Genomic DNA, 57,387 nt, shown 5'->3' with positions numbered 1-57,387 from the left:
CGGGGTGCTGCGGGGCAGCGGGCGTCCGGCGTGGGTGTTCATGGGCTCCTCCAGGGTGGGCTGATCGCTGCCAGTCCACCCGCGGGGCCCGCCGCCTGTCAACGGCCCCCGTCTGCCGTGCCCCGGTTCACTCCGCCGCGGTGGCCACCGCCAGCGCCGCGTCCCGGACGTCCGGGCAGGGGTGGCGGCGCAGCGCCCGCAGCCGTTCCCGCCACTCCTGCTGCCAGGAGGTGCGCGCGCCCAGTGCCGCCGTGACGGCGAGGGCCAGCAGCCCGGCGGCGTGGGTGCCGGCCAGGGTGAGGCGTTCGGCGGCCGCCAGCAGGACGAGGGGGTCGCCGGGGTGTGGGGCGCCGCCGAGGCGCCCGCGCAGGGTGCTCGCGGTGCGGTCGGCGAGCACGGGGCGGTCCGCGTGCAGGGCGGCCAGGTCGTCCAGCCCGCCGAGCAGGTGCGGCGCGGGTGCGTCCAGGTCGAGGGCGACGGCGGCGAGCCGCGCCGCCGCCGGCCGGAAGCCGGGTGCGGCGGCGAGGAGTCCGGCGGCGCGCCGGGCGGCCGCGCGATGGGCCGCGGCGGGACGCGGGGCGGCCGCGGCCGCGAGCCCGGTCACGAGGTGGGCGAGGCGCCGGCGGGCGGGCCGGTCGCGGTCCGCTCCGGCGTCCCGGTCGTCGGCGGGTACGGCGGCGAGCCGGGCGAGGGCGTCCAGCAGCGGCCCGTCCCCGTCCGGCGTGGCGGCGAGGGCCACGAGGCCGTCGGCCGCGGCGCGCCAGGCCGTGCGGTTGCCGAGGTCGGCGGTACGGGCGGCCAGCACCGCCCCGGCCTGCGGGTACCAGGGTGCCCACACCGGGAGCAGGCCCGCCGCGAGGTCGGCGGTCTCCCGGTCCTCGCTGTGCGCGACCCGGCCCACCAGCGCTGCGCAGCGCGGCCGTTCGGACGCCCGCAGCTCGTAGGGGCGTACCCGCAGCAGCGCGGTCCGGGTGACGGGCGGGCCGTCGGCGGCGGCCTCCAGCAGCTCCCACGCGGCGGGGTCGGGCAGCAGTCCGGCGGCGGCGGACACGCAGGCCGCCCGCACGTCGGGGTGCTGGCCGGGGAGGCGGAAGGTGTCGGCGAGCACTGCGGTCGCGGTGCGGACGGGCAGCCCTTGGGCGGCGAGCCGGACGAGTTCCTTGCGGCTGGTGACCTTGGCCGCCGCGGCGGGGGCGCCGTCCGCGCCGGGCAGCAGCGCGGCCCGCAGTGCCGCCTCCAGCGCGGACGGGGCGATGCGCAGGCTCACCCGGTGCGCGGCGTACACGGCGACGCGCGCCCGGTCGTCGCCGGCGTGCTCCAGCAGCAGCGGCAACGCGTCGGCGGGGCGGTCGGTCCACGCCAGGGCGGCGAGGGCGGCCTCGGCGAGCACGGTGGCCGGGGAGCCGGTCCAGCGGCGCACGGCGGGGAAGCCGTGCTCGGGGATCTCGGCCAGGGCCCGTATGTGCCCGGCCCTGGTCCGCTCCGGGAGCGCGGCGTCCGCGGCGGCCCGGACCAGCAGCCGCGCGGCCGCGGCCTGCTGGCGGGGCAGCCAGGTGCGGACGCCGTCCACGGGGGGCAGCCACGGGGTGCGCGGGGTCAGGAAGCGCCCGTACGGCGGGGTGTCGGCGAGGACGGCGTCGAGCAGGTCCGTCCTGCGGTGCGTCAGGACGTGCAGGACGGACGGGAGCACGGCCGCCGACGGTTCGAGGCCGAGGATCCGCGCCGTGTCCTCGTCCCGCCGCACGCGGTCGTCGAGCAGCAGGCCGACGGCCTGCCGCACGGTGGTGTCGTTGCCGTACCGGACCGCGTCCCACAGCAGTTCGCGCAGCTCCGGCATGTGGTGGGCGCGGCGGCCGAGCGCGCGGGCCAGCGCGAAGGTGAGCGAGTGGTCGGCCTTGTCCGCGCCCGCCGCCAGCCACGGCCGCAGGGCGTCGAGGACCTGGAACTCCTGGCCCTTGCGCAGCCTGCTGCCGAGAGGTCCCAGGGCGTCGCCGCGGGTCGGTCCGGACAGCAGCGCCGTGGTCGCCAGTGCCCAGGCCACCAGGCCCTGTTCACCGCTCACCGCGTGCTCGCGCAGCACCGCGGCGGCCAGCGCGGAGAGGGCGTGCCGGGTGCGCCCGGAGCTGTCGCGGGCCTCGACGGCGTCGGTCGTGATCCGCCCCAGGAGGGCGGTGTCGCTGTCCCGGAAGAGCCGCGGCGGCACCGCGGCGAGGGCGACGAGGGCGGGCCCGCGCACCGGTTCCTGCTCGTTGCGCAGCCGCTGGAGGTCGCTCAGCAGGACGGCGACGGCGGCCGGGTCGCCGGAGCGGGCCGCGTTGCGGACCAGCAGCGGGTAGGCGGTGGCGCGGTCGTCCGCCGCCGGGCGGCGGGTCGCGGCGAGCAGCCGCTCGCGCGCCTCGGCCACCGGCAGGTGGGCGACGGCGGCCAGCACCGTGGACCACGGTTCGCCGCGCTCTGCGGCCTGCGCCGCGGTCCGCCGGGCCTCGGCGTGGGCGCGGCGGCGCGGGAGCGCCTCCAGCACGCATTCGGCGAGGGCGGCACGGCTCATGTCCCGGCCCGCGGTCACGGTGTCGTGGAAGGCCTCGCGGGCCGAGGGCGGCAGGGCGCGCAGCAGCAGCGCGTACTGCTGCGGGGTGCGGGTCCACGCCCGGCCGAGGTGGGCCAGCTCCGGCGGCCCGAGCCGCGCGATCCGGCCCAGCGCGGTGCGGGAGACCAGGCCGGGTGCGGGCCGGGCGGCCCGCTCCGGGGCGGTGAGCAGGCCGATCGTCCGGCCCGGGGCGGCCCGGAGCAGCGGTGCCAGGCACGCGTGCACCGCGGCCGGCGGGTGGGGCGGGCAGTGCTCCTCCAGTGTGTCCAGGACGCGCAGCGGGCGGATCTCGGCGACCGCGGGGAAGAGGTCGCCGTTGCGTACCCACCAGTCGGCGCGGGCCTGTTCCGGCAGTCCGGCGAGCTGCCGGGCGGCCTCGTCGAGCACCGCGTCCGGGTGGCGGCGGGCGAGCCGCCGCCAGTGCGTCACCGCCGGGAAGAGGTCCGGCAGCAGGGCCCGAACGGTCTCGGCGCCGCAGCCGGGCAGCAGCCGGACCGCCTCGGCGTCCCCCCACCGCTCGCGGACGGGTCCGATCAGCCGCTCGGCGAGCGCGGTCCGCCCGCTCGCGACGACCGTGTCCTCCACCGCCGCCCGCACCACGTGCGGGGCGTCCGCCATCGCCCGTTCCAGGGCGTCGTCGCCGATCGGCAGGTGGCACGCGGCCCGCAGCGCGTGCCCGCGCACGAACGGGTCGGGGTCGGCGAGCCGGGCCGCGAGGTGCTCGGCGTCCCGGGCCGCGCTCGCGGCGACGGCGGCGAGCCGCCGCCCGTACGTCCCCCGCGTCTCCAGCTCGGCCGGCAGCGCGCCCGGCCGGCCGCCGTGACGGCGCTCGCGCGCCCATGCGGCGACCGCCCGCATCCGGGCGGGGTGGGCGAGGGGGTCGAGCCGCGCGAGCAGTTCGTCGACGGCGGTACGCGGGTCGTGGGAAGGGGCCGGCATGCGCGCCATTGTGCCGGGGCACGGGCCGCCGCCCGTACGGGTTTTCGACGGTACGACAGGCCTCGGCGGTGCGTCCCGGATTGCCGCGCTCAGGCCGTACGGCGGCCGTCGTACGAGGCGCGGGCGCGCACGATCGCCTCGGCGTTGGCCTCCGCCCAGGTGACCAGGCCGACGACGAGTTCGGCCGCCTCCTCGCCGGAGGGCGTGAGGGTGTATTCCACGTGCGGCGGCACCACGGGGCGGGCCTCGCGGTGCACCAGGCCCTCGCGTTCCAGGCTCTGCAGGGTCTGGGCGAGCATCTTCTCGCTCACGCCCTCGACCGTGCGGCGCAGTTCGCTGAAGCGCATCACCTGACCGCGCCGCAGGGCGGCCAGCACGAGCACGCCCCAGCGGCTGGTCAGCCGGTCCACCACGGAGCGGGACGGGCAGTCGGCGGACAGCGCGTCGAAGGGCAGCGGTGTGCCCGCGCGGGCCGAGGTCGTGGTCATACCACCTAGCTTACCTAAAGGTGCGTACTTCCGTAGAGGCAGGAACCCCACTTAAAGTAAGTGAGGTAGTTGATCAAAAGGGATAAAAGGAGCTTTTCATGAGCATTGTCGTCACCGGTGCCACCGGACAGCTGGGCCGCCTCGTGACCGCCGCGCTGCTGCGGCGTGTCCCGGCCGACCAGGTCGTCGCCGCCGTGCGCGACCCGCAGAAGGCGTCCGGCCTGGGCGTCGAGGTCCGCCTCGCCGACTACGACCGCCCCGGCACGCTGGCGGAGGCCTTCCACGCCGGGGACACCGTGCTCCTGATCTCCGGCGACGCGGTCGGCAGGCGCGTGGCCCAGCACACCGCCGTGATCGAGGCCGCCAAGGCCGCGGGCGTGGCGCGCCTGGTCTACACCGGCATCCTCGGCGGCCCCGCCGCCGACTTCGTCCTCGCCGACGAGCACAAGGCGACCGAGCAGCTCGTCGTGGACTCCGGCCTGGTCCACACCTTCCTGCGCAACGGCTGGTACACCGAGAACTACACCGCGCAGATCCCCGTGCAGCTGGCCCACGGGGTCGCCGGGGCTGCCGGTTCGGGCCGCATAGGCGCCGCCCCGCGCGCCGACTACGCCGAGGCCGCCGCCGTGGTCCTGACCACCGGTGGGCACGACGGCGCCGCGTACGAGCTGAGCGGCGACGACGCCTTCACCCTGGCCGAGTACGCCGCCGAGCTGGCGCGGCAGAGCGGTGCGTCGGTCGACCACCACGACCTGGAGCCCCAGCAGCTCCAGGAGGTGCTGACCGGCGCGGGCCTGCCCGCCCCCTACGCCGAGATCCTCGTCGACGTCGATGTGAACGGCATCCGCACCGGCCTGCTCGAAGGCGGCAGCGGCGACCTGGCCCGGCTGATCGGCCGCCCGACCGGCACCCTCGCCGACGCCGTCGCCGAGGCGCTCAAGAACTGACCGGCCGGGTCGGCGTCGTGGCCGGACCGGTGGTCAGTCCAGCGGGCCGCTCGACGGGCCCTCGGGCGTCAGCCCGTAGCCGCGGTCGGCGCGCAGGCTGATCACGAGCCGCCCGTCGGCGACCATCGCGGCGCGGTAGTCGTCCCAGTCCGGGTGCTCGCCCGCGATGGCCCGGTAGACCTCGACCAGCTCGTCGACCGTCGCGTCGTGCGGGTCCGCGGCGGTCGGCGTGATCACGGCGTCACCCTCGACGACCAGGTACGACCTCAGGTCGGCGGTGGTGACGTAGAAGCTCGCGCGCGGGTCGCGGCGCAGGTTGCGGGTCTTGGCGCGGCCGTCGGTGGCCGAGATGCGGATCAGCCGCGTCGCGTCGTCGTAGGTGAAGGACACGTTCGACAGCTGCGGCCGGCCGTCGCGCTTGAGGGTGACGAGGACGCCGGTGCGCCGGGTGCGCAGCAGGTCGAGCGTCGTGTCGGCGGGCTTGTCGGGATTCGGCTGGCTCATCTCGCTCCTCGGGGACGGTGTCCTGGCCGGGGCCTGGCGGGCGCGGGGCCCGCTCGCTCCGGGAGGGGGAACGCCCCCGCCGCCGCGCCGATTCCGCCCGCGCGGCGGTCAGCAGGGCGCGCGTCGCGGGCCCGCGTCACCCCGGGGCCCGCGCGCCCTGCTGACCGCCGCGCGGCTCCGGTCCCGCGGCGGCGGGTGCCCGGCTGCGGTGCAGGACGAGCAGCGCCAGCACGGCCGTGACCAGTTCGGCCAGCGGAAAGCTGGCCAGCACGCCCCGGGTGCCGAAGCGGCCGAGGGCGAACAGCAGGGGGACGCGCACCGCCACGACCGCGACGACGGAGATCAGGTAGGCCGGGCGCGGCTGCCCGAGCGCCTGGAAGCGGGCGCAGACCAGCGGGGCCAGTCCGGCGCAGGGCGGGACCAGGGCGAACAGCCGCAGCGCGCCGACCGCCTGCGCGTGCAGCGCCGGATCGCCGGTGAAGAGGGAGACGACCGGGTCCGCCGCGCACAGCAGGACCACGCACACCGCGCAGCCGTAGCCCACGGTGGCGCGCAGCGCCAGGCCGGTGGCCCGCTCGGCGCGCGCGGCCAGGCCGCGGCCCGCGTTGTAGCCGACCAGCGGCTGGAGTCCCTGCGCGATCCCGGTCTGGGGCATGGCGGCGAACGTCCCCACCCGGCCGCACAGCGCGAAGGCCGCCACCGCGAGCGGTCCGCCGAGGGCGACCAGCCGCGTGTTGGCCAGAGCGGCGACCACGGTGGCGCCGAAGCCGACGAGGAAGGACGGCGCGCCGACGGCCAGCAGGCGGCGCAGCGTGGGCCCGTGCGGCCGCAGGTCCGCGAGGGTGACGCGGTAGGGGCGGGGGCGCTGGAGGAAGAAGAACCACACGCTCGTCGCCGCGGACACCGTCTGGCCGCCGACCGTGCCCAGGGCGGCGCCGCGCACGCCGAGACCGCAGCCGTAGATCAGCAGCGGGTCCAGGCACATCTGGGTGACGACCGGCAGCACCCACTGGAGGGTGGAGAAGCGCATCCGCCCCTCGGCCCGCATGAGGCTGGAGAAGCCGGTCGACATGACCGCTCCGGCGAACAGGATCTGCCCGTAGTCGTGCGCGTAGCCGCGGGTCCCGGCGGTGGCGCCGAGCACGGTCAGCAGCGGGTCGAGCGCGAGCAGGCCGGTGGCGCCGACGGCGGCGGCGCAGGCCCAGAAGAAGACGAAGGCGTTCCCGGCGGCCCGCGCGGCCCCGGCCGGGTCGGCGGCGCCGAGGCTGCGGGAGACCAGGGAGGCGCCACCCACGCCGACCGCGGTGGACACCGCCCCGACGGCCAGCAGGACCGGGGCCAGCAGGTTGACCGCGGCGAGCGCGTCCGGGCCGACCCCGCGCGCGACGAACCAGGCGTTGGTCAGCGCGTAGATCCCGAACACGCCCACCGACATGGTCGTCTGCGCGCAGGTGCGCAGCAGCAGCCGTCCCACCGGCTCGGTGCCGAGCGCGCCGACCTGCTCCCGCGCGGCGGTTCGGGCCCGCCCGCGCCGCCTGGGTCGCACCGGTCCTCCCGCCGCCCGCCGGTGGCAGCCGGAACCGGCCGCCGGTCCGTCGCGCCACGTCCGCGCCAGATCGTACTGCGCCGGGGCGGTGCACCCGGGGAGGCCGTCCCGGGACGGCCGCACCCGGGCCCGTACGGCGCGGGCGGCCCGGGTGCGGTCATCCGCTCATCCGCTCATCGGCCGGGCGGCGGCGCCTCGGGGTCGTCGTCCGGGTAGGGGTAGAAGGCGGTGCCGAGCTTGGGCAGCCAGCCCACCGTGGCGACGGGCTCGGTGTCGTCCCCGGGGTGCTGCGGCAGCAGCCCGGCGTTGATCACGGGCTCCCAGCCGACCGTCAGAAAGCTCATCGCAGGGCCTCCTCGGCGACCAGCGGGTCGTTGGACAGCTCGGGCGGGGTCACCGGCTCGGCCGGGCGCAGCGTGCGCGGCGCGGCCTTCGGCGCACCGGCGACCGGGTCGGGCGGGGCGGCCTGGTGGTACTGCGGGAAGTTCTCCTGGTAGTCGATCGCGGCCTGCACGATCTGCGGCTCGCTGAAGCGCGGGCCCCAGAACTGCGCGGAGATCGGCAGGCCGACGGTGCTGTCGTAGCCGACGGGGAAGGAGACCATCGGCCAGGCGAGGGCGTTGGGGAGCTGGTAGTACGCCCGGTAGACAGGGAAGCCGCCGCCGCCGCTGCGCAGCCCGATCTGCGCGCCCAGCGACAGCACGAGCATGAAGTCCACGCCCGCCGCGTCCAGCGCCGCCTGGTAGTTGGCCTGGAGGGCGCGCCGCCGCTTCTCGCCCTCGACGCGCACGGACGCCGGGATCATCCCGGCGAAGCGGGTCGCCGACTCGAAGGACGCCGCGCTCTCGCCCGGCGCCTTGCGGCCGTACTGCGCGAGCAGCGCGGCGGCCTGGTCGGCGGGGCGGGTGGCGGCGAAGTCCCTGACCGCGTCCCAGTAGCGGATCTCGTAGCGGTTGGGGCTGAGCACCGCCGAGGAGGGCGAGACCGGGGAGCCGTCGACGGTCGCGAGCACGTCGGTGCTGGAGAAGTACGGGTCGTTGGCGGCGACCGTGACGTCCAGGCCCGGGAAGTCCTTCACCGTGGCGCCCAGCGAGACCAGTTGCTGCTTGAGCCGCCGGAACGCGGCCAGGTGGTCGGCGTCGTAGGTGTCCTGCGGCGCGGTGCCGGTCTGGACGCCGCGGCCGGTGCGCATCCAGTCGGACTGCGGGACGCCGACGGTGACACCGGCCAGCGGGCGGCGGCCCTTGCGGGCGGTGAGCGGCATCGCGGGGAAGGGCTCGGGCGCGGCGAGCGTCAGCGGGTCGTTGGCCGGGTCGGGGCCGAGGATGACGGACAGGACGAGCGAGGCGTCGCGCACCGAGCGGGCGATGGGGCCGAGCACGTCGTAGCCGGGTGACAGCGGCATCAGGCCGGCCACCGAACTCGTCCCGAGCGACGGCTTGATGCCGCTCGCGCCGTTCGCGGCCGAGGGCATCATGATCGAGCCGCCGGTCTCCTCGCCGATGCAGGCCGCGGCGAGCCGGGCGACCGGGGCGACGCCCGAGCCCTGGCTCGAACCGCCGGGCACGTAGTCCTTGTTCCAGGCGTTGCCGGCGAAGGTGCCGGTGATGGAGCCGGAGAAGGCCGAGCAGACGGTGTGGCCGAGGATCACCGCGCCGGCCTCGCGCAGCCGGTGCACGACGGTCGCGTCGCGCAGCGCGGTGTTGCCGTCGAAGGCGTGGCTGCCGTCCTTGGCGTCGAGGCCCTCGACGGCGACGGAGTCCTTGATGCCGAAGGGGATGCCCAGCAGCGGCGGCAGGACCTCGTGGGTGTGCCGCGCGCGGGCGAAGCGCGCGTCCGCCGCGGCCGCCTGGGCGAGCGCGCCCTCCCGGTCGATACGGACGAAGGCGTTGTACAGGCCGTTGTCGCCGTAGGTCTCGAAGGGGCCGTTGAAGCGGTCGATACGGTCCAGGTACGCCTTGGTGACCTGCACGGCCGTGACGACCCGGGCGCGCATCAGCGCCGCCAGCTCGACCACCTCGTAGTCGACCAGCCGGGCGCGCTTCCTGACGGCGGAGACCGGCGGCAGGGCGGCCAGCAGCCGGGCGGTCGCGTCGGCCCCGGCGGGGCCCGCGGCCTGCGGGGCGGCCGAGGCGGGTGTCGCGACGGCCGCGGAGACGGCGGCGGCGCCGCCCACTGCGGCGGCCCCGCCGAGCACGGCCCGGCGGCTCACGCCCGCGGGCGCGTCGGCCGCGCCGTCGGGAACGGGGCCGGAGCGGGAGGGTCGGGTGGACATGGCACGTTCTGGCGTCATGGACGGCTTTCCTGTCCTCTGCGGAAGGGAGATGAAAAGGACCGGTGCTTCGCATTCGCGTCCTGCGGACGACTCTAGGCCGCCCGGCGCGGTATCCGGAAGACACGGGAAGACATTTTCATGCACGATGAATTCACTTCATGGAATTGTTTCCGTCGAGTGTCCTGGACATCACATTCGGCGCCCCGTCAAAAGCGCGTCAATCCGGCCCAACCGACCTTCCCTGCGCAGCTGAACGGCCCTTCACCCGCTGCGGGAGAGGCGCGCGCAACGCACATTAAACACGGCGCAGGACACTCCCGGAGGTGCGTACGCGAGCGCACACCGGGCCACCTCCGACCCATGGTTCACGGCGGGCGTCCGGCGTCCCGGAAAGGGCGAGTATTTCCGGCGGGAATTCATTCCGGAGGCGTGGCCCGCGGCGGACCGGCAGCGGCGGGCGCGGACCGGACCGCACCCCGGCCGGGCGGGGCCGCGCGGATGTCGGCGAATCCCTCGCCCCGCGCCCCCGGCAGCCCTAGGATCCCCTTGGTCTGTACCAATTGCGGGGAGCGGAGGGGCGCCGATGGACGGCAGCGCGGGGCTGGAGGTCCGGTTCGAGGGGCTGATGGAAGGGAGCTGGGCCGCCACCTGGGGGCAGCGGACGATCTGGGAGCCGATCTCCTGGTACGCGCCGGACGACCACTACTTCAACATCGCGCTCACGCTCCCCCTGCGCCATCCGGTCCCTCCGGCCGACTTCGCCGAGGTGATACGCGCCCTGCTCACGCGGCACGAGTCGCTGCGCACCGTCTACCGGCTGGAGAACGGCGGCGGACTGCGCCAGCGGCTGGGCGGTGCCGGGACGCTGACGGTGCGCCTGGTCGAGGCGGACGCCGCCGAGCAGCTCGCGCCGGTGCTGGAGCGGGAGGCCGCGGCCGACAAGGCGGTGCGCTTCGACCTGCTCGGCGACGGGCTGCCGGTACGGGTGACCGCGGTCCTGACGGAAGGCCGGGTGGCCGGGGCGGTCGTGACGGTGGCGCACATCGCCGCCGACGGGACCGGCGCCCAGGTGGTGCTGGACGACCTGCGCCGACTGCTCGCCCAGCGGCGCCGCCGCCCCGGGGTGCTGCCGCCGCCCGTGCCGGGACGGCAGCCGCGCGAGCAGGCCGCGTACGAGGCCGGGCCGCAGGCGACCGCGCGCAGCGCAGCGGCGGTCGCCCTGTGGTCGCGTCAGCTCACCGGCATCCCGGCCTCGCTGTGGCCCGAGGACGCCGGGCCGGGCGAGGAGGTGCGCTGGTGGGAGGGCGAACTCGGCTGCGCGCGGATGGACCTGGCCAGCAGGCTGGCCGCGGTCAGGACCGGCACCTCGCCGAGCGCGGTCGTCCTGGCGGCGCTCGGCCAGGAGCTGGCCGAGCGCACGGGGTTCGCGGCGGTACCGCTCAAGGTCATCCTGGGCAACCGGGTGGCCGAGGAGCAGCGCACGGCGGTCGGCGCCTTCGCGCAGAACGGGCTGGTGGTCCTGGGCGGCTCGGGCGAGTTCGACGAGCTGGCCCGCAAAGCCTGGCGGGCCCAGCTCCAGACGTCCCGGCACGGCCACTACGACCCGGGGGCGCTCGCGGACGCCGTCACGGCCGAGGAGAAGCGGCGGGGCGCGGCACTCGACCTCAACGCCCTGTTCAACGACCACCGGGAGACCGAGCACGGCGCCGCCGCCCCCGATCCGGCAGAGCTGGCCGCGGCCGAGCCGGGCGGCTTCCGCTGGCGGTCGCGCTGGGCCCGGCAGGACTGCCGGTTCTTCTTCGGCCTGGGCCAGGTCGCGGGCCGGACCTGCGCCACCCTGCTGGTCGACACCCGCTCCGTGCCCGCTGCCGGGGTGGAACCGCTGCTGCGCGCGGTGGAGGAGCGCGTGGTCGCCGCGGCCCTCGCCTGACGGCGCCCACCGGGGAGCGGGGCCGGCGGGGCGGCCGACCGGCGGCGGGATGCGGCGTCCGGCGTCCGCGGCCGGGGGACGGACCGGGGACGCAGTCCGCCGTCCGGCATCCGCGGCCGGGGGACGGACCGGGGACGCAGTCCGCCGTCCGGCATCCGCGGCCGGGGGACGGACCGGGGACACGGTCCGCCGTCCGGCATCCGCCGCTGCGGGGGCGGGCCGGCGTCCGGGGCCGAGTCCGGGTCCGAGTCCGAGTCCGGAGGACGAATCCACGGGCGCGGTCCGGCTCCGGCGTCCGCCACCGGGCGGGTCGGACCGGCCGCGCGGGCCGTCGTCCGTGGCGGGGGGCACACCCCCGGGGTGGGGGGGGGGGCGGGGGCCCCCCCCCCCCCCCCGGGGGCCCCCCCCCGGGGGGGCCCCCCCCCCCCCCCGGGGGGGGCGGCGGGCGGGGGCCCCCCCGGGGGGGGGGGGGGCGGCCGGGGGGGGCGGGGGGCGGGGGGGGGGGCCCCCCCCGGGGGGGGGGGGCGCCCCCCCCCCCCCCCCACCCCCGCGGGGGTCAGCCCAGGCGGCGGGCCGCCTCCGGCTCGCTGAGCGCGTCGATCTCGGCGATCAGCAGGTCCTCGACCCGGGCCGCGAGGCCCGCGAGCGTCGGTTCCTCGAAGACGTCCCGCACCTGCACCTCCAGGCCGACGGCGGCGCGGATCCGGGCGGCGACCCGGGTCACCAGGAGGGAGTCGCCGCCGAGTTCGAAGAAGTGGTCGAGGGCGCCCGCCTTCTCCACCCCCAGCACGTCCTGCCAGATGCCGGCGACGAGCACTTCCGCGTCGGTGCGCGGCGCGAGGTACTCGCGGCTGCCGGTGGCGTCCGGCCCCGGGTCGGGCAGCGCTGCCCGGTCGAGCTTGCCGTTGGCAGTGAGCGGCAGCGTGTCCAGCACGGCGAAGGCGGCGGGCACCATGAAGGCGGGCAGCCGGGCCGCCAGGTGCTCGCGCAGCGCGGACGGTTCGAGGACGGCGCCGGTCCTGGGCACCGCGTAGCCCACCAGCCGGGTGCCGTCGCGGACGACCACGGCGGCGCGGGCCACCCCGGGGTGGGCGGCGAGGGCGCCCTCGATCTCGCCGGGTTCGACGCGGCGGCCGTGGATCTTCGCCTGGTCGTCGGTGCGGCCGAGGAATTCCAGCTGTCCGTCGGCCCGCCAGCGCACCCGGTCGCCGGTCAGGTACATCCGGGCGCCGGGCGTGCCGTACGGGTCGGGGACGAAGCTCGCCCCGGTGAGGTCGGGGCGTCCGTGGTAGCCGGTGGCCAGGCCCGCGCCGCCCAGCGCGAGTTCGCCCTCGAAGCCCGCCGGGAGCAGCCGCAGTCCCGCGTCCAGCACGTAGGCGCGCACGCCGGGGAGCGGGCGGCCCAGCGGTGGGCGGGCGGCGGTGTCGGCCGCGGTCAGCTCTGCGCTGGTGACGATCACCGTGGCCTCGGTGGGGCCGTAGGTGTTGACCAGCCGTACGGTGTCGCCGTGCCGGGCCCGCCAGGCTGCGACGGACCGGGCCGTGGCCTCGGAGCCGCCGAGGATCACCAGCCGCAGCGCGGGGGGCCACGCCAGGTCGTCGCCGAGGTCCACCAGCTCGCTCCAGTAGGCGGTGGGCAGATCGAGGACGGTGATCTCCGCGGCGGCCGGGGTGCGCAGGTGGTCGGGCAGCATGCGCCCGCCGCCGGGCAGCAGTACGCAGCGCGCGCCGACGGCGAGCGCGGGCCACAGTTCCTCGGCGTGGGTGTCGAAGCCGATCGAGGCGAACTGCACGACGCGGTCGGACGGCTGGAGCCGGTAGCCGTCGGGTCCGGCCATCCAGTGCAGCCGGGCGGCGAGGGCCGCGTGGTCGACCAGGACGCCCTTGGGGCGGCCGGTGGAGCCGGAGGTGTGCAGCAGGTAGGCGGGCGCCGACGCGGGCACCGCGGGCAGGGTGCCCCGCGGTGTGCCGGTGGGCCGGGCCGCGGGGAGTTCGAGCACGGGGACGCCCAGCCCGGCGGCGTCCTCGTCGTCCTCGGCGGCGATCAGCAGCTCCGCGCGGCCGTCCGCGAGCAGCAGCCGCTGCCGCTCGGCGGGGTGGGCCGGGTCCAGCGGGAGGTAGCCCGCGCCCGCCTTCCAGATCGCCAGCAGCGCGGTGACCAGGTCGAAGGAGGGGTCCAGCCGGACCGCGACGACGGCGCCGGGGCGCGGCCCGAGGCGTTCGGCCAGCAGCGTGGAGAGCCGGTCGAGTTCGCCGTAGCCGAGGGTGTCGCCGGCGCACTCCAGCGCCACCGTTTCCGGGTGCCGGGCGGCGGCGGACCGGAACAGCTCCAGCGCGGTGGGGAGTTCGGCGGGCAGGGCGGGCCCGGCGCCGAGGGCGAGCACCCGGTCCCGCTCGGCGGCGGTGAGCAGCAGGTCGCCGGTGACGGCCCGCAGCGGGTCGGCGACCACGGCGCGCAGGATCTGCTCGTAGCGCGCGGCCGTGCTCTCGACGGTCGCCCGGTCGAACAGCTCGCCGTCGAAGCAGAAGGCGCCGTGCAGCCCGCCGTCGGCGGCCCGCCACAGGTCCAGCAGGACGTCGAACTTGGCCTGGGCGAATCCGGCGTCGGCCGGTTCCAGGGCGACGCCCGGCACGGTGTCGGCGGCCGGTTCGGTGGACAGGTCGTTCTGGCTCTGGAGCACGAAGAGGGTCTGGAAGAGCGGCGGTACGTGCGCCTGGCGCGGCAGTCCGAGGGCGGGGACCAGCCGTTCGACGGGGACGTCCTGGTGCCCGAAGGCGCCCATCGCGGCGGAGCGGACCCGGCGCAGCACGGTGCGGAAGTCGGCGTCGGTGTCCGTCCCGTCGGCGGTCACGGGCGAGAGATCGGCGCGGACGACGGCGGTCTTGCTGAAGTAGCCCAGCAGCGACTCGTGGTCGACCTCGGTGCGCCCGGCGACGGGGACGCCGACGGCGAAGTGCCGCTGTCCGGCCCAGGCGCCGAGCAGGATCTGGTAGGCCGCGAGCAGCACCATGAACGGGGTGCAGCGCTCCTTGCGGGCCAGCTGCTCGACCTCGGCGTGCAGTCCGGGGTCGATCCGTACGTCGCCGAAGACGGCGTGGCGGTCCGGGCGGGCCGGGCGGGGGCGGTCGGTGGGCAGTTCGAGGCGGGCGATCCCGGCCAGCTTCTCCTTCCAGTAGTCGAGTTCCGCGGCGGCCTGCGGCCCGCGCAGCCGCTCGGCCTCGGCGACGGCGTAGTGGCCGAACGTCCCCGTGACGGGCGGCAGTACCAGCTCCCCTCCGGTCAGCTCCGCGCGGTAGCAGGCGAGCAGTTCCGACCACAGCAGCCGGGCGGACCAGCCGTCGCTGACGATGTGGTGGACGGTCAGGCAGAACAGCTGGTCGTCCGGGCCGAGCCGGAGCACCGCGGGCCGCAGCGGCGGGCCCGCGGCCAGGTCGAAGGGGGCGTTGACGCCTGCACCGGCGGCCTCCGCCGCGAGCCGGGCGATCTCCGCCGGGTCCGCGCCGGGCGGCACCGCGACGTCCACCTCCTCGATCGCGAGGGGCTGGAGCGGTCCGACGAGCTGCACCGGCTGGTCGTCGAGCAGGTCGAAGCGGGTGCGCAGCACCTCGTGCCGGTCCCGCAGCCGGTCCAGGGCGGCTGTCAGCGCGGCCAGGTCGAGCGGGCCGCGCCAGCGCCAGGCGATGTACATGTTGTAGCTGGCGTCGGCCGGGTCGAGCTGCTGGAGGAACCACAGGCGGCGCTGCTCGACCGTCAGCGGGTAGTGGCGCACGGGGTCAGGGCTGGTCACGGGGCACCTCGGGGGTGGTGGTTCGGACGGCGGTCCGGGTCTGGAGCGCCTGGAGGCCGACGAGGTCGTCGGACGGCGCGTCCGGCACCTCCCGGTCGAAGCGGGCGAGTACCGGCAGCCGCAGCGAGATCGTCACGAGCAGCGCGATGGCCAGGCCGAACAGCACGTAGAGCAGGCCGATTCCGCGTCCCGGGCCGGCGCCGAGGAGGTGCCCGGCGGTGCCGGCGAGCGCGCCACCGGGGTCCATGAGGGGCTGGAGCAGCTTCGGTCCGAAGGGCGCGACCACGGCGAAGCCCACCGGCAGGGTGGACCAGGCGACCATGGTGTTGACCGCGATGACCCGGCCGTGGAAGCGCTGCGGCACCTTGGTCTGGATGATCGTGGCGTAGACGCCGTTGACGAGCGCGAGCGCGTAGGCCATGCCGAAGGCGCCGAGCGCGACGAGCGGCAGCGCCGGGCGCAGGCCGGTGAGCAGGCAGGCGGCGGACAGGGCGAGGGCGGCGAGCAGCACACCGCGCAGCCGGTCCCGGCGCGGTCCGCCCCACACCAGCAGGGTCAGCCCGCCCGCGATCGCGCCGGCGCCGCCGCCCATGGCGACCCAGCCGGTGGCGGCCAGGTGGCTGAAGGAGAGCACCAGCGGGGTGGTGAGCAGGAAGAGCGGGGAGAGGAAGATGTTGAGCACCGCGAAGAACAGCAGCATGGCGCGGAAGTGCCGGCTGCCGAGCGCGAGCCGGAACCCGGCCCGTATCTCCTCGGCGACCGACTCCCGACGGTGCCAGGCCATCGCCCGCGGGAACCTGACCAGGGCGACGACGGCGACCGCGCACACGTAGCTGGCCACGTCGAAGGCGAGGATGCCGCCGAGGCCGACGGCCGCGAGCAGGCCGACGGCGAACAGCGGCACCAGGAACTGGGCGAAGCCGAAGGCCAGCTGGACCACGCCGTTGGCCCGGCCCAGGAAGCGCTTGGGCACCAGCTGGGCGGCAGCCGAGCCCCAGGCGAAGCGCTGGAAGGCCAGGGCGACCGAGAGCGCGGAGATGAGCGGGTAGACCTCCCAGACCTCCAGCCGGTGGGTGAGCGCCAGTACCAGCATCACCGCCTGGGTGGCACCGGCGGCGAGGTCGCCGATCAGCATGGTCCTGCGCCGGTCGTGCCGGTCGACGACGGTGCCCGCGAGCGGCGCCACCAGGATGCCGGGCACCAGGGCGAAAGCGGCCAGCAGCCCGAAGTGGGCGAGCGACCCGGTCCGCAGGTAGATCCAGATCGGCAGGGCGAACTCGGTGAGCGCCGAGCCGATCATCGACACCTGCTGACCGGCGGCCACCGACAGGAAGCGGCCCATGCCGGGCCGGACCTCGCCGTCGGCCGGGGCGCCGGTGCGGGCCGCCGGGTCGCGGGAGACCCCGTCCAGCCACCACGTGGACTCCTCGGTGCGCCCGTAGCGGTCCTCGGTGCCGTCGGCGAGCGCCTCGTGCACCCCGGTGACGACGGCGGCCAGCTCCTCGGCCCGGTATCTGAGGTAGAAGTGCCCGGCCTCGGCCAGCACCACCGCGGCGGCTGTGCCGGTGATCCGGTGCCACTCCAGGAAGCGCTCCTGGTGGAATTCGGTCGCCGGGTCGCGCTCGCCGCACACCGCGATCACCGGGGCGTCCAGGGTCCGCCCGCCCTCGGTCTCGAACAGCTCGGTGAAGTAGCGCTCCGCCTCCTTGGTGCCGCTCCTGCGGTTGTGGATGATCAGCCGCAGCTGCTCGGGGTCGACGTCCTCGGTGTCCAGTCCGGCCGCGGCCAGGGCGTTGACCATGCCCTGGTCGCTGCGCAGCCGCTCGGCCAGCTCCGACCAGCGCTCGGCGAGGGCGGCGCCGCGGCCGCGCGGCCGGGCGAAGGGGAAGATCCCGCCGAGGTAGACGGCCTCGATCTCGCGTCCGGCCGCCTCGACCCGGCGGGCGATCTCGACGCAGAGCTGCACGCCGAGCCCGCAGTGCCCGTAGAGCACCAGGCGGCCCTCCACACCGGCGAGGATCTCCTCGGCGCACGCCGCCGCCACCTCCTCGACCGGCATCGCCTGCTCGCCCAGCTCGTGGCCGGGGACGGCGAGCGAGTGCAGCGCCCAGTCGTCCGGCAGCGCGTCGGCCAGCGGCTTGTAGATCAGCGCGCTGCCCCCGCCGTACGGTGCGCACACCACGCTCGCGGTGGTACGGCGGCGCTCCGGGGTGAGCCGGTGCAGCAGCCCGCCCGGCCCGCGGTCCGCCGAGGGGTCGCTGATCAGCCCGGCGAGCCCGCGCACTGTCGGGAAGCGGAAGATGTCCATGACGCCGACCGGGACCGGCAGGTCGGGGTAGGCGCGGCGGATCCGCGCGACCACCTGGGTGGCGAGCAGCGAGTGCCCGCCGAGTTCGAAGAAGTCGTCCAGCGCGCCGACCCGGGAGACCTCCAGCAGCTCCGTCCAGATGGCGGCGACCCGGGTCTCCGCCTCGCCGTCGGGCGCGACGTACTCGCCGGTGGCGGCGGCCTCCTCGGGCTCGGGCAGCTTCCTGCGGTCGACCTTGCCGTGCGCCTGGAGCGGCAGCCGCTCCAGCTCCACGTAGCGTGCCGGGACCATGTAGTCGGGCAGCACCTCCAGCAGCCGGGCCCGCACGTCGGCCGGGGCGAGCGGCTCGGGGCCGCCGGGGCGCTCCAGGTAGCCGACCAGGTTCTGCCGTACGCCCTCGCTGCGGCTGACGACCACCGCCTGGGTGACGCCGGGCAGTTCGGCGAGCGCGGCCTCGATCTCGCCGGGCTCCACGCGGTAGCCGCGCACCTTGATCTGGTCGTCGGCGCGGCCCAGGTACTCCAGGGTGCCGTCGGGGCGCCAGCGGGCCAGGTCGCCGGTGCGGTAGAGCCGGCCGCCGCCCTCCGGGTCGGTGACGAAGCGCTCGGCGGTGAGGTCGGGGCGGCCCAGGTAGCCGCGCGCCAACCGGTCGCCGCCCAGGTGGAGTTCGCCGGTCACACCGGGCGGGACCGGGCGCATCGCGCGGTCCAGGACCAGGCAGCGGGCGCCGGGGAGCGGGGTGCCGACGGGGGTGTTGCCGGGGCCGGGCACGGGGCCGACCTCGAAGACCGAGACGCCCACCGTGGCCTCGGTCGGCCCGTAGTGGTTGAAGACCGCGCACCGCCCGGTGGCGGCCAGTTCGGCGGCCCAGGCCCAGTTGGACGCCTCGCCGCCGAGCACCAGCGCGCGGCGCGGCAGCAACCGCTCGGCGGGCGCGTCCGCGGTCAGGGCCGCCAGGTGCGAGGGCGTCATCTTCAGATAGTCAAGCTCCAGCGACCGGACCCGTTCGGCCAGTTCGGCGCCGGAGATCCGGCGTGGCAGCAGATGGAGGGTGCCGCCGCTGCCGAGGGCCAGGTAGAGCATGGTGAGGCTGAAGTCGAAGGACAGCGACTGGAGCAGCCCGTACCGGCCGCCGGGGGCGATCCGCAGCCGCTCCCCCACGCCGGTGAGGTAGTTGAGGATCTGCCGGTGCTGCACGGCGACGCCCTTGGGCAGGCCCGTGGAGCCGGAGGTGTAGATGACGTAGGCCAGGTCGTCCGGGCCGCAGACCTCGGCCGGGGGTTCGTCCCGCTCCTCGAACTCACCGCCGTCCAGCAGCAGTTCGGCGCCCTCGTAGCCGGGGAAGCGCTCGCGCAGCTCCGCGTCGGTGATCAGGACGGCGGCCTGCGCGTCGGCGACCAGGTGGGCCAGCCGGGCGGGCGGCTGCTCCGGGTCGAGCGGCAGGTAGGCGGCGCCGGACTTGAGCACGCCGACCAGGGCGGCGGCCAGGTCGGGCGACTGCTCCAGGCAGATCGCCACCCGGTCGTCGGGGCCGACCCCGAGGGCGCGCAGCCGCCACGCCAGTCCGTTGGCCCTGCGGTCGAGCTGACGGTAGGTCAGTGACCGGTCCTCGAAGGCCAGCGCGGTACGGCCGGGGAACTCCCGCGCGGCTCGCGCCAGCAGCCGGGGAAGCGTTTCGGGCCCGCCCGTGGGCAGTTCGGGACCGGCTGACCAGGCGGCCAGCTGCTCCCGCTCCTGCGCGGTGAGCAGCGGCAGTTCGTCGACCGGGCGGTCGGGGTCGGCAAGCGCGGCGTCCAGCAGCAGTTCGAAGCGCTCGGCGAGGCGCACGACGGTCGCCTCGTCGAAGAGGTCGGTGCGGTAGGTGAACAGGCCGTGCAGCCCGTCCGGTTGCTCACCGAGGTAGAGCGCCAGGTCGAAGTGGGTGGAGGTGGCGGCGTAGCCGAAGCCCTCGGTCCCGGCGGCCGGGGCGGCGGCTCCCCGCTCGCCGTAGTTCTGGAAGGCGAAGGTGGTCTGGAACACCGCCGACCGGCTGACGTCCCGTGTGACGTCCAGGTCGGCGACCATCTGCTCGAACGGCACCTCCTGGTGGGCGTAGGCGTCCAGAGTGGTCTCCCGCACCCGGCTCAGCAGCCGGCCAAAACCCATGCCCTCCTCCAGCCGGGCCCTCATCGGCAGCATGGTGACGAACGCGCCCACCACGCCTTCGAGTTCGCGGTGCAGCCGGCCCGCGACCGGCGAGCCGACCGCGAAGTCCCGCTGTCCGCCCAGCCGGGAGAGCAGGGCCTGGTAACCGGCGAGGACGGTCATGTACGTCGAGGCGCCGTACGCGCGGGACACCTCCGCGATGCGGTCGGTGAGCCGGCGGTCCCAGTGGAAGGCGTGGGCGGCGCCCGCGAAGGTGAGCACGGGCGGCCGGGGCCGGTCGGCGGGCAGGTCGAGCGCGGGTACGTCCTCCAGGGCGGTCCGCCAGTACGCCCGGTCGGCGGCCAGGGCGCCGCTGTCCAGCCGCTCCCGCTGCCAGACCGCGTAGTCGCCGAACTGCACGTCCAGTGGGGCGAGTCCGGACGGCGTGCCGTCCGCGTGCGCGGCGTACAGCGCGTCCAGCTCGCGGTGCAGGATGTCGACCGACCAGCCGTCCGTGACGATGTGGTGCATCACCAGCGCCAGGACGTGCTGCTGCGCGCCGAGCCGGAGCAGTTCGGCGCGCAGCAGTGGCCCGGCGGCGAGGTCGAACGGTTCGGCGGCCCGCTCGCCGACCAGCTCGGCGGCGCGGGCGGCGGGGTCGGGCAGTTCGGAGAGGTCGGTGAACCGCGCGCCGAACGGGCCCGGTTCGGCGATGTGCAGCGCGGCGGCGCCGTCCTCGGTGCCGGGGAAGGTCATCCGCAGCGCCTCGTGCCGGGCCACCAGGTCGGTGAGCGCCGCGTCCAGCGCGGCCCGGTCGAGCGGGCCGCGCAGCAGGCGGGCGGGGGCCAGCGCGTAGGCGGCCCCGCCGGGGGCGAACTGCTCCATGAACCAGAGCCGTTCCTGTCCGCTGGACAGCGGCGGCACGGTGCCCGCCGGGCGCGGGGCGACCACCTGGACGGGCGCGGCCGCGCCGCGCAGGCGCTGGGCGAGCAGGGCGCGCTTGGTGTCGGACCAGCCCGCGGGCTGCGGTCGGGTGTCGCTCATCCGCGCTCCCCCGGTCCGGACGCACCGTGCTCGTTCGCCGTGTCCTCGCCGGTCGCGAGAGCGGCCACCGCGTGTTCGGCGACGGCGTGTCCGGCGACGACGACTCCGGCTGCTTCGTGCTCGTCTGCTCCGTGCTCGGCCACGGGCTGCCGGGCGACCCCGTGCTCGGCGGTCAGGTGGGCGGCGAGCGCGTCCAGGCTGCCGAGGAAGTCGCCCTGGTCCAGGTCGAGGAAGACCCCGTAGCGCGCCTCCACCGCGTCCACCAGCCGCAGTTGCGCGAGCGAGCCGAGGCCCATCGCGACGAACGGGGTGTCGGGGGCGGCCAGCAGTTCGGCGACGGTCACGGCGTCGTCGCTCGCCTCGGCCGTCATGCCCGCGAGCACCGCGAGCAGGGACGGTGCGGGCGCGGTCGCGGCGGTGCTCAACTCGTGGGTCACTGCTGCTCCTTCACGGCTGCGGCGAGCCCGGCCACGGTCGTCACGTCGAAGAAGATCTCCAGGTCGAGATCGACGTCGAAGGACTTGCGGATACGGGCCGCGATCTGGATGAAGCTCAGGGAGTGCGCGCCGATGTCGAAGAGGTCCTCGTCCGATCCGATGTCCGGGATGCCGAGCACCTCGGAGCAGATGGCGCTCAGTTCGGCCTCCACCGGGTCCCCGGCGGGCGCGGCGGCCGGTTCGCGCGGCTCGGCTGCGGCCTCGGCGGGCGGTGCGGGCAGCGCGCGGCGGTCCAGCTTGCCGTTGGGGGTGAGCGGCAGCGCGGGCAGGGTCACGAAGACCTGCGGGACCATGGCGCCGGGCAGCGTCCGGCCGAGGTGCGCGCGCAGTTCGGCGGCGGCGGGGACGGCGCCGGCCGCGGCCACGAGGTAGCCGGCCAGGCGCGGTTCGCCGTCCTGCCCGGTGTCCACGGCCACCGCCGCGGCGGCGACGGCCGGGTGCTCCAGCAGCGCGGACTCGATCTCGCCCAGCTCGACGCGGTGGCCGCGGATCTTCACCTGGTGGTCCAGCCGTCCCAGGAAGTCCAGCTCACCGTCCTCGGTCCAGGCCACCAGGTCCCCGGTGCGGTACATCCGGCCGCCGCCGTACGGGTCCGGGACGAACCGCTCGGCGGTCAGCTCCGGCCGGTCCAGGTAGCCCTGGGCCACGCCGTCCCCGGCCAGGTGGAGTTCGCCGGGGATGCCGACGGGCACCGGGCTGCCCTGCGGGTCGAGCACGTAGGCGCGGGTGTTGGCGATCGGGCGGCCGATCCCGACGGCCTGCGGCAGCGGCGGCAGCTCCGCGCAGGTGGACCAGATCGTCGTCTCGGTGGGCCCGTAGACGTTGAACAGCCGGTCCACCCGGGCGCGCAGGTCGCGGGCGAGCGGCAGCGGCAGGGCCTCGCCGCCGACGAGCGCGGTCAGCCCGGACGGGAGGGAGTCCGCGGTGAGCAGCACCCGCCAGCCGGACGGTGTGGCCTGCACGTGGGTGACCTGCTCGCGCCGGATCAGCTCGGCCAGCCCGGGTCCGTCGAGGGCGAGGCCGTCACCGGCGAGCACCAGCCGTGCGCCGGTGACCAGCGGCAGGAAGATCTCCAGCCCGGCGATGTCGAAGGAGAGCGAGGTCAGTGCGAGCCAGCGGTCCCGGTCGGCCGAGCCGAGCCGGTCGGCGAAGGAGCTGAGCAGGTTGACCAGGGCCCGGTGGCCGACGGACACGCCCTTGGGGCCGCCGGTCGAGCCGGAGGTGTAGAGGACGTACGCGCGGTCCAGCGGGCCCGGTGCGGGCAGCGGCAGGTCCGCGGAGTCCGCCGCAGCGACGGGCCGGTCGAGCCGGTCGAGCCGCAGCACGGCGGGCGCGGCGGCGGCGACCTCGGCGGCGGGTTCGCCGTCGGCCAGCAGCAGCGCGGCGCCGGAGTCGGCGAGCACCAGCGCCAGCCGCTCCGGCGGGTAGCCGGGGTCGAGCGGCAGGTACCCGGCGCCGGTCCTGAGCACGGCGAGCAGCGCGACCGGCAGCGTCGAGGTGCGCGCCAGGTGCACCCCGACCAGGCTGCCGGGACCGGCCCCGGCGGCGGCCAGCCGCCCGGCCAGCTCGACCGACCGCTCCCTGAGCTGGTGGTACGTCAGTTGGGCGTCGGCGGCCGTGACGGCGACCGCGCCGGGGCGGGCGGCGGCCTGCTCGTCGAACAGGTCGAGCACGGTCCGGTCGGCGGGGTAGTCGCGGGCGGTGTCGTTCCAGTCCCCGGTGACCTGCCGCAGTTCGTCCGCGCCGAGCAGCGGCAGCGCGTCCACGCCCGTGCCCGGGTCGGCGACCGCCGCGGCGAGCAGCGTCTCCAGGTGCCCGGCGACGCGCTCGGCGGTCCGCGGGGGGATCACCGAGGGGTCGTACTGGAGGCTGAGGTCGCAAGCGTCGGCGGACTCCACCACCTGGATGTGCAGGGTGCTGCGGGCGGTCCCGTTGAACATCATCCAGTCGACCCGGCTCGCGGTGCCGGTGAAGACGGGCTCCGGGCCGCGGCGCCGGTAGCCGAAGGACACCGGGGTGAGGCCCACGCGCGGGGTGAGGCCGCCGACGGCCGGGGCGAAGGGCACCGTGCGGAAGCGGTACAGCTCGCGCAGCCCGGCCCGCACGCCGAGGGCGAAGTCGTGGAAGGAGGGCGCCGCGCCGTCCGCGTCCACGGCGGGCGGGTGGTGCGGCAGTTCGTTGACGAAGAGACCGATCTCGCGGGCGGGGCCGGGGGGCCGGGTGGAGAGCGCCAGGGCCACCGGGGCGGCGGTGTTGCCGTAGCGCCGCAACAGGGTGTGCACGGCGGCGAGCAGGAATTCGAAGGTGCTCACCCCGCAGGCCCCGGCCGCCGCGGCGAGCGCGGACGGGTCCAGGCGGCGGGCGGTGGCCGCACCCGGGCCGACGCCCTGCGCGGCCCGGCGCAGGCCGGGCAGCAGCAGGTCGGCGGAGTCCGTCCAGCGCGGCCCGAACCAGTCGGCGGCGGCGCGTACCGACGCCGCGTCGGGCTCGGCGGGCGACTCGGGGGCCGGTGTGCCGAGGTCGGCCGGGGTGCCCGCGACGGCCGCGTTGTACGCGGCTGCCAGATCGTGCACCAGGACGTCCTTGGACATGCCGTCGAAGACGGCGTGGTGGGCGACGAAGAGCAGGTCGGCGCCGCCGTCGGGGCGGTGGAAGAGGGTCAGCCGGGCGAGCGGCCCGGTCTCCAGCACGAACGGGCGGGTCGCCTCCTCCTCGATCAGCTTGTCCAGCGCGGCCGGGCTGTCGGCGGCGGCGCTCTCGGCGAGGACGACGTCGGCCTGCGCGCGGTGGAGTCCGACGACCCCGTCGCGTTCGGCCAGGGTGCCGCGCAGCGCGGGGTGGCGGGCGACGACGGCCGCGCAGGCGGCGCGCAGGGCGGCCGGGTCGACACGGTCGAAGCCGATCCGCAGCGGGAGGTGGTAGCTCGTGCGGGCGGCGTCGAGCCGCTCGGTCAGCCAGACGCCCTGCTGCGGGAGGCTTGCCGGGAGGGCGGTGGCACGGGGTTCGGGCATGGGAGGACTCGCTTCGCTGTCGGGAATCCGTGAGGGGCGGCGGCGCGGGGCGTGCGCCATCGCCCGAGGGCGCGGCATCCGCGCGGAAAAGGTGAGGAGAGGTGAAGTGAGGTGAAGTGGTGGAGGTGGGGCGGTCAGCCCGCGAGCAGTTCGCGTACGACCCGCTTGAGCGGTTTGCCCGCCTCGTTGCGCGGCAGGGCGTCCAGGGCGAGGATGCGGCCCGGGATCTCGTGCGCGGCCAGCCGCCCGGCGAGGTAGGTGCGCAGGGCGGCGGGGTCGAAGGAGGCCGCGTCGACGGGTACGACGGCGGCCCCGACGCTCATGCCGAGTACGGGGTGCGGCACCCCGACCACCGCGGTGTCGGCGACCGCCGGGTGCTCCAGCAGCACCGCTTCGACCTGGAGCGTGGAGACCTTGTAGGCACCGGACTTGATGACATCGGACTCGCGGTCCACCAGGTGCAGGTAGCCGTCCTCGTCCAGGTAGCCGACGTCGCCCATCCGTACCCATCCGGCCCGGAAGACGCGCTCCCCGGCCGCGCCGTCGCCGTAGTACGCGCGCGGGGCGGCGGGCGAGCGCAGGTGGACGTCGCCGGTCTCACCGGGCGGCAGCGGGCGGCCGTCGGGACCGGCCACCCGTACCGATCCGGGGGCGGCCAGGCCCAGCGCGGTCGGCCGGGACGGGTCGTAGACCATCGCGGTCTGCGCGGGCGCCGCCTCGGTGGAGGTGTAGTAGTTGACCACGGTGGCGCGGGGGAAGGCCTCGGTCAGTGCGGTGGCCACGCTGGGCGGCAGTGCGGCCGCGGTGGAGCCGAGGAGCCGGACGCAGGAGAGGTCGTGCCGCTGCTGCACCCCGGCATTGAGCAGTTCGGCGGCCATCGCCGGGACCACGAAGACGCTGCCCACCGACCGCTGCTCGATCAGCCGGGCGAACCGGCCGGGAGTGAAGCGGGTGGCCACCAGGGCGGCCGGGTGCGCGTCGAGCGCGTTGACCAGCATGGTCTGGCCCGCGTTGGTGCCGACGGCGAAGGCGTGCAGGAATTCCTCGGAGTGCTTCAGCGGCCGGTGCCGGGCGCCGGGCCTGGTCCCGTGCACGACGTTGCCGTGGGTGGCGAGCACGCCCATGGGCCTGCCGGTGGTGCCGGAGGTGTAGAGCACCTGGGCCGGGTCGTCCGGCCCGACCACGGGCAGACCGGCCGGGCCGGGATCGCCGGCGGCGAGTTCGGCGGTGGCCGCCGCCCACCAGGGGCCCTCCGGCACCGCGCCCGTGCCCGTGGCTCCGGCGATCACGCCGACCGCGCCGCAGTGCTCCAGCAGTCCGCCGGTCGCCTCGGCGGGGCGTCCGTCCGAGATCGGTACGGCGACGCCGCCCGCCCGGGTCACCGCGCAGTAGTGCACGGCGTAGTCCGGCCAGTCCCGCAGCCCGAACACCAGCCCCACCCGGTCCCCGGGCCGCACCCCGCGGGCGACCAGCGCCCGGGCGACCGCGACGGACCGGTCCCGCCACTCCCCGAAGGTGAGCGCGGCGCCGGTGTCGGTGCTGATCGCCGTCCGCTCCGGCTGCGCCGCGGCCCGCAGGTCGAGCAGCCCGTGCACGGTCCGCCCGTCCGCGGGGTCCGGTTCCGGCGGGCCGTCCCCGGCCTCCGCCGCCGCATCGAACCGGGCGCCGATTCTTCTGTGCTGCAAGGACCTTGACACTTCCCCCGGGCCTTTCCGTCCGGCCCCGAGCGCCCACACATGGCACTTGGTCCAGACCTGACGGAAAGATTGGCATAGACCAACTAGGGGGTCAAGATTCCGCCGCGAACCGCCGGGAGGCCTGTGCGGGGCGCTCTCCGCGACGTGCGCCCCGTATTTCTGACGGGGCGCCAGGCAGCTCGTTCCGCCCCGGAGGCGCCCCGCACGCGACGGCGGGACCGGCGCGGGCGGGCCGGTTTTCGGCCATGCCGCCCCATGGCGGGCCCAGGCACGACCGCCGGGCCGGGACACCGTCCCGGCCCGGCGTGGCGGTGTGCGTCAGGCGTGCTCGACGACCAGCTCGACGGACATGTTGCCGCGCGTGGCGTTGGAGTACGGGCAGACCTGGTGGGCGGCCTCGACGAGCGCGGTGCCCTGCTCGGGCGTCAGCCCCGCGGGGAGCTTGACCCGCAGGACGGCAGCGAGGACGAAGCCCTGGCCCTCCGGGTTCTTGGACAAGGTCACCTCGGCGGTGACGGTCGCGTCGTCGGCGTTCAGGCCCTTGGTGCGGGCCACCAGCTTCAGAGCGGATCCGAAGCAGGCCGCGTAGCCGACCGCGAAAAGCTGCTCGGGATTGGTGCCCTCGCCGTCGCCGCCGAGTTCCTTGGGCATGGCGAGCTGGAGGTCGAGACGGCCGTCGGAGGTGGTGGCGCGTCCGTCGCGGCCGGACGAGGTGGCGACGGCGGTGTAGGTCGGCATCACGAGGGTCCTCTCGTTTGATTGTGTGCAACTCAGTTGTACGCAACTTAATCGTGCGCTGTCAAACCTGTATCGTGGACGCATGGGACTCGTACCGGATGACCTGGCCTGCTTCGCCGTCCATGTCGCGGCACGCGAGCTCGACAACGCCTACCGGCGCGAGCTGCGGCCGCTCGGGCTCACGTATCCGCAGTACCTGACGATGCTGCTGCTGTGGGACCGCGACGGCCGCAGCGTCAAGGAGCTGGGGGAAGCGCTGCGCTTCGAGTCCGGCACCCTCTCGCCGCTGCTCAAGCGGCTGGAGACGGCCGGACTGGTGACGCGGGAGCGCAGCAGGACCGACGAGCGCTCCGTCCTGGTCCGGCTCACCGACGCGGGCCGCGCGCTCCGGGAGCCCGGCGAGGGTGTGGTGGAGCGGGTCTTCGGCGCCCTCGACTACAGCGCCGCCGAGGCCGCACAGCTCCACGCGGGCCTGCGGCGGCTCGTCGCCGCCCTGGACGCCGCACCCCCGTCGCCCGCCGCGACCTGACCGCCCGCACCGGGCGCCCGCCCCGCCTCCTACTTCGGGGGATGTCCCGGGGGACGACCCGGGGGCTGTCCCCACCCCCGGCCCGGTGGCGGGCCGGATGGGCCGTGCGCCCGCCCGGCGGTTGACTCGGCACGTGCCCGCAGCGGGCACAACGGTCGGCAGCGAACGGGGAGTTGGGCCATGCGCGGGGCGATGACCAGGAAACAGGCGGTCGCGGTGACGGCGGGGGTGGCGGCGCTCACCGCCTCGGTGCTCGCGGCGCCGCCCGCGGGCGCGCGCGGCGCCGCGGAGGGCCACGCGCGGGGCGGCGGCTACTCGGCGGCCGACCTGCGGCGCGACCTCGCGGCGGTCCGCGCGGCCGGCGGCGGGGACGTCAACGTGGTCGTCCGGGTGGACCGCGCGGGGCAGGAGCCGCTGCGCGCCAGGCTCGGCACCTCGGGCCTCGGGTCGAAGGCGCCCGTCCCGTGGGACCCGGAGTTCCGGATCGCCAGCACGACCAAGACGTTCACGGCCGTGGTCGTCCTCCAGCTCGTCGCCGAGCACCGGCTGTCGCTGGACGACACCGTCGAGCACTGGCTGCCCGGCGTCGTCCGCGGCCACGGCAACGACGGGCGCCGCGTCACCGTGCGCGACCTGCTCCGGCAGACCAGCGGCATATACGACTACGTCCAGGACCCGGACGTCCAGGACCGCATGGTGAACCACTTCGACGAGAACCGGTTCGACGACACCCCGCCCGAGCAGCTCGTCGCCATCGCCATGAGCCATCCGCCGCTCTTCGCACCCGGCGGCGGCCGGTGGGCGTACTCCAACACCAACTACCTGCTCGCCGCGATGATCGCCGAGAAGGCGAGCGGCGGGCGGAGCTGGCAGGAGCTGGTGGCGCACCGCGTCATCGCCCCGCTCGGGCTGCGCCACACCTACGTCCCCGGCACCAACCCCTACCTGGTCGGGCCGCACGAGCGCGTCACGGTCACCCTGCCGGACGGGACGGCCGCCGACCTCACCGAGCAGAGCCTCCAGCACACCGCGGACTCCGGGATCGTCAGCACCCCGGCCGACCTGGACACCTTCTTCCGCGCCCTCGTCTCCGGCAAGCTGCTGCCGCCCGCCCTGCTCACCGAGATGCGCACCACGGTCCCCTACGACGACCTGCCCGTGCCGCCCGCCGGCACCCAGGGCGGCTACGGCCTGGGCCTGCGTGTCCTCCCCCTCACCTGCGGCGGCACCTACGACATGCACGAGGGCGACGGTCTCGGCGTCTACGCCCGCCCCGCGGTGACCGCAGACGGCAGCCGCGCGGTGACGCTCTCCGTCACGACCACCACGGCCCTGATCGACCAGGAGAAGGTCGACCGCGCGGTGCAGACCCTCACCGACCACGCCCTGTGCGACGACCCCGCCTCGTGATCCCGCCGCCGCCCGCCCCGGACGACCGGACAGGCCCGGGGCGGGCGGCGGCATCCGGAGGATCGCGGCGGGTTCGGCTCCGCCGTCCCGGTAAGGCGAACGGTGGGACGGAACCGGTGTGTTCACCGTGACGGTCCGCGGGCAGCCGCAGGGGAAGCGGGAGGTGCCCGCCGGCCGCACGCACGCGCCGGCCGCTCCCGTACCGAAGGCGGACCGAGAGACGGAGAGCCGATGATCCCCGACTGGCAACACCGCGCCGCGTGCCGCGACGAGGACCCCGAACTGTTCTTCCCTGTCGGCACCTCGGGGCCGGCCCTGCTGAAGGTCGAGGAGGCGCGGGCCGTCTGCCGCCGGTGCCCGGTCCTGGAGACCTGCCGCCGGTGGGCACTGGACACCGGCCAGGACGCCGGTGTCTGGGGCGGGCTCAGCGAGGAGGAGCGCCGTACGCTGCGCCGCCGCGAGCGCCGCGCCCGCAGCTGAGGACCCCCGGCGGGGCGTCAGCGCGCGGGCCCGGTCTCGACGGGCCCGGTGTCGACGGGCCCGGTGTCGACGGGCCCGGTGTCGACGGGCCCGGTCTGGACGGGCCCGGTCTCGACGGATCGCGACGGGTCGCGGCTGTAGGCGGACCAGCCGCCGACGAAGAGGCGGCCCCGGCCGATTCCGGTGTGCTCCATCGTCAGCAGGTTGTGGCAGGCCGTCACCCCCGAGCCGCAGTAGGAGGCGACCAGCGGCGCGGTGTGCTGGTCGATCCCGGCGGCGGCGAAGCGGTCGCGGATCTGCCGGGGCGGCAGCAGGCGGCCGCGGTCGTCCAGGTTCTCCCGGCACGGGACACTGCGCGCGCCGGGGACGTGGCCGGGACGCGGATCGACGGGGTCCTGCTCGCCCAGGAAGCGGTCCCGGTTGCGGGCGTCCACCGCCACGACGTCCCGGCCCGTCACGCCGTCGGCGTCCACCAGCACGTCGGCCGGCCACGGGCGTTCGGTGAAGACGGCTTCGGCGGGGGCGGGCTCGTCCGAGGTGAGCGAGCCGGGGCGGGCGTCGAGGTAGGCGGCCAGGCCCCCGTCCAGGACGGCGGCCCGCCGGCCCGTGGTCCGCAGCATCCACACCAGACGGGCGGCGATCACACCGCCCTGGTCGTCGTAGGCGACCACGACGTCCTCGTCACCGATGCCCAGTGCGCGCATGCCCCGGCTGAAGACCCCCGGCGACGGCAGCGGGTTGCGGCCGCCCTCCGGCGTGGCGGGCCCGGTCAGCCAGCGGTCCAGGTCCACGAACACCGCGCCCGGCAGGTGCCCGGTCTCGTAGGCGGCCCGCCCGGAGCGGCCGTCGAGATACCACCGCACGTCCGCCAGGACCACCCGTCCGGGCAGCGCGTCCAACTCCTCGACCCGCACGAACGGCGGGACATCCACATGATCGGCCATGCGGGAACTCTAGCCGCGCGTCCACATCGTGAGCCAATATCGTCCACGATGCGGGACACTCGAGGGACGGGATCAGGTGTCCCGGGCCGCCGGGGTCAGGGCAGGATCGAGTCGACGTAGCCGCCGTCCACCCGGACGGCCCCGCCCGTCGTGGCCGTCGCGAAGTCGGAGGCGAGGTAGACGGCCATGTGCGCGATCTCCTCCGGCTCGATGAGCCGCCGCAGCAGCGACTGCGGCCGGTGCTCGGCCATGAAGACGCGCTGCGCCTGCTCCCACGGCAGGTCCCGGTCGACCAGGGAGTACACGAAGTCCTCGACGCCGCCGGTGCGGGTGGGCCCGGCGATCAGCGAGTTGACGGTCACTCCGGTGCCTGCCGCGTCCTTCGCGAATCCGCGGGTGACGGCCAGCAGCGCCGTCTTCGTCATGCCGTAGTGGACCATCTCGGCGGGGATGACGACGGCGGAGTCGCTCGCGACGTTCATCACCCGCCCCCACCCGCGGTCCTTCATGCCCGGCAGGTACGTCCGGATCATCCGCACCGCCGCGAGCACGTTCACCTCGAAGTACCGGCGCCACTCGGCGTCGTCGATCTCCAGCGCGGGGACCGCGCCGAAAATGCCGAGGTTGTTGACGAGGATGTCCGCGGCGGGCAGCGCGTCCGCGACCCGGCGGGCGCCCTCGTCGGTGGCCAGGTCGCCGGGCGCGGCGAGGAAAACGTCCTGCCCGGTCTCGTCGCACAGCTCGGTGACCGCCCGCCGCACGGATCCGGCGCTGCGGCCGTTGACCGCGACACGGGCCCCGGCCCGGCCCAGACCGGCCGCGATCGCGCGGCCGATGCCCTGCGTGGAGCCGGTGACCAGGGCGGTCCGGCCGGAAAGGTCGATGAGCATGCCGGTGTCTCCCCGTGGTCCTGGCGGCCCGCGGGCCGGGCCGCCAGGTTTCTCCTTCCCGGCCCGCCGCGGCCCGGACTCGGCCACCCGGGGGCTTTCGCCCGGGACCGCCGGGCGTTCCGCCACGGATGCCGGCGCGTGGCGATGAGTTCCGGCGCCGCCGCCGGTCCACCCCGGTATGACACGCATCGTCGCCGACATCTCGGTCTCCCTCGACGGCTTCGTCACCGGCCCCGGCGCAGGCCCGGACAGCGGGCTGGGCACCGGGGGCACGGCACTGCACGCCTGGGCCTTCTCCGACGACCCCGAGGACCGCAGGATCCTGGGCGAGGGGACCGTCCGCTCGGGCGCCGTCGTCCTCGGACGGCACCTCTTCGACGTGGTCGACGGGCCGCACGGCTGGGACGACGAGACCGGCTACGGCGCCGGCGAGGTCGGCCGGCCCGCGTTCGTCGTCGTCACGAGCACGCCGCCCGCCTCCGTACGGCTCACCGGCCTGGACTGGACGTTCGTCACCACGGGCCTGCCCGACGCGGTGGCCGCCGCGCGGGAGCGCGCCGACGCGGCGTCGGCCGCGGCGGGCCGGGATCTCGACGTCGTCCTCATGGGCGGCGGCGCCACGGTCGGCTCGGCGCTCGCGGCCGGCCTCGTCGACACGCTGTCGCTGCACCTGGCGCCCGTCGTGCTGGGCGCCGGCACACCGCTCTTCCCCGCCGGGGCAGGGTTCGCGCTGGTCCAGCGCGGGGCGGTGGTGACGGCGACGGCGACGCACCTGACCTACGACGTCCTGTGACACCGCCGCCGCACGGGCGTCAGCCCTTGCAGGCGGGGTCGGCGAGGACGATCGGCGCGGCCTCCCGGGTGGTGACGAACGCGCGGAAGCCCGGGGCGCCCGCGACGCACTTGGTGGCGATGTTCGCGAACCCGTCGGGGAAGTTGGTGACGTTGGCGGGACTGTCCTCGCCCCGGTGGTCGGCGACGGGCGAGTCGCCGGTGCCGCGTGAGTCGCTGGCGCATCCGGTGAGGGCGGCCACGGCGACGGCGATCGTCGCGACAGCGGTCAGGTACTTCGTCGAACGGCGCTTCATCTCGACCTCGTCTCGGCAGGCGGTGGGCCCCCGCGGCCCCCGGCGGATGCCTTCAAGGACCTGCGACGGAGCCCGCCGGTTCCGCCGGATAGCCTGGAAAGACCGTCGTCGGGTGAGAGGGGACGCGGCGGCATGGAGCTGCGCCAGATCCGCTACTTCGTGGCCGTGGCGGAGGATCTGCACTTCGGGCGGGCGGCCGAACGCCTCGTGATCGCCCAGTCGGCCGTGAGCACGCAGATCCGCCGGCTGGAGCGGGAGCTGGGCGTCGAGCTGTTCGACCGTTCGCCCCGGCACGTGCGGCTGAGCGAGGCGGGGCAGGAGTTCCTGCCCGCCGCCCGCGAGGTGCTGGAGGCCGCCCGGCGCGCGACGGGGGCCGTGGAACGGTTCGTCGCCGACCGCGGCGCCACCCTCCGGGTCGGCACCAGCGCGGGCCTGGGCGAGCGCCTCGACCAGGTGCTGGAGGTCCTCCAGCGGGATTCGCCCGGCACTTCGGTCGAACTGTTCTCCGGCCCCCTCGACGTGCGGCTCGCGAGGGTCGCCGCGGGCGAGTGGGACGCGGCCTTCGCCCGGGGCGAGGTCGAGGTGCCCGAGGGCGTCCGCCTGCTGCCGCTGTGGCAGGACGAGCTGGTGGCGGCGCTGCCCGCCGGGCACGCCCTGGCCGGGCGCGGCACGCTCCCCCTCACCGAGCTGGCGGACCTGCCGCTGCTGCTGACGGAGCGGCGGAACAACCCGCCGCTGGTCGACCTCGTCGTCGGTGCCTGCCACGACGCCGGGTTCGAGCCGCAGCCCGGCCGCAGCCACGGCTCGCTCCAGGACAACCTCGCGTCCCTGGGCGCGGGCCGTTCGGCGTGGACGGTCGTGTACGCCGCCCACGCCGCCCAACTGCGCCACAGCCGGGTGGCGTTCGTCCGGGTGACCGACCCGGCCGGGCACCGGCTCGCGCTGCCCGGCGTGCTGGCGGTGCGCGGGGAGACCCCGGCGCACCGCCTCCGCCCGCTGCTGGACGCCTGCCGGACCGTGGCGCGCGCCGACTCCGGTGAGAGCACCGGTCCCCTGCCGGGCGATCTCGATCCGAGATGACTGCGCGCTCGGTCCGGGGCTGGGTGCGGGCCGCCGGAACGTGTGGACTGGGAGTCACCAGGAGGTCGCGAGCCACTCGGGGCGCGACCCGGAGACCCAGGAGGACATCATGCCCATCGTCACCGTGCAGCAGGGCCCGCGGAGCATCGAGCTGAAGCGCGAGCTGGTCGCCCGGATCACCGACGCGTTCGTGGACGCGCTCCAGGTCCCGGCCGAGAGCGTGCAGGTGTGGATCCAGGAGACGAGCCCGGAGAGCTGGGGGGTGGCGGGCAAGCTCACAGCGGATACCAAGAAGTAGCGCCCGGCCGGACGGCGAGACCCGGGGCCGCCCGGCCCCGGGGTCAGCCGTTGGCCGCCGTCCAGTCGCTGTTCGCGGCGGGGACGCCGAACCGCAGCGAAGGGCAGTCGAAGGCGGAGCCGGACGGCGGGGCGGACGACAGGGGGGCGTTCGCCGGGCCAGCGGGGGTCCGGGAGCCGTCGTAGAGCTGGGTGCCGCTGCTCTCGACGACGGTGCTGTGCGTGGCGTCGCAGAAGTAGCCGCTGCCGGTGGCCGGGTTCACCGAGGTGTACACCTCGTAGGTGTCCCAGGACTGGTGCGCTCCCCGGAATCCCGGGGCGGGGGGACGGCGTGACGTGCCGCGCGGGTCAGCGGTGGTAGCCGTCGCCCATCGCCGCCGCGTTGTGCACGGTGCGCGCGTCGTGGAAGGAGCGCTGGTGCTCCGCCTCCGCTCGGTGCAGGGCCTCGGAACGCAGGTCGCCGCGGGTCGAACTGCGACGGACCAGCGTCACGACGCAGGCGACCAGTGCGATAAGAACGGCCGCCGCCGCGAGGATCATGGTCATGAGCACCCCGTGCCTGACGGGCCCGCTCGACGGGCCCCGGACATTCGAGCCTAGCTCCTCGGGGCACCGGCGCGGCGCGGTACCGGAAAATACCCCTGTTAGCCTGACCTGCGTGTTCAGGAAGCGAGCGGGGCAGCGGACATCCGGAGGGCCGGATTCCGGCGCGCAGCGCGCCCTGATCGCCGCCAGTTTCGTCAACCGGGTGGGCAACGGTCTCTTCAACACCGCCGCCATCCTCTACTTCACGCTCGTGGTGCACCTGCCCGCCGCGCAGGTCGGGGCGGGTCTGACGATCGCCGGCCTGTGCGGGCTGGCGGCCGGTGTCCCGGCGGGCAACCTGGCCGACCGCCACGGGGCGCGCACGGTCTGGCTGGTGACCCTCGCCCTCCAGGCCGCGACCATGGCGGCCTTCGTCCTCGTCCACAGCTGGTCCGCGTTCGTCCTCGTCGCCGTGCTGGACCGGCTGGCGGGCACCGCGAACGGCGCCGCGAGCGGGGCACTGGTCGCGCGGGTCGGCGGCGACCGGCCCGCCGCCTTCCGGGCGCGGCTGCGCACCTTCGTCAACCTCGGTGTCGTCACGGGCACGCTGGGCTCGGCCGCCGCGATCCAGATCGACACGCGCGCCGCCTACACCGCGCTGATCCTCGCCAACGCCGCGAGCTTCGCGCTGTCCGCGCTGATCGTCCTGCTGCGGGTGGCCGACCGGCAACCGCCGCCCCGGCCGGTCGAGCACCGCCGGTGGTCGGTGCTCGCCGACCGGCCGTACGTGTCCTTCGTCGGCCTCTACAGCGCCATGGGCCTGCAGTACCAGGTCGTCTCCCTGCTGCTGCCGGTCTGGCTCATCTCCCACACCGACGCGCCGCGCTGGTCCGTGGCGGCGGTCAACGCGACGAACAGTGTCGTCTGCGTGCTGCTCCAGAGCAGGCTCGGCTCCCGCGTGGAGACCCCCGGGCAGGGGGGCCGCGCCTTCCTGCTCGCCGGGCTGATGTTCCTGGTCAGCTGCCCGCTCATGGCCCTGACCGCGGACGTCCCGCGCTGGGTCGCCCCCGCGCTGGCCACCGCCGCGGTCGTCGTGCACAGCGTCGGGGAGGTGTGGGAGTCGTCCGCGGGCTTCGCGCTGGGCTTCGGCCTGGCGCCCGACCACGCCCAGGGGCAGTACCAGGGCTTCCTCGGCATCGGCTTCGACGCGGGCCAGGCACTCGCCCCGCTGATCCTGACCGGTGCGGTCCTCGCCCTCGGGCACGGCGGCTGGCTGCTGCTCGGTGCCTTCTTCGCCGTCCTGGGCGCCGCGGGGCCGCCGCTGGCGGCGTGGGCCGGGCGGACCCGCCCCGGGCAGCCCGCCGCGGACGCGCCGGGCGCGACCGGACCCGCGGTGCCGGCCGCCGACCGCTGACGGCGGTCCGCGCCCGGCCCGCCCCTCACCCGGGCGCGGCGGCGTGCTGGTCCGACCAGGCCCGCCACAGCTCGGCGTAGCGGCCGCGGCGGGCGAGCAGCTCGTCGTGCGTCCCCTGCTCGACGACCGCCCCGTCGTGCAGGACGAGGATGCGGTCGGCGGGCCGGGCCTGCGTCAGGCGGTGGGCCACGACGAGGGCCGAGCGGCCCTCGACCGCGGCGGCCGCGGCCTTCTCCAGCACGTGCGCGCCCGCCGACCCGGCCTCGGCGGTGGCCTCGTCGAGCACCACGAACCAGGGGTCGCCCAGCACGACCCGCGCCAGCGCCAGCTGCTGGACCTGGTCGGCCGCGAGCCGGTGGCCCTCCGCCCCGACCACGGTGTCCAGGCCGCCGGGCAGCGCGGCGGCCCAGCCGTCCGCGAACGTGGCGGACAGCGCGTGCCACAGCTCCTCGTCCGCCGCGCCGGGCCGGGCGAGGGTGAGCGCGTCCCGGAGCGTCCCGGCGAAGGCGTGGGCGTCCTGGGTGACCAGGAAGACCCGGGAGCGCGCGCCCGTCCCGGCCGGATCGTAGGGGGTGCCCCCGTACGTCACCGTGCCGGCGGTCGGCCGGAGCACCCCGGCGGCGACGGCCGCGAGCGTCGTCTTGCCCGCCCCGGTGGCGCCGACCAGGGCGACCCGCTCACCGGGCGCGACCCGCAGGCAGACGTCGCGCAGCACCGGGCGCCCGGGGACGTACGCGTGGGTGATGCCCTCCAGGACGACCTCGCCGCCCGGGAGTTCGGCGGCCGGGTCCGCGGCGGGCGGCGCGGGCATCGCCGCGATGCCGACGAGCCGGGAGAGCGCGGCACCGATCTCCAGGAAACGGCCGAAGCTGAAGAGGATCCCGCCGACCGGGCCGAACAGCCGCAGGAAGTACAGCGCCGCCGCGGTGACGGCGCCCACCGAGGTGAGGTGCGTGCGCACCAGCACGAAGCCGAGGACCAGCACGCCGGACAGCCCGGCGAGTTCGACGAGGTTGTGGCGCATGAGCAGGCGCAGCGACAGGCGGTAGACGCCGACGGAGATGTCGGCCGCCCGGCCGGAGGCGTCGGCGACCCGGCGGACCAGCAGCGCGCCGATGCCGAACGCCCGGGCCGTCGGGGCCGCCTCGATCCCGCCGAGCAGCGCCTCGGCCCGGCGGCCCTGGGCGATCCGCTCGTCGCGGCGCAGCGGCGCCGCGCGCGGCAGGTACCAGCGCAGCCCGGCCGCGAAGAGCGGCCCCGTCGCCAGGACGGCCAGGCCCAGCCGCCAGTCGAGCGCCAGCGTGCCCGCGGCGGTCAGGGCGACGGCGACGGCCGAGCCCACGACCACCGGCACGGTGTCGCGCAGGCCCTGGGAGACCGTGCGGACGTCGTCCGAGAGCCGGGAGAGCAGGTCGCCGGTCGTCGCCCGCTCGACCCGGTCGGCGGGCAGGTGCAGCGCGCGGTCCAGCACGTCCTCGCGCAGCCCGGCGAGCGCGGGCTCGCCGATCCGGGCCAGCGCCACCGGCGCCGCGGCCCCGGCGAGCGCGCCGACCACGGTGGCGACGCAGATGAGGACGGCCTGCGGGAAGACGCCGCCGCGCCCGGAGACGACGTGGTCGACGACCGTCCCGACGGCCCAGGGCGGTACGAGCCCGGCGCCGCTCGCCAGCAGCATCGCCCCGACCGCGGCCGAGGTGCCCCACCGGTCCGCGGCCGCGGCACGCAGCAGAAAGGCGTACGTCTCCCGCCGCCCCCCGGTCGGCAGCAGCTCCCCGCTCACGTCATCCCCCACGGCGCTCCCCCTCCCCCTCCCCGCCCCCGCCCGCGCTCACCGCGGCGCCGCTCCCCCGGCCGACGTCCGTCCCGGCACCGGCGCCCGCCGAAATCCGCACCCCGGCCCACGCCCGCCCGACCCCGCGAAACCCGTCCCGCAGCCCCTCCCCGGCGAACGCCAACGCCCTCGCCCGGCCCAGTACCACGCCTCCGGCGACTCCGCGCACCGGCCTCGGGCGCCCCCGGCCCCCGCCCGCGCCGGACACCGCGCGTCCGCCGACACCCGCACCCCGGACCCGGGCGCCCCCGGCCCGCGTCTGCCCCGGGCACCGCTCGCCCTCATCGCAGGACCAGGTCGCGGTAGGCGGGGTCGGCGGTCAGGGCGCGGTGGGTGCCCTCGGCGGTGACGTGGCCGTCGCGGACGACGACGACGCGGTCCGCGGCGCCGAGGAGGGCGGGGCTGGTGGTGACGATCCAGGTGGTGCGGTCGCTCTCCGGGGCGTGGCGCAGCGCCCTGATGCCGGCGCCGATCCGCTGCTCGGTGACCGCGTCGACGGCGGTCGTCGGGTGGTCGAGCAGCAGGACCGGCGGGTCGGCGGCGAGCGCCCGGGCGAGGGCCAGGCGCTGCCGCTGCCCGCCGGAGTACGTCGTCCCGCCCGCGGTGACCTGCTGGTCCAGCCCCTTGGCGTCGAGGGCGGCGATGTCCTGCGCGGCGGCCGCGTCGAGGGCGCGGGCGAGGGCGGCGCCGTCGTGGCGGCCCCGGGGGTCGAGGTTGCCGCGCAGGGTGCCGTGCAGGAGGTGGGCGTGGCGGGGGTTCGCCAGCAGTCTGCGGGTGCGTTCGTGGAGGCCGAGCGCGACCGGGGGCGTACCGTCCAGCAGGACCTCGCCGGTGAGCGCGGCGCCGTGGATCTCGCCGGTCAGCACCCGTACGAGCGTGTCGGCGGCGGCGGGGTCGGGGACGACGAGGCACAGCAGCTCGCCCGGCCGGGAGGCCAGGGTGAAGCCGTCCAGCGCGCCCGTGGTCACGTCCCGGAGCGAGAGCCCCGCGGCGCCGCCGCCGGGCACGCCCTCCTCGCCCCCGGCGAGCAGCGGGGGTGTGGCGAGGAAGGCGGTGATACGGGTGGCGGCGGCGTGCGCGGCGCCCACCTGCTCGCCGGTGCGGCCCAGCGCCCGCAGCGGCACCGCGAGGAACTGGGTGAGGCCGACGATCGCGACGAGGTCCCCGGTGGAGATCGTGCCGTCCAGTGCGCGGCTGCCCGCGAGCAGGGTGACGGCGGCGAGGAACAGCCCGGCGAGCCCGGTGGAGAGCGCTTCGAGGGCGCCGTGCGAGGCGGCCAGCCGGATCCCGGCGGCTCTGGCGGCCTGGCTGCTCGCCCGGTAGCGGGCGACGGCCTCGTCCTCCGCACCGAGGCCCTTCAGGACGCGCAGGCCGCGCACCAGGTCGGCCGCGAGGGCGGAGGTGCGGGCGACCTGGTCGAGCTGGTCGCGGCTGCGCCGGGCGAGGGCGGGGGTGGCGAGCTGGGTGAGGGCCACCAGGACGGGCATGCCCAGCAGGACCACGAGGCCGGTCACCAGGTCGATGCGCAGCAGGATCACCGCGCTGCCCAGCACGGCCGCCGCCGAGGCGAGGGTGTAGCCGGCGGGCTGGGCGAGCGTGCCGGCGCCCTCCGCGTCGGCGGTGGCGAGCGACAGCGTCGCGCCGGGCGGTGCCCCGGTGCGTGCGCCGGCCGGGCGCAGGACGTGCCGGGCGATCTCGACCCGCAGCCGGTGGCGTTCGCGCTGGTCGGTGCGGAACGCCCGGGCGGCGCCGTGGAAGTAGCAGACCATCAGCGAGGCGAAGACGAGCGCCAGCAGTCCGCCCCAGGCCGACAGTGCCCGGGGGCTGCCGGACGCGACGGCGTGGTCGACGATCATGCCGACGGCGACCGGGACCATCGCCTCGGAGAACTGCCAGAGCGAGAGCAGCGCGACCACCGCCGCCAGGCCGCGCGCGTTGCGCCGCAGCGACCGTCCGACCAGTCGCCCGGCGGAGGCCGGGGGCCCGGCCCGCGGCCGCCGGGTCCCGGTGCGCTGCCGGGTGTCGGTGGGCTGCTGAGTGTCGGTCCGCACCGGCCGCCTTCCGCCCCGCGCCGTGACGTACGCCTCGGGCGACCGTAACACGCTGCCCGTCCGGGCGAACCGGCCTACGCCGGAGGGCACTTCGTCAGGCGGGGTCGGTCACCTCGCGGCCGGTGGCCAGGACCGTCGCGAGGGCGAGGGCGGCCAGGCCCGCGAGGACGGCGCCGAAGACCGTGGCCCCGGTGGTCAGCCCGACGGCGTCGCTGAGGTATCCGGCAGCGACCGGCAGGGCTCCGGCCAGCAGGTAACCGCCCACGTTGAGCGCCGCGTTGGCCTCGGCGAGGCGCTGCGGCGGGACGCCGGAGTTGAGCAGCGACAGTCCGCCGAGCTGGCCCATGCCCTGGCCGGCGCCGGCCAGCAGCGCGGAGAGGACGAGGACGGCCACCGCCGAGGTGTGCACGGCGACGACCAGCGCGACCGTGCTCAGCGCGGTGCTGACCGCTCCGGCGGCGAGGATGGTGCGGCGGCGCAGCCGCTGGACGGCGAACTGCACGCCGGTGGCGGCGAGGAACATCGCGAAGGCGGTGGCTCCGGCGACGATCCGGTTGGTGGTGCCGAGCAGCCCGGACAGCAGCGAGGGTCCCAGCGAGAGGACGAAGGACGTCGCGGTGATGCCGGGGGCGAACACCGCGATGCCGAGGGCGAGTCGGCGGCCGTTGCCGCGTGGGACACCGGGCACCCGTATCCAGGCGCCGGTGCCGCGTGCGGCGGGCCGGCCGACGGGCATCCGGAGCACGCAGAGCACCGCCGTGGCCAGCAGGGCGGCTTCGACGGCGAAGACGGTGGCGGTGGGCGCGGGTGCGAGTTCGGACAGCAGTCCGGCGAGCAGCGGGCCGAGTCCGGCGCCGAAGACCATGGCGCAGGAGGCGAGCAGGGCGGCGGTGCGCCGCCGGGCGGGGCCGGCGACGTCGGTCACCGCGGCCATGCCCGCCGAGACGGCCGCGCCGACCGCGATGCCGGTGAAGAGCCGCGCCACGATGAGCGCGGCCACGCTGGTGGCGGTGGCGAAGACCAGGCAGGCGGCGAGGGCGAGCGCCAGGGCGGGCAGCAGGACGGGTTTGCGGCCGATGCGGTCGGAGAGCACGCCGGAGACCAGCAGCGAGCCGAGCAGGCCGACGATGTAGAAGGCGAACACCACGGTCAGGGTGCCCTTGGAGAAGCCGATGTCGCGCTGCCACAGCACGTACAGCGGGGTCGCCGCGTTCGAGAGCACGAAGACCGCGGTGACGGGCCAGGCCGCCAGCCACACCCAGCGCAGCGGTGCGGCGGGCGGCCCGGCGGCCGGGGCGCGGCGCCTTCCCTGGGCGGCCTGGACGGATCCGGTCCGGGTTTCGGACATGACTGCTCCTCCCGTTGTGCTGCCGGTCTCCAGCAGTACGAGTCGATTCGAACTTAGCATGCAGTACGATTGAAGTCGTACAAGCAGTCCGCGCCGACGAGGAGTCGCCCATGTCCCCGGCCACGATCCCGACCGCGGCGGCCGCACGCGCCGTCAAGGTGCTGCCCGAGCCGTCCGGCCTGCCCGAACCGCTCCCGGAGCCGGGTGTCGGCGAGCTGCGCCTGGAGACCGTGCTCGGCGCGCTCAGCGACCCGCTGCGGCTGACGATCGTCCGCAAACTCCTGCTGGAGTCAGAGGACTTCGACCACTCCTGCGGCTGGTTCGGCCTCGACCGGCCCAAGTCGTCGCTCACCCACCACTTCAAGGCGCTGCGCGAAGCAGGCGTCACCCGCCAGCGCCAGTACGGCCTGGAACGCCGCAGCCACGTCCGCGTCGCCGACCTCGACGCCCGCTTCCCCGGCCTGGTCGACCTCGTCGCGGCCTGGACCCCGCCGGGGACCTGAGCCGCGGACTCACCCCGCGGGCGCGACGGCCCCGGGTCCGGGCGCCTGCCCGGTACGCGCCCGCGGCAGCGCCCAGCAGGAGACGGCCAGGCCCGCCGCGCTGAGCGCCGCGCCCGCGAGACCCGTCCAGCGCAGCGCCCCCGCGGCGACGACGGCGCCGCCGATCGCCGAGCCCGCGGCGGTGGCCAGCTGGAAGGCGCCGACGTTGACGGCGACGGCGAGGGTCGGCGCCTCCCCGGCGTGCCGCAGGATCAGGCCCTGGAGCGGGGCGATCGTGGCGGTGGCGAACAGGCCGAGCAGCAGGACGGCGAGCACCGCGGTCGGACGCCGGGTGACCGCGAGGGGCGTGCAGGCCAGCACCACGGCAAGCGCCGCGAAGACACCGCGCAGGGTGGCGACCGGCGCCCGGTCGGTGAGGCGTCCCGCGGCGAGGTTGCCGAGGAAGCTCCCGCCCCCGTAGGCGAGCAGCAGGACGGAGACGGTGAAGGGCGCGAAGCCGGTGACGTCGGTGAGCAGTGGGGCGATGTAGGTGAAGACCGTGGCCACCCCCGCGAAGCCGACGGCGGTGGTGGCGACGGCGAGCAGCACCGGGCGCCGGGCCAGCACCCTGATCTCGGCGCGGGCCCCGGCCGGTTCGGCGTCCTGCCGGGGCAGGACGGCGGCCAGCAGCGCGGCGCCGAGCAGCGTCACCCCGGTGAGCACGGCGAACGGCACACGCCACGAGGTCCGTTCGCCCAGCAGCGCGCCCAGCGGCACCCCGAGCAGGGTCGCCACGGTCAGCCCGGAGACGACGGCGGCGGTCGCCCGCCCCACCTTCTGCGCGGGCACGACACGGCTGGCGACGACCAGCGCGAGGGCGAAGAAGGCGGCGTGGCTCAGCGAGGACAGCACGCGGCCGAGCAGCAGGACCCGGTAGGACCCGGCGAGCGCGCTCACCGCGCTGCCCGCCGCGAACAGCAGCATCAGCGCCAGGGCGAGGGCCTTGCGCGGTGTGCGCGCGGTCAGCAGGGTGACGGCCGGGCCGCCCACGGCGACCCCGAGCCCGTACACGGTGACGGTCTGGCCCGCGGTGCCCACCGACACCCCCAGGTCGGCGGAGACCTGGGGCAGCAGCCCGGCGACCAGGTATTCGGAGGTTCCCACGGCGAAGACGGACACGCACAGGGCCGTGAGGATCACGGAGCTTCGTTTCATGCGGTCACGCTAAAGTCTGACATCAGTGTGAGAGTCAAGCCCGGGAGGCGGACCGTGCGGATCGGCGAGATGGTGCGGCGCACCGGGGTCAGCGAACGGCTGCTGCGCTACTACGAGGAGCAGGGGCTGCTCACGCCGGACCGGCTGCCCAGCGGCTACCGGGTGTACCGCGAGCCGGACGTCGGCACCGTGCGGCAGATCCGCGCGCTGCTGACCGCGGGGCTGGGCACGGAGACCATCGCCAGGGTGCTGCCGTGCGTCCGCGAGGAGGGCGAGGCGCTGGTGCCGGTCTGCTCCGACCTGGTCGCCGAACTGCGCAGGGAACGGGAGCGGATCACCGCCGCCATCGACGACCTCCAGATGTCGCGCGGCCTGCTCGACACCGTCATCGCGAGCGGCCCGGACGCTCCGCGGGACGGCCGTCCCGCGGCCTGACGGCCGACGCAAACTTGTCCGGCGGCTCCTGACGGGACGTCGATCCGCAGGTCCCGGGCGTGGCGCGTTCCGCCCGTGGTCCAGACCTCTTTTGGTCCAGACCTATTGACGCGCCCTGCCGCCGCTCCTACGATCCCGACGGTCACACGCGCGCATGTCTCCACGTCACCCTGAGCCGGGCGTCACGCCCTCCCCCCACTCACTTGCTCATGCCCTTGGCACGTGGCGAGAAGGGAGCACAGCATGTTCCGTCGGAGGTCGTCCCTCCCCGACCGGCCGGCCCGACCGCCGGCCGGCGGGCAGCGCACCAGCCGTACCGGCCGCCGCTCGGCCGCCGTGAACCGCACCGTCGCCGGGGTGAGCGCCGCGGCCGTCGTGGGCGCCTGCGTCGCGCTCGTCGGCACCGGGGCGGCGGCCGGCGCGGCCGCCGCCAACCTGGTGGCCAACCCCGGCTTCGAGAGCGGGCTGTCCGGCTGGACGTGCACCGGCGGCTCCGGCGCGGCCGTCAGCAGCCCCGTGCACTCCGGGACGTCCGCGCTGAAGGGCACCCCGAGCGGTTCCGACAGCGCTCAGTGCTCGCAGACCGTCAGCGTCCAGCCCAACTCCGCGTACACGCTGAGCACTTACGTCCAGGGCAGCTACGTCTACATCGGCGCGACCGGCACCGGCGGCACCGACCCGTCCACCTGGACCCCGGGCGCGTCCTCCTACCAGCAGCTCAGCACCACCTTCACCACCGGCGCCAACACCAGGTCCGTGACGGTGTACGTGCACGGCTGGTACGGCCAGCCCACGTACTACGCCGACGACTTCAGCCTCACCGGCCCCGGCGGCACCAATACGACGCCGCCCACCTCGCCGACGACCACCCCGCCGACCTCGCCCACCACGAAGCCCCCGACCACGCCGCCCACCACGCCGCCCACCACTCCCCCGACCACCCCCACGACGACACCGCCGACCAGCACCCCGCCGGGCAGCACCTGCGCCACCAAGCCCCGGCCCTCCGGCAAGGTCCTGCAGGGCTACTGGGAGAACTGGGACGGCGCCGCGAACGGCGTCCACCCCGGCCTCGGCTGGACGCCCATCACCGACAGCCGGATCGCCCAGCACGGCTACAACGTCATCAACGCCGCCTTCCCGGTCATCCTCTCGGACGGCACCGTCGAGTGGCAGGACGGCATGGACACCGGCGTCAAGGTGGCCACGCCCGCCGAGATGTGCCAGGCCAAGGCGGCCGGGGCGACGATCCTGATGTCCATCGGCGGCGCCGCCGCGGGCATCGACCTGTCGTCCAGCGCGGTCGCGGACCGCTTCGTGGCGACCGTCGTGCCGATCCTCAAGCAGTACAACTTCGACGGCATCGACATCGACATCGAGACCGGCCTGTCCGGCAGCGGCACCATCAACACGCTGTCCGCCTCGCAGGCAAACCTGGAGCGCATCATCGACGGCGTGCTGGCGCAGATGCCCGCGGGCTTCGGCCTGACGATGGCGCCCGAGACCGCGTACGTCACCGGTGGCAGCGTCACCTACGGCTCGATCTGGGGCGCGTACCTGCCGATCGTCAAGAAGTACGTGGACAACGGCCGGCTGTGGTGGCTGAACATGCAGTACTACAACGGCAGCATGTACGGCTGCTCCGGCGACTCGTACGAGGCCGGTACGGTCGCGGGCTTCACCGCCCAGACCACATGCCTCAACAACGGGCTGACCATCCAGGGCACCACGGTCAAGGTGCCGTACGACAAGCAGGTGCCCGGCCTGCCCGCGCAGCCCGGCGCGGGCGGCGGCTACATGGCGCCCGGCCTGGTCGGCCAGTCGTGGAACGCCTTCGGCGGATCGCTGAAGGGCCTGATGACCTGGTCGATCAACTGGGACGGTTCAAAGGGCTGGACCTTCGGCGACAACGTCAGATCCCTCCAGGGACGCTGACGCCCCGCCGGGGGAAGCCCGCCGCGCGCCCCGGTCCGTGACCTACCGCGTCACGGACCGGGGCGCGGGTCGCTTCCGGGCCCGGCCGCGCACTCCTCCTCCGGTGCCCCCGCCGTGTGCGGGGGCACCGGCGTGTCCGGGACCGGACGGAGTGCGCGCATGCACGCCACCTGTGTCCCGTGCGTCACTCGTGACACAGTGGAATCCCGTGGCGCTGCGGCGAGTTGGCGGCCCGGCGAGTGCCCGCACGGCGACCTGTCCCCCCACGTCTTCCCCCCACGGAGGAACCATGCTCACCAGACGAAGGGGCCGCCCGGCCCGGACACCCGCCCGCGCGGCCGTCGCGCTCGCCCTCGCCCTCGCGCTGGCGGGCGCGGGCGCCGCGAACGGCGCCGCGGCCCGGGACGCGGCCCCCGCCGGATCCGTCCGGACGGTCGCGGCACCCACCGCGCGAACGGTCACGCTGGTGACCGGGCAGCGGCTGCTGGCCGGTCCGGCGGGCGGCTACCGGACGCTGCCGCAGGACGGCCCCGCCGCCACGCTGGTGACCTTCGGCGGCGCGGGCGGCGACACCTACGCCGTCCCCGCCGACGCGCTGCCCGAGGTGGGCCGCCGGCTCGACCTCTCGCTCTTCGACGTCACCGCGCTCGCCCGGCGGAGCGCCCCCGGCGGCGGCACGCCGCTGGAGCTGTCCTTCGCCGCGGGCAGCGCGCCCGCCGCCCCGCCCGGGGTGCGGCTCACGTCCGTGTCCGGCAGCTCGGCCACCGGCGTCCTCGACCCGGGCTCGGCGGCCGACTTCGGCCGGGCGCTCGCCGAACGGCGGCTGCCCGCGGCGCTGGAGTCGGTACAGCTGGCCGGAACGGGACGCGCGGTCCGCCCGGACTTCCCGCTGCACACCCTGCGGATCAGCGCGCGCGGCCTGTCCGGGGAGCCGGGGAACACCCCGCTGGGCAGCATCGTGCTCAACACCGACGACGTCAGCCGCTTCGGCACGGTCGTCCCGGTCGAGAACGGCGAGGGCGACGTCCAGGTGCCCGCCGGGCACTACGCCGTCTACACGCTGTTCGTCGACCGCACCGCGGACGGCACCGAGACCGCCTGGCGCGAGGTGGCCGAGGACGCGACGGTCGCCGAGGACGGTCCGGACACCACGGTGGCCGTCGAGGAGGCCTCCGCCGACCGGCAGGTCACCGTCGCCACCCCGCGGCCCGCCGTCGCGGACATCCTCAAGCTCACCTGGTTCCGCACCGGCCCGTCCGGCAACGTCACCTTCGACAGCGTCCAGGTCGGCAGCCCGGCGACGGTCCCCGTCTACGTCAACGCCCGGCCCGCGGAAGCCGGTTCGCACTACGTCGTCCAGTGGGGCGGCGCCGCGCCGGACGGCGGGGCGTACCGCTACGACGTGGCGTTCGGCTCCGCCGACGTACCCGGGCAGCAGGCCTTCCGGGTGGAACCCGGCCAAGTGGCCACCGTGGAGCACCGCTTCTCCGCCGACCCGGCGGCGGGCGGCGCGCCCGGCGCCCTCTACGTCCTGCCCGTCGACGACTTCACCCGGGCGGTGGAGGCGGCCGGCGAGACCGTCCTGCCGCCGCCGGCCGACCAGGGCCGCCAGGCCATGCCGGGCACCCGGACCGAGTACGTGGGCACCGCGGACGGCGGCGGGTGGTCCTTCGGCACCGTGTCGGCGCGGCTCGACACCCTCGACTCCGACATCGTGACCCTCGCGCCGGGCGCCACGCGCACCGTCGACTGGGCCCACGGGCCGCTCGCCCCGGGCCTGGGCACCCACCACGACCAGCAGACCGGTGCGTGCACCGCGTGCGCGGGCGGCGGGCAGTTCACCCTCTACCTGCCGACCGGCGACAGCGAACCGGACCACGCGGGCGCGGTCGGCGCAGACACCGCTTTCACGCTCTCCCGGGACGGCACGCGGCTGGTGGACGAGCCGGACGTGATCGGCGCCCAGGTACCCGCCGACGACGGGCCCGCGGACTACCGCGCCGTCCTCGACACCGACCGCACCGCCGCGGGCGCCGGGCAGTCGGTGCGGACCCGCACCGAACTCGCCTTCCACGACTCCGGCCGGGGCGCCGACCCGGATCTCGTCCTGCCCGCCGACGTACCGTGCGCGGCGGCAGGCTGCCGCATCATGCCCGCGCTCACCCTGAACTACCGCCTCGACACCGGCCCGTCCAACACCGGGGCCCCGGACACCGCCCAGGGCCTGGACCTCACCGTGGGGCACCTGTCCTACGACGGCCGCGGCTCGCACGCCGCCGTCACGTCCGCCGCCGTGTCGGTGTCCTTCGACGGCGGCGCGACCTGGCAGCCCGTCACGCTCACCGGGGGCGCCGGGAGCTACCACGCCGGCTGGCGGAACACCGGCACCACCGCCCCTTCGCTGCGGGTCACCGCGGCGGACGCCGCGGGCGGCTCGATCGCCCAGACCGTCACCGCCGCCTACGGCATCGCCCCGGGGAGCCCGCGATGAAGCCCGCGCCGACACGCCCGTACGCGTATCTCACCGCGCTCGTCCTCACCGCGGCCCTGGCCGTGGTCCCGGTCCCGGCGGCGGGCGCCGCCGCCCCGCCGGTCCGCGACGTGTGCGGGACCGCGCAGCCGGGCTTCGCCCGCTGCCTGGCCCAGGTGCGCACCGACGTGCACGGCGGGACGGGGGTGCGCGGCCCGCACGCGGCCGGCGCGGCGCGGGCCGCGCTGCCGCCCGGCTACGGACCCGCGGAGCTGCGGGCGGCCTACGGGCTGCCCGCGACCGGGGGCGCCGGGCAGACGATCGCCGTCGTCGAGGCGGGCGACGCCCCGCGCGCCGAGGCCGATCTGGCGGTCTACCGCACGACGTTCGGCCTGCCCGCGTGCACCACGGCCAACGGCTGCTTCCGCAAGGTCGGCCAGCGCGGGGACACCGCACCGCTGCCGCCCGACCAGGGCTGGGCGACGGAAACCGCGCTCGACCTGGACGCGGCCTCGGCGCTGTGTCCGTCCTGCCACCTGCTGCTGGTGGAGGCCGACATGGCGGCCGGGGACACGCTCGCCGCGTCCGTGGACACGGCGGCCGCGCTCGGCGCCACCGAGATCTCCAACAGTTACACCGCGTCCGAGAGCGGCCCGAACGCGTCCTACGCCGCCCACTACACCCACCCGGGCGTGGCGGTGGTGGCCTCCTCGGGGGACGCGGGCTACGGCATCCCGGGCGTCCCGGCGGCGTACAGCACTGTGATCGCGGTCGGCGGCACCACGCTCACGCGCGATCCGGGCGCCGCCCGCGGGTGGTCGCAGAGCGCGTGGCAGGGCGCGGGCAGCGGCTGCTCGGCGTGGGTGGACAAGCCCGCGTGGCAGCACGACACCAACTGCCCCGGCCGGACGGTCGCCGACGTCTCGATGGTCGCCGATCCCGACACCGGGCTGGCCGTCTACACCACGGACGGGACCGGGGGCACGGAGCCGGGGTGGTCCGTGGTCGGCGGAACGAGCGCCTCGGCTCCGCTTATCGCCGCGGTGATCGCGCTGGCCGGGCGTCCCGGGAGGTTCCCGGACGCCTCCGCGCTGTACACCGCGACGGCGGGCCTCACGGACGTCACCACCGGCAGCAACGTCCAGGGCATGGACTGCGGCGGCGACTACCAGTGCACGGCGGGGCCGGGCTACGACAGCCCGACCGGCAACGGCACCCCGGACGGGCTCGGCGCCTTCTGACGGTGTGCCGCGCGGAGAGGGACGCCGGGTGCGGCGTTCCTCCCCGCGCGGCCGGGGCCGGGGGCCGGGGGCCGGATCAGCCCAGGCGCCACTGCTGGTTCGCGCCGCCGTTGCACGTCCACAGCTCCAGCGCCGTGCCGTTGACGTTGCCCGCGGCCTTGTCGCCGCCCGTCACGTCCAGGCACAGGCCGGACTGCACACCGGTGACCGTGCCGTCCGGGTTCGCGCGCCACTGCTGGTTGGCGCCGCCGTTGCAGGTCCACAGCTCGACCGCGGTGCCCGTGGCGGTGCCGCCGCCGGTCGCGTCCAGGCACAGGGTGCCGTTGTACAGCCGCAGCTCGTTCGCCGCGGTGAGGGTGACCTGCTGGTTGGCGCCGCCGTTGCAGTCCCAGATCTCGACCTTCGTGCCGGGCGCGGTCTGGTTGTCGAAGGCGTCCAGGCAGCGGTTCGAGGACGCGCCGACCAGCGGGTGCGTGGTGCCGGTCGTCGTCGAGGAGCCCTTCGACACGCGGTACATCACGGCGCCGTGGCCGGGCACGGTGGCGGAGATGGCGCCGCTCGTCGTGGTCTTCACGTGCGACCACAGGTTGTCCAGGGTGTACGTGGACGCCCCGGAGATCCCGGCCGCGGCCGCGGTGGTGGAGATCGTGGCCGCGCCGGAGTTCTCGTTGAACAGCACGACCGACACGTCGCCGTTGGCGAGCGGCTTGGTGAGGACGTCCAGGCCGCCGGAGGAGGAGATCTCCTTGCCCTGCTTGCCCAGCGAGTCCTGGTCGACGGCGACGACGTCCCGGTTGCCGAGGATGGACAGTGTCGCGGCGGACGAGGCGGGCAGGTCGTTGCCGGCGATGAGCGGGGCGGCCATCTCGGCCCACAGGCTGAACTCGCTGCGGTCCTCGGTGAAGGACATGCCGCCGTTGCCGACCTCCAGCATGTCGGGGTCGTTCCAGCCGCCGGGGCCGGCGTACTGCGCGAGCCCGACGTTGACGTGGAAGTTGGACAGCAGCGAGCCGAAGCTGTCGTTGATGTCCCCGGTGGTGCGCCACATGTTGCCGACGCCCGCGCCCCACGTCCACACGCTGTCCTGGCCCCACTCGCAGAGGCTGAACAGGATGGGGCGGCCGGTCTGCGCCAGGGCGTTGCGCATGGTGGTCTGGCGCGACTGCGGCGAGGAGCCGTCCCCGTTGCAGTTGTCGTACTTGAGCAGGTCGACACCCCAGGAGGCGAAGCTGTTCGCGTCGGTCTGCTCGTGGCCGAGGCTGCCGGGGTAGCCCGCGCAGGTCTTGCTGCCCGCGCTCTCGTAGATGCCCAGCTTCAGGCCCTTGCCGTGCACGTAGGCGGCGGTGCCGCTGATGCCGTCGGGGAACTTGGCCGGGTCGGGCACCAGGTGGCCGCCGGAGTCGCGGCTGCCGGACATCCAGCAGTCGTCGATGTCGACGTAGGAGTAGCCGGCGGCGGCAAGGCCGGAGGAGACGATGTAGTCCGCGACGGACTTGACCTTCTGCTCGGTGACGTTGCAGCCGAAGGAGTTCCAGTCGTTCCACCCCATCGGCGGGGTCAGGGCCAGCCCGTTGGACAGCGCGGCGGCCTCCGGGACCGGGGCCAGCAGCGCCAGCGCCGGGGCCGTCACGGCGGCGAGCCCGAGGGCGGTCAGCGCGGCGAGGAGGCGGGAACGCGGGGTGCGGGTGGTGCGGGGGCCGCGGGATAACCGGCGGACGGTGATCGGCATGGGCGTCGCTCCTTCGGCGGGGCGGCGCGGGGCGGCGCCCCGAGAGCCTGCGGTGGGGGTGTGCGACAGTGTGGGGTCGTGTTCGAATGAGCGTCAAGTACCCCACCAAAGAAACATGTTCCAACGCACGGCAGGGCGCCCGGAGCCGCACCCCGCGCGGTGCGGTTCCCCCTCAGGAGCACCTGTGGCTGCCGCTGAGGCACGGCCCGGGGTCGTACGCCGTCGCCGTCGGGCCCGGCGCGGGCGTCGTCGCGGACGGTGACTGCACGAGGTGGCGCGAGACGACGGAGAAGGCGGCGACACAGCGGTGGGCGGCGTGGCCGGACCGCGCCACCGCGTGCGTGGACAGGGCTGCCAGGTGACGTGGACGGTCCCGGTGCCGGCGTCGCGCAGGGGCTCGTCCCCCAGCTGGAGGTGTCCGGCGCCCGTCTGCGGGTCGTACGGCGTGCCGGCCGCGGAGACCTGGAGGTTCTGCGGCGGCCGCGGTGAGCGTGCCGCCCTTCCGGCCGCGCGCGGCCAGGGCCGCGTCGAGCGCCCGCAGGCGCGCCGCGACGTCGCCGTCGAACGCGACGTAGGCGACGTAGGCGACGTAGGCGCGCGTGCACTGGACGGGGCCCCTGCCCGTCTCCCCGGCCGGATCCCCCGTGCCGCCATGCTCCCGGCGCACCACCGGCATTGCGGCAACACTCCGCTCTCCTCACGGTCTCACCCCGCGGACGGTGAGCGGGCCCGCGGCGCCGTCGTGCCGGACGGCGACCACGGCCGCGTCGTCGTCGAGGCTGCCGGAGGTGTGCCGCAGCAGGTCCGCGCGCAGGGCGGTCAGCAGGTCGACGGGATGGGCCCCGCCGGGCGCCAGGCCCGGGAGGCGGTCGGTGAGCGGGTAGAAGGTGCCGGCGACGTCGCGGGCCTCGGTGACGCCGTCGGTGTAGAGCAGCAGCGTGTCGCCGGGCTCGAAGGCGAAGACGTCGGCGGCCGCGTCCGCGTCCTCGGGCGGCAGGATGCCGATCGGCGGTGAGAAGCGGCGCGGCACGAGCGGGGTGACGAGGCCGCCGTGCAGGCGCAAGGGGGCGGGGTGGCCGCTGTTGAGGATGCTGATGTGCGGCTCGCGGTCGGGGATGTCGATGAGCGCGGCGGTGATGAAGGACTCCCCCGGGTCCTCGCCGTGCCGGTTGGGCTGGGTGAGCCCCCAGGCGACGACGGCCTCCAGTTCCAGGTGCAGCGCCGCAAGCGGCAGCTCGCGGTGGGCGGCGCTGCGGAAGGCGCCCAGCAGCAGGTCGGCGTCGTCCACGGCCGCCAGGCCCTTGCCGCGCACGTCGCCGATGAGCAGCCGGGTGCCGTCGTGGGTGCGCACCGCGGCGTAGAGGTCGCCGCCGATCCGCGCCTGGTCGGCCGCGGCCTCGTAGCGCACCGCGACCGACAGCGGGCCGATCCGGTCCGGCAGCGGCTGGAGGACCACCTGCTGGGCCGCCTCCGCGACCGAGCGCACCTGTCTCAGCTCGGCGCTGTGCCGCTCGCGCAGCCGGCAGAAGAAGACCGTGAAGGCGGAGATCACGATGAGCGCGATGATCTGGCTCTCGTGGTTGGAGGTGAAGATGCTGTTGCGCACCGCGGATATCGTGAACAGGGCCGCGGTGGCCAGGAAGCCGACCAGCGCGGTGAGCCGCGAGCTGCCGAAGGACGCGGTGAGCGCGGGCGCCACCACCAGCAGCGGCCCGAGGTGGATCTCCTGCGGCGCGAGCACGTCGGCGATGGTGATCACGACGATCAGGACGATCGGGATCGCGACCAGTCCCCGGTTCGCCTGCCAGGACCAGCCGGTGCCGTCGCCCTCACGGGACCGGGACCAAGGGAACCGCATCGTTCCTCGCCGCACCCATTCCGCTCGCGCACCACGAGTCCGCGGACGCCCCGGCAGCCGTTGCGGGACCGCTTCCGCGTCCGCCGTCCTCCCTGCTCCCCCATTGTGCTGCGGCGACGCCCCGGCCACACGTCGGCCGCCCGGGGCCGCGCCCGCACTCCTCCGGACGGGCCACCCGGCTCGTCCCCGGGCGGCAGGCGGCCCAGGCTGGACGGGGGCGCCGGACGTCTCCGGCCGCCCGGCGAGCGAGGGAGGGCTGGACGGCGTGGCGCACCCGGGCACCCTGGTCCTGATCATGGCCGCGGCCGTGCTCGCCCCGCTGCTGGCCGACCGGGCGCGGCGCAGGGTGCGCGTCCCGCAGGTGGTCTTCGAGATCGCGCTGGGCATCCTGCTGGGCCCGCAGGTGCTCGGCTGGGCGCACCGCGACCAGGTCATCGACACGCTGTCGGACCTGGGCCTGTCGATGCTGATCTTCCTGGCCGGGTACGAGATCGACTTCGCCGCCGTGCGCGGCCCGACCCTGCGCCGGGCCGGGGCCGCGTGGGTGCTGTCGCTGGCGGCGGCTGTCACGGTGGCGTTCGGGATCAGCGGCGGGAAGCCGTACGAGGCGTTCGTCATCGGTACGGCGCTGGTCAGCACCTCGCTGGGCACGGTGCTGCCGATCCTCAAGGACGGCGGGGAGCTGGGCGCCCGCTTCGGCACGGTGGTGTCGGCCTTCGGGGCGGTGGGCGAGTTCGGGCCGATCGTCGCCGTCGCACTGCTGCTGAGCGGCCGCAAGCCTGGGCAGTCGGCCGCGCTGCTGGCCGTCTTCGGGGTGATCACCGCGCTCGCGGTGCTGTGGGCGCTGCGCCCGCGGCGGCCGTGGTTCTCCCGGCTCGTCGACCGGACGCTGCACACCAGCGGGCAGTTCGCGGTGCGCTTCGTGATGCTGCTGCTCGCCGGGATGCTGGCGCTCGCGTCGTCCTTCGGGCTCGACGTGCTGCTCGGCGCCTTCGCCGCGGGCGTGCTGACCCGGCTCGTGCTGTCGGGCGCCGCCGCGGAGAGCCGCGAGGAGGTGCTGGGCAAGGTCGAGGGGATGGGCTTCGGCTTCCTCGTCCCGCTGTTCTACGTCGACACCGGCGTCGGCTTCGACCTGGACGCGCTGCTGCACGGCGGCGGCGCGCTGCTGATGGTGCCGGGCTTCCTGCTGCTGTTCGTGGTGCTGCGCGGCGGCCCGGTCCATCTGCTGGCGCCCGCCGGGCTGGGCGCACCGGACCGGCGGGCCCTCACGCTCTACACGGCCACCTGCCTGCCGCTGGTCGCGGCGATCACCACGATCGGGCTGGACCAGAAGGTGATCGGCTCGGGTACGGCGGCCTCGCTGGTGGGTGCGGCGATGGTGTCCGTCCTCGTGCTGCCGCTGCTGGCCGGGCGGCTGCGCGGCCGCGGCGGGGCGCGGGCGGTGCCGCGGACGGCGGAGGAGAGCGAGGCGTGGTGACCGCCGGGCTCCCGGGTAGCGGTCCGGGAGCCCGGCGGCGTGTGCGGGGCGCGGTCAGGTCAGGTCAGCACCGGCCCGCCGGGCGGTCGCGTACGACCAGGTCGGTCCAGCCGGTGGTGCCGTCGAGCCAGAGCACGCGCTGTCCGGTGTCGGCGGCGGGGAAGATCTGGTCGCCCCGGTCGCAGGAGACGCGCTGGAGGCCGCCGGTGCTGTCGGGGGCGATCTGGTAGAGCTTCGGCAGGGTGTCGTTGGCCCAGGTGGTGGCCGGGGGGACGGACATGACGGTGACCGCGTCGTCGGAGGCGGTCAGGCTGTAGCCGTACAGGGCCGTGCCGCGGGTCTCGGGGACGAGGACGGCGGGGTCCGAGCCGTCGAGGTCCGCGCGGTCCAGGGAGACCCGGCCGCCGTCGGACAGGTCGGTGTCGGCCATCCAGTAGACGCTGCCGGCGGTGACGGCGGTCTGGCCGACGGCGAGGGTGGCGTTCTTGTCGACGGGCATCAGGGTGGTCTTCCCGGTCGCCAGGTCGGTGGTCTCCACGCCGAGCTTGTAGCCGTCGGCCTCGGGCCACAGCTTGGCGTAGGCGACCGTGCCGCCGCTGACCGAGGGCAGCGCGGTGGCCAGCTCGTACCGCCCGCCGTCCACCCAGGTGCCCGCGCCGGTCCTGATGTTCCGGTAGCCGACGTGCTGGTTGCCGAACGGGTCGGTCTCGGTGAAGACCACGTAGTCGCCGTCGACCGCGACCGAGGAGATGCCGGTGAACGAGGAGTACACGGTCTTCTCGGGTCCGCCGGCCAGCGGGCGGACCTTGATCAGGATGGAGTCGGGGGCGAAGTCGGCCCAGGCGACGGTCTTGCCGTCGGTGTCGGCGTAGACGTTGTAGTCGCCGTTGTTCCCGCTGATCAGGGTGCGGCCGCCCTTGCCGCTGGTGTTGCCGGCCCACACCGAGTACGGCTCGCTGCCGTCGTCGTTGCTGAGCGAGACGGCGTACTTGCCGCCGCCCGCGCCGACGCCCGTGCCGGAGATGTTCACCTTGCTGATCAGGGTGCTCGCGTCGATCCCGAGCGCGGTCTCCCAGCCCGGCACGATGCCGTGCGCAGCGAACGCCTGCTTGACGCTCTTGAGCTGGGCCTTGGTGGCCCCCAGCTCCTGCGCGGCGGCGATGACCGCGGCGCGGCCCTGGGTGAAGCCGTCCAGCGGGGTCATGTACGCGGTGAGCGCGCGGTAGACGATCCGGTCGGCGAAGTCCGGATCGAGGTCCTGGCGGATGTTCCACAGGGCGCCGGAGAAGATCGTCGAGTTCAGATGCACGCCGCCGTCGTCACCGCGGTAGGTGACGCCGACGAAGTCCTTGGACGTGGTCGCGCCGTTGTCGAGGTCGCGCAGTGCGCAGTCGCGCGGGGAGGCGTTGACGCACAGGTTCTCGCCGAGCAGCGAGGCGTCCGGGTCGGTCATGGGGATGTGGTTGGCCTCGTCGTCGATGGCGTTGCCGAAGTAGTCGGCGAGCGCCTCGTTCATCGCGCCGGACTGCCCGGCGTAGACGAGGTTCGCGGTGTTCTGGATGACGCCGTGGGTCATCTCGTGGCCGACGACGTCGGTGTCCGCGGAGAACGTGCGGTAGTCGCCGCCGCCCTGGCCGTAGACCATCTTGGAGCCGTCCCAGAAGGCGTTGTCGTACGGCTGCCCGTTCTGGACGACGCCGACGAGGGAGTAGATGAAGCCGCCCTTGCCGTCCAGGCCGTCCCGCCCGAAGTGCGTGCGGTAGTAGTCGTAGACCTGGGCGGCGCCCCAGTGCGCGTCCACCGCGCCGGAGTCGGTGTACTCCGGGCCGAGGTCGGTGGTGGACGAGCTGAAGGTCTTGATGCCGCTGGGCCAGGCGCCCGAGGCGGTGGAGACCTCGCGGCCGCGGGCGTCGTAGGTGGCGAGCAGCGTGCTGCTGAGCCCGGCGGCGCGGGGGCCGTAGTCGATCATCTGGTAGGCGCCGTCGGTGCCCTGGTAGAGGTTCAGCTCGGTCGTCTCGCCGTTGTAGCGCACGCCGGTGCCCTTGACGACGAGCTGCTGGGCGGCCGCGGGGACGGCCGGGGCCGCGCCGCCGCTCCCTGCCGCCGACGCCGCCGTGGTGGTGCCCGCCGGGGCGAAGGACTGGATGCCGCTGTACTGGAGGACGGGGTAGCCCGAGTGGCCCTCGACGTAGACCTCCTGCTTCACCGGCTCACCGGTGCGGGGGTCGGTGCCGGAGACGGTGATGTGCCGGGTGAGCAGGCCCTTGCCCTGCGGCAGCACGGTCAGGCCCTCGTCGGTGCCGGTGAGGGGGGCCGCGGTCCGCGCCGCGTCCGCCCGGGTCAGCGGGCCCTGCCCCAGTTGCGCCGCGACCGCGCCGACCGCGCGGCTGACGGCGACCGCGGAGGAGACGTCGGGGGTGGTGGAGGGCAGGTCGAGCTGGGTGTAGAAGCTGCCGGAGGTGCCGGTGACGGTCCGCTTGCCGCCCGCGGCGCGCATCCGTACGACGTACTGCCCGCCGAGGACGGGCACGCCGCGGTACTTCTGCTGGAGGCGGACCGTCTCGTCCTTGCCCTGGTGGTCGTCGGCGACCGCGGTGAGGTCCCGCTCCGGGTTGTCGATGTGGTAGCGGCTCTTCTTCGCCGCGAGGTGCCGCACCGCGGCGTCGGCCCCGCTGCCGCTCGCCGTGGCGGCCTCGTCCAGGCCGGTGACCAGGGACGGGGTGCGGGTCCCGGCCGCGGGGGCGGGCTGCGCGGCGGCGTCGGCGTGCGCGGCGGGTCCGGTGACCGCGACCAGGCCCGCGGTGGCGAGCAGCGCGGCCGCCAGGCCCTGGGCCGTGACCCGGGCGCCGCGGCGGCGGGCGGAGCCGGCTCTGGTGTCCGCCGTCGTTCTGCTGCGTGCGGGGATCCCCATGGTGTTCCCTTCGGAGCGCGGGACAGATACGAACGCCGACATCGAAAGGCCGGGCGGGGGCCGCGAACAACGCTTCCGGGGTGCGTACTTGTGGCCATGGACACTTGTGTGTGCCGGATGCACGCAGCAAGATCACAGGTGTGATGCGGGAGGACGAACGGGCGCGCTGGCGGGCGCTCGGCCTGGGCGAGGACGAGCTGCGCGTGTACGCGGCGCTGCTGAGCGGGCCCGCGGCCTCGCGTGCGGCGCTCGCACGGCAGCTGAGCCTGCCGCCGCGGCGGGTCGGCGCGGCCCTGGGATGGCTGGCCGAGCGGGGCTTCACCGTCCCCGGCGCCGGGAAGGGTGCGCTGCCCCGGGCGGCCGCCCCGGCCACCGCGCTGCGCGGTCTGCTGCACCACCACCAGGCCCAGCTGCTGCTGCGCTCGGCGGCGCTGGAGGAGCTGACCGGCTCGGTCGACCAGGCGAGCGAGCAGCTGCTCGGCGACACCCACCACGCGCACGCCACCGGCATCGAGGCCGTCGGCGGCCGGGAGGCGATCGCGCAGCGCGCGGCCGGGCTGCTGGCCTCCGCGCAGATCGAGGTGGCCCTCCTCGACCGCCCGCCGTACGCGGGGAGCGCGCCCGACGGCATGCCCGCCCCGCTCGACGTCGCGGGCCCGGTCCGGCGCGGGGTCCAGGTGCGGGTGGTCGTCGACCGCGAGGGCCTGCGCTTTCCCGGCCGGGCCGAGGGGCTCGCCGAACTGGCCGCGCAGGGCGTGCAGATCAGGGTGGGCGCCGACCTGCCGACGAAGCTCATCACCGTCGACCGGCGGGTGACGCTGCTGCCGCCGACGGAGGCGGCGGACCCGACGGCGCGGGCGCTGGTGGTGAGCGACTCGCTGCTGGGCCACACGCTGACGCCGCTGTTCGAGGCGGTGTGGGAGCGCGCGCTGCCGATCGGGGCGGCGGCGCACGGCGAGGCCACGGCCGAGGACCGGGAGCTGCTGACGATGCTGGCGGCCGGGCTCAAGGACGAGGCGATAGCGCGGCGGCTCGGGGTGCACGTCCACACCGTCCGGCGCCGCATCACCCGGCTGATGCAGATGCTGAACGTCGAGACCCGTTTCCAGGCCGGCGTCCAGGCGACGCTGAGGGGCTGGCTCACCGCCTGAGCGGCGGCGCCGGCCCCTCAGGCCGTGGGGCGCTCCCCTCCGCGGGCGCCCCGTCCGGGGGTGGGCGGGCCGCCGGGCGGCCCCCCCCCCCCCCCCCCCCCCCCCCCCCCCCCCCGCCCGGGGGGGGGCCCCCCCCCCGCCCCCCCCCCCCCCCCCCCCCCCCCCCCGACCCCC

The 57,387-nt window shown here is 75.8% G+C and carries 40 protein-coding genes and 2 pseudogenes (1 of these 42 only partly in view); 17 read left to right on the top strand and 25 right to left on the bottom strand.

Annotated features, from left to right (window positions below; genetic code table 11):
- The 3 genes from ACH4PY_RS29075 to ACH4PY_RS29065 all read right to left on the bottom strand — a co-directional run.
- On the bottom strand, window positions 1–42 hold the beginning of the coding sequence (locus ACH4PY_RS29075) for a serine hydrolase domain-containing protein (protein ID WP_398189300.1). Its footprint begins 1,428 nt before the window's first position; the window shows 42 of its 1,470 coding nt (coding positions 1–42); its start codon is at window positions 40–42; its stop codon lies off the left edge, out of view.
- A gap of 85 nt (window positions 43–127) precedes the next feature.
- Window positions 128–3,526, bottom strand: coding sequence for a hypothetical protein (locus ACH4PY_RS29070; protein ID WP_398189297.1), 3,399 nt, complete (start codon window positions 3,524–3,526; stop codon window positions 128–130).
- A gap of 89 nt (window positions 3,527–3,615) precedes the next feature.
- The gene (locus ACH4PY_RS29065; RefSeq protein WP_398189295.1) at window positions 3,616–4,014 is read right to left on the bottom strand and encodes a winged helix-turn-helix transcriptional regulator; all 399 of its coding nucleotides are present in this window, start codon (window positions 4,012–4,014) and stop codon (window positions 3,616–3,618) included.
- Between the two features lie 98 nt (window positions 4,015–4,112).
- Between ACH4PY_RS29065 and ACH4PY_RS29060 the strand changes: the two genes are divergently transcribed.
- On the top strand, window positions 4,113–4,961 hold the full coding sequence (locus ACH4PY_RS29060) for an SDR family oxidoreductase (RefSeq protein ID WP_398189292.1): 849 nt from the start codon (window positions 4,113–4,115) through the stop codon (window positions 4,959–4,961).
- Window positions 4,962–4,994: 33 nt separating this feature from the next.
- Here ACH4PY_RS29060 and ACH4PY_RS29055 read toward each other — a convergent pair whose 3' ends face one another.
- From ACH4PY_RS29055 to ACH4PY_RS29040, 4 genes are all read right to left on the bottom strand, one after another.
- Window positions 4,995–5,465 carry a PPOX class F420-dependent oxidoreductase gene (locus ACH4PY_RS29055; protein ID WP_398189290.1) on the bottom strand — a complete coding sequence of 157 codons (471 nt, stop codon included), beginning with the start codon at window positions 5,463–5,465 and terminating at the stop codon, window positions 4,995–4,997.
- 136 nt (window positions 5,466–5,601) lie between these two features.
- Window positions 5,602–7,011 (bottom strand): MATE family efflux transporter, encoded by a 1,410-nt coding sequence (locus ACH4PY_RS29050; protein WP_398189287.1) that lies wholly within the window; start codon window positions 7,009–7,011, stop codon window positions 5,602–5,604.
- 173 nt (window positions 7,012–7,184) lie between these two features.
- The gene (locus tag ACH4PY_RS29045) at window positions 7,185–7,355 is read right to left on the bottom strand and encodes a hypothetical protein (RefSeq protein ID WP_398189285.1); all 171 of its coding nucleotides are present in this window, start codon (window positions 7,353–7,355) and stop codon (window positions 7,185–7,187) included.
- Window positions 7,352–9,304 carry an amidase gene (locus tag ACH4PY_RS29040; RefSeq protein ID WP_398189282.1) on the bottom strand — a complete coding sequence of 651 codons (1,953 nt, stop codon included), beginning with the start codon at window positions 9,302–9,304 and terminating at the stop codon, window positions 7,352–7,354. Before ACH4PY_RS29040 ends, ACH4PY_RS29045 begins: the two co-directional genes overlap by 4 nt.
- 565 nt (window positions 9,305–9,869) lie before the next feature.
- Between ACH4PY_RS29040 and ACH4PY_RS29035 the strand changes: the two genes are divergently transcribed.
- Complete coding sequence (locus tag ACH4PY_RS29035; protein WP_398189279.1) at window positions 9,870–11,216, top strand: condensation domain-containing protein; 1,347 nt, start codon at window positions 9,870–9,872, stop codon at window positions 11,214–11,216.
- Between the two features lie 556 nt (window positions 11,217–11,772).
- Here the strand turns inward: ACH4PY_RS29035 and ACH4PY_RS29030 are convergent.
- From ACH4PY_RS29030 to ACH4PY_RS29005, 6 genes are all read right to left on the bottom strand, one after another.
- Window positions 11,773–15,003 (bottom strand): amino acid adenylation domain-containing protein, encoded by a 3,231-nt coding sequence (locus tag ACH4PY_RS29030; RefSeq protein ID WP_398189276.1) that lies wholly within the window; start codon window positions 15,001–15,003, stop codon window positions 11,773–11,775.
- Window positions 14,990–20,479 (bottom strand): amino acid adenylation domain-containing protein, encoded by a 5,490-nt coding sequence (locus ACH4PY_RS29025; RefSeq protein ID WP_398189273.1) that lies wholly within the window; start codon window positions 20,477–20,479, stop codon window positions 14,990–14,992. Before ACH4PY_RS29025 ends, ACH4PY_RS29030 begins: the two co-directional genes overlap by 14 nt.
- The gene (locus ACH4PY_RS29020) at window positions 20,476–20,916 is read right to left on the bottom strand and encodes a phosphopantetheine-binding protein (protein ID WP_398189270.1); all 441 of its coding nucleotides are present in this window, start codon (window positions 20,914–20,916) and stop codon (window positions 20,476–20,478) included. The genes ACH4PY_RS29025 and ACH4PY_RS29020 overlap by 4 nt, the downstream gene beginning before the upstream one ends.
- Complete coding sequence (locus ACH4PY_RS29015; RefSeq protein WP_398189267.1) at window positions 20,913–23,987, bottom strand: amino acid adenylation domain-containing protein; 3,075 nt, start codon at window positions 23,985–23,987, stop codon at window positions 20,913–20,915. Before ACH4PY_RS29015 ends, ACH4PY_RS29020 begins: the two co-directional genes overlap by 4 nt.
- Window positions 23,988–24,121: 134 nt before the next feature.
- Window positions 24,122–25,672 carry a class I adenylate-forming enzyme family protein gene (locus tag ACH4PY_RS29010; protein WP_398189264.1) on the bottom strand — a complete coding sequence of 517 codons (1,551 nt, stop codon included), beginning with the start codon at window positions 25,670–25,672 and terminating at the stop codon, window positions 24,122–24,124.
- 330 nt (window positions 25,673–26,002) lie between these two features.
- The gene (locus tag ACH4PY_RS29005; protein ID WP_398189261.1) at window positions 26,003–26,422 is read right to left on the bottom strand and encodes an organic hydroperoxide resistance protein; all 420 of its coding nucleotides are present in this window, start codon (window positions 26,420–26,422) and stop codon (window positions 26,003–26,005) included.
- A gap of 82 nt (window positions 26,423–26,504) precedes the next feature.
- Here ACH4PY_RS29005 and ACH4PY_RS29000 point away from each other — a divergent pair, with 82 nt between their 5' ends.
- From ACH4PY_RS29000 to ACH4PY_RS28990, 3 genes are all read left to right on the top strand, one after another.
- Window positions 26,505–26,951: a MarR family winged helix-turn-helix transcriptional regulator gene (locus ACH4PY_RS29000; protein WP_398189258.1), complete on the top strand. Its 447-nt coding sequence runs from the start codon at window positions 26,505–26,507 to the stop codon at window positions 26,949–26,951.
- Window positions 26,952–27,143: 192 nt separating this feature from the next.
- Complete coding sequence (locus ACH4PY_RS28995; RefSeq protein ID WP_398189255.1) at window positions 27,144–28,361, top strand: serine hydrolase domain-containing protein; 1,218 nt, start codon at window positions 27,144–27,146, stop codon at window positions 28,359–28,361.
- Window positions 28,362–28,592: 231 nt separating this feature from the next.
- Window positions 28,593–28,841 carry a WhiB family transcriptional regulator gene (locus ACH4PY_RS28990; protein WP_398189252.1) on the top strand — a complete coding sequence of 83 codons (249 nt, stop codon included), beginning with the start codon at window positions 28,593–28,595 and terminating at the stop codon, window positions 28,839–28,841.
- Window positions 28,842–28,858: 17 nt separating this feature from the next.
- Here ACH4PY_RS28990 and ACH4PY_RS28985 read toward each other — a convergent pair whose 3' ends face one another.
- Entirely contained in the window at window positions 28,859–29,785 is a 927-nt protein-coding gene (locus tag ACH4PY_RS28985; RefSeq protein WP_398189249.1) for a sulfurtransferase, read from the bottom strand.
- A 95-nt stretch (window positions 29,786–29,880) separates the two neighbouring features.
- The gene (locus ACH4PY_RS28980; protein WP_398189246.1) at window positions 29,881–30,675 is read right to left on the bottom strand and encodes an SDR family NAD(P)-dependent oxidoreductase; all 795 of its coding nucleotides are present in this window, start codon (window positions 30,673–30,675) and stop codon (window positions 29,881–29,883) included.
- Between the two features lie 178 nt (window positions 30,676–30,853).
- Here ACH4PY_RS28980 and ACH4PY_RS28975 point away from each other — a divergent pair, with 178 nt between their 5' ends.
- Window positions 30,854–31,468, top strand: a complete 615-nt coding sequence (locus tag ACH4PY_RS28975) for a dihydrofolate reductase family protein (protein WP_398189243.1) — start codon at window positions 30,854–30,856, stop codon at window positions 31,466–31,468.
- Between the two features lie 19 nt (window positions 31,469–31,487).
- Here the strand turns inward: ACH4PY_RS28975 and ACH4PY_RS28970 are convergent, their stop codons facing one another.
- Entirely contained in the window at window positions 31,488–31,763 is a 276-nt protein-coding gene (locus tag ACH4PY_RS28970; protein ID WP_398189240.1) for a hypothetical protein, read from the bottom strand.
- Window positions 31,764–31,895: 132 nt separating this feature from the next.
- On the opposite strand from ACH4PY_RS28970, the gene ACH4PY_RS28965 reads away from it, so the two are divergent.
- Together ACH4PY_RS28965 and dmpI are read left to right on the top strand one after the other, a co-directional pair.
- Window positions 31,896–32,843, top strand: a complete 948-nt coding sequence (locus ACH4PY_RS28965; RefSeq protein ID WP_398189237.1) for a LysR family transcriptional regulator — start codon at window positions 31,896–31,898, stop codon at window positions 32,841–32,843.
- A gap of 109 nt (window positions 32,844–32,952) precedes the next feature.
- Window positions 32,953–33,141, top strand: a complete 189-nt coding sequence (gene dmpI / locus ACH4PY_RS28960; protein WP_398189234.1) for a 4-oxalocrotonate tautomerase DmpI — start codon at window positions 32,953–32,955, stop codon at window positions 33,139–33,141.
- A 43-nt stretch (window positions 33,142–33,184) separates the two neighbouring features.
- Here dmpI and ACH4PY_RS28955 read toward each other — a convergent pair whose 3' ends face one another.
- Both ACH4PY_RS28955 and ACH4PY_RS28950 read right to left on the bottom strand, forming a co-directional pair.
- Window positions 33,185–33,403 (bottom strand): hypothetical protein, encoded by a 219-nt coding sequence (locus tag ACH4PY_RS28955; RefSeq protein WP_398189232.1) that lies wholly within the window; start codon window positions 33,401–33,403, stop codon window positions 33,185–33,187.
- 85 nt (window positions 33,404–33,488) lie between these two features.
- Window positions 33,489–33,686: a hypothetical protein gene (locus ACH4PY_RS28950; protein WP_398189229.1), complete on the bottom strand. Its 198-nt coding sequence runs from the start codon at window positions 33,684–33,686 to the stop codon at window positions 33,489–33,491.
- Between the two features lie 112 nt (window positions 33,687–33,798).
- Between ACH4PY_RS28950 and ACH4PY_RS28945 the strand changes: the two genes are divergently transcribed.
- The gene (locus ACH4PY_RS28945; protein ID WP_398189227.1) at window positions 33,799–35,079 is read left to right on the top strand and encodes an MFS transporter; all 1,281 of its coding nucleotides are present in this window, start codon (window positions 33,799–33,801) and stop codon (window positions 35,077–35,079) included.
- Window positions 35,080–35,104: 25 nt separating this feature from the next.
- Here the strand turns inward: ACH4PY_RS28945 and ACH4PY_RS28940 are convergent, their stop codons facing one another.
- The 3 genes from ACH4PY_RS28940 to ACH4PY_RS28930 form a co-directional block, all read right to left on the bottom strand.
- On the bottom strand, window positions 35,105–36,871 hold the full coding sequence (locus tag ACH4PY_RS28940; protein WP_398189224.1) for an ABC transporter ATP-binding protein: 1,767 nt from the start codon (window positions 36,869–36,871) through the stop codon (window positions 35,105–35,107).
- 320 nt (window positions 36,872–37,191) lie between these two features.
- Window positions 37,192–38,961 carry an ABC transporter transmembrane domain-containing protein gene (locus ACH4PY_RS28935; RefSeq protein WP_398189221.1) on the bottom strand — a complete coding sequence of 590 codons (1,770 nt, stop codon included), beginning with the start codon at window positions 38,959–38,961 and terminating at the stop codon, window positions 37,192–37,194.
- Window positions 38,962–39,055: 94 nt separating this feature from the next.
- Window positions 39,056–40,309, bottom strand: coding sequence for an MFS transporter (locus ACH4PY_RS28930; protein ID WP_398189218.1), 1,254 nt, complete (start codon window positions 40,307–40,309; stop codon window positions 39,056–39,058).
- 110 nt (window positions 40,310–40,419) lie between these two features.
- Here ACH4PY_RS28930 and ACH4PY_RS28925 point away from each other — a divergent pair, with 110 nt between their 5' ends.
- On the top strand, window positions 40,420–40,812 hold the full coding sequence (locus ACH4PY_RS28925; RefSeq protein ID WP_398189215.1) for an ArsR/SmtB family transcription factor: 393 nt from the start codon (window positions 40,420–40,422) through the stop codon (window positions 40,810–40,812).
- Between the two features lie 9 nt (window positions 40,813–40,821).
- On the opposite strand, the gene ACH4PY_RS28920 is transcribed toward ACH4PY_RS28925, so the two are convergent.
- Complete coding sequence (locus ACH4PY_RS28920; protein ID WP_398189212.1) at window positions 40,822–42,006, bottom strand: MFS transporter; 1,185 nt, start codon at window positions 42,004–42,006, stop codon at window positions 40,822–40,824.
- A gap of 54 nt (window positions 42,007–42,060) precedes the next feature.
- Here ACH4PY_RS28920 and ACH4PY_RS28915 point away from each other — a divergent pair, with 54 nt between their 5' ends.
- The 5 genes and pseudogenes from ACH4PY_RS28915 (at window position 42,061) to ACH4PY_RS28895 (ending at window position 48,087) form a co-directional block, all read left to right on the top strand.
- Complete coding sequence (locus ACH4PY_RS28915; protein WP_398189209.1) at window positions 42,061–42,441, top strand: MerR family transcriptional regulator; 381 nt, start codon at window positions 42,061–42,063, stop codon at window positions 42,439–42,441.
- Between the two features lie 243 nt (window positions 42,442–42,684).
- Window positions 42,685–43,209 (top strand): annotated as a pseudogene (locus ACH4PY_RS28910) (carbohydrate binding domain-containing protein); the annotation flags it as partial.
- A 207-nt stretch (window positions 43,210–43,416) separates the two neighbouring features.
- Window positions 43,417–44,376, top strand: a pseudogene (locus ACH4PY_RS28905) (chitinase); the annotation flags it as partial.
- Window positions 44,377–44,665: 289 nt separating this feature from the next.
- A complete protein-coding gene (locus tag ACH4PY_RS28900) occupies window positions 44,666–46,867 on the top strand; it encodes a hypothetical protein (protein WP_398189206.1) in 2,202 nt (733 codons plus the stop codon).
- Window positions 46,864–48,087: a peptidase S8 gene (locus ACH4PY_RS28895; protein ID WP_398189203.1), complete on the top strand. Its 1,224-nt coding sequence runs from the start codon at window positions 46,864–46,866 to the stop codon at window positions 48,085–48,087. The genes ACH4PY_RS28900 and ACH4PY_RS28895 overlap by 4 nt, the downstream gene beginning before the upstream one ends.
- Before the next feature lie 76 nt (window positions 48,088–48,163).
- Here the strand turns inward: ACH4PY_RS28895 and ACH4PY_RS28890 are convergent, their stop codons facing one another.
- Together ACH4PY_RS28890 and ACH4PY_RS28885 are read right to left on the bottom strand one after the other, a co-directional pair.
- Window positions 48,164–49,816 carry a glycoside hydrolase family 27 protein gene (locus tag ACH4PY_RS28890; protein WP_398189201.1) on the bottom strand — a complete coding sequence of 551 codons (1,653 nt, stop codon included), beginning with the start codon at window positions 49,814–49,816 and terminating at the stop codon, window positions 48,164–48,166.
- Between the two features lie 697 nt (window positions 49,817–50,513).
- Window positions 50,514–51,674, bottom strand: coding sequence for a PP2C family protein-serine/threonine phosphatase (locus tag ACH4PY_RS28885; protein ID WP_398189198.1), 1,161 nt, complete (start codon window positions 51,672–51,674; stop codon window positions 50,514–50,516).
- 265 nt (window positions 51,675–51,939) lie between these two features.
- Here ACH4PY_RS28885 and ACH4PY_RS28880 point away from each other — a divergent pair, with 265 nt between their 5' ends.
- Entirely contained in the window at window positions 51,940–53,151 is a 1,212-nt protein-coding gene (locus tag ACH4PY_RS28880) for a cation:proton antiporter (RefSeq protein ID WP_398189195.1), read from the top strand.
- A gap of 64 nt (window positions 53,152–53,215) precedes the next feature.
- Here ACH4PY_RS28880 and ACH4PY_RS28875 read toward each other — a convergent pair whose 3' ends face one another.
- On the bottom strand, window positions 53,216–56,062 hold the full coding sequence (locus ACH4PY_RS28875) for a M4 family metallopeptidase (protein WP_398189192.1): 2,847 nt from the start codon (window positions 56,060–56,062) through the stop codon (window positions 53,216–53,218).
- Between the two features lie 143 nt (window positions 56,063–56,205).
- Between ACH4PY_RS28875 and ACH4PY_RS28870 the strand changes: the two genes are divergently transcribed.
- Entirely contained in the window at window positions 56,206–57,213 is a 1,008-nt protein-coding gene (locus ACH4PY_RS28870; protein WP_398189523.1) for a LuxR C-terminal-related transcriptional regulator, read from the top strand.
- Window positions 57,214–57,387 lie beyond the last annotated feature (174 nt).

Source organism: Streptomyces sp. NPDC021224, from assembly GCF_044332905.1.
In the GTDB taxonomy this organism is placed as follows: Bacteria; Actinomycetota; Actinomycetes; order Streptomycetales; family Streptomycetaceae; genus Actinacidiphila.
Note: the sequence above shows the minus strand (reverse complement) of the source record. Positions and strands in the feature narration are given on the sequence as shown.

Bases quoted from the DNA above. Each gene is read 5' to 3' on its own strand.
- ACH4PY_RS28985 (WP_398189249.1), bottom strand. From the start codon at position 29,785: ATGGCCGATCATGTGGATGTCCCGCCGTTCGTGCGGGTCGAGGAGTTG.
- ACH4PY_RS29065 (WP_398189295.1), bottom strand. From the start codon at position 4,014: ATGACCACGACCTCGGCCCGCGCGGGCACACCGCTGCCCTTCGACGCG.
- ACH4PY_RS28890 (WP_398189201.1), bottom strand. From the start codon at position 49,816: ATGCCGATCACCGTCCGCCGGTTATCCCGCGGCCCCCGCACCACCCGC.
- ACH4PY_RS28950 (WP_398189229.1), bottom strand. From the start codon at position 33,686: ATGACCATGATCCTCGCGGCGGCGGCCGTTCTTATCGCACTGGTCGCC.
- ACH4PY_RS28930 (WP_398189218.1), bottom strand. From the start codon at position 40,309: ATGTCCGAAACCCGGACCGGATCCGTCCAGGCCGCCCAGGGAAGGCGC.
- ACH4PY_RS28920 (WP_398189212.1), bottom strand. From the start codon at position 42,006: ATGAAACGAAGCTCCGTGATCCTCACGGCCCTGTGCGTGTCCGTCTTC.
- ACH4PY_RS28980 (WP_398189246.1), bottom strand. From the start codon at position 30,675: ATGCTCATCGACCTTTCCGGCCGGACCGCCCTGGTCACCGGCTCCACG.
- ACH4PY_RS28975 (WP_398189243.1), top strand. From the start codon at position 30,854: ATGACACGCATCGTCGCCGACATCTCGGTCTCCCTCGACGGCTTCGTC.
- ACH4PY_RS28895 (WP_398189203.1), top strand. From the start codon at position 46,864: ATGAAGCCCGCGCCGACACGCCCGTACGCGTATCTCACCGCGCTCGTC.
- ACH4PY_RS28875 (WP_398189192.1), bottom strand. From the start codon at position 56,062: ATGGGGATCCCCGCACGCAGCAGAACGACGGCGGACACCAGAGCCGGC.
- ACH4PY_RS28885 (WP_398189198.1), bottom strand. From the start codon at position 51,674: ATGCGGTTCCCTTGGTCCCGGTCCCGTGAGGGCGACGGCACCGGCTGG.
- ACH4PY_RS28970 (WP_398189240.1), bottom strand. From the start codon at position 31,763: ATGAAGCGCCGTTCGACGAAGTACCTGACCGCTGTCGCGACGATCGCC.
- ACH4PY_RS28995 (WP_398189255.1), top strand. From the start codon at position 27,144: ATGACCAGGAAACAGGCGGTCGCGGTGACGGCGGGGGTGGCGGCGCTC.
- ACH4PY_RS29035 (WP_398189279.1), top strand. From the start codon at position 9,870: ATGGACGGCAGCGCGGGGCTGGAGGTCCGGTTCGAGGGGCTGATGGAA.
- dmpI (WP_398189234.1), top strand. From the start codon at position 32,953: ATGCCCATCGTCACCGTGCAGCAGGGCCCGCGGAGCATCGAGCTGAAG.
- ACH4PY_RS29005 (WP_398189261.1), bottom strand. From the start codon at position 26,422: ATGCCGACCTACACCGCCGTCGCCACCTCGTCCGGCCGCGACGGACGC.
- ACH4PY_RS29000 (WP_398189258.1), top strand. From the start codon at position 26,505: ATGGGACTCGTACCGGATGACCTGGCCTGCTTCGCCGTCCATGTCGCG.
- ACH4PY_RS28900 (WP_398189206.1), top strand. From the start codon at position 44,666: ATGCTCACCAGACGAAGGGGCCGCCCGGCCCGGACACCCGCCCGCGCG.
- ACH4PY_RS28870 (WP_398189523.1), top strand. From the start codon at position 56,206: ATGCGGGAGGACGAACGGGCGCGCTGGCGGGCGCTCGGCCTGGGCGAG.
- ACH4PY_RS28925 (WP_398189215.1), top strand. From the start codon at position 40,420: ATGTCCCCGGCCACGATCCCGACCGCGGCGGCCGCACGCGCCGTCAAG.
- ACH4PY_RS29060 (WP_398189292.1), top strand. From the start codon at position 4,113: ATGAGCATTGTCGTCACCGGTGCCACCGGACAGCTGGGCCGCCTCGTG.
- ACH4PY_RS29015 (WP_398189267.1), bottom strand. From the start codon at position 23,987: ATGCCCGAACCCCGTGCCACCGCCCTCCCGGCAAGCCTCCCGCAGCAG.
- ACH4PY_RS29045 (WP_398189285.1), bottom strand. From the start codon at position 7,355: ATGAGCTTTCTGACGGTCGGCTGGGAGCCCGTGATCAACGCCGGGCTG.
- ACH4PY_RS29040 (WP_398189282.1), bottom strand. From the start codon at position 9,304: ATGACGCCAGAACGTGCCATGTCCACCCGACCCTCCCGCTCCGGCCCC.
- ACH4PY_RS28990 (WP_398189252.1), top strand. From the start codon at position 28,593: ATGATCCCCGACTGGCAACACCGCGCCGCGTGCCGCGACGAGGACCCC.
- ACH4PY_RS29055 (WP_398189290.1), bottom strand. From the start codon at position 5,465: ATGAGCCAGCCGAATCCCGACAAGCCCGCCGACACGACGCTCGACCTG.
- ACH4PY_RS28965 (WP_398189237.1), top strand. From the start codon at position 31,896: ATGGAGCTGCGCCAGATCCGCTACTTCGTGGCCGTGGCGGAGGATCTG.
- ACH4PY_RS29025 (WP_398189273.1), bottom strand. From the start codon at position 20,479: ATGAGCGACACCCGACCGCAGCCCGCGGGCTGGTCCGACACCAAGCGC.
- ACH4PY_RS29070 (WP_398189297.1), bottom strand. From the start codon at position 3,526: ATGCCGGCCCCTTCCCACGACCCGCGTACCGCCGTCGACGAACTGCTC.